Below are 57671 nucleotides of genomic sequence, written 5' to 3' on the forward strand. Positions count from 1 at the left end.
TCAGCCGTCCTTCAGCGGGCACTGCCCAACTCCCACTGGGAAGACCTGGGTCTGCGCATGCTCAAGCCGACCTGGCAGAGGTTGAGATCAGCTCGGTGAACCGCCGGATGCGAGGCCCGCATGTCCGGTGGTGTGAGAGGAGGGCCGGGCGACCCGGCCCTCCTACTCGATTCCCGTCCGGAGCGTTGATCTCACGTCCCGTCCGGAGCGTTGTTCTCCTGTGAGGCGGATTCGCGTGACACGTGGGTGAGCCGACGGGCGGCGCGACACGGTTTCACGTGAAACGTGCTGTTTCACGTGAAACATGAAGCCTGGCGAGCCCGACGAAGATGAAGCGCCTGGCGGCTCGGCGGCCGGGAAGCCCCAGGAGGGCTCAGCGAGCATGAAGAGCCCGAGAAGGGCTCAGCGCGTGGCGCCCATCACCACCCACTTGCCCGACCGGGTGCGGAGCCAGAGTGTTGTCAGGCGGACGGCCAGCATCAGTGTCATTGCCCACCACAGTGCGGTCAGGCCACCGCCGAGCGTCGGTACCAGCAGGGCGGCCGGCGCGAACGCGACCAGCGTGACGATCATGGCCCAGGCGAGGTAGCGCCCATCCCCGGCCCCCATCAGCACGCCGTCCAGGATGTAGACCACGCCCGCGATCGGCTGGGACAGCGCGACCACCAGCAGCGCGGGGAAAAGGGTGTCCTGAACGGCCTGATCGCCGGTGAACAAAGGGACGAACAGCGGCCGCGCGAGCACGATCAGTACTCCGAGCACGACCCCGGAGCCGATACCCCACTGCACCATCCGGCGGCAGACCCGGCGCGCGCCTTCGGCGTCATCGGCTCCGAGATAGCGGCCGATGATGGCCTGCCCCGCAATCGCGATAGCGTCGAGCGCGAAGGCCGTCAGGCTCCAGAGCGAGAGGACGACCTGGTGTGCGGCGATCTCGGTGTCGCCGAGCCGTGCGGCGATGGCTGTGGCGATCATCAGTACCGCGCGGAGCGACAGCGTACGGGCCAGCAGTGGAACGCCTGCCTGGGCGCTGGCCATGATCCCCGCCGCATCAGGACGCAGCGAAGCGCCGTACCGCCGTGCCCCGCGCACCACCACGACCAGGTAGGCGACGGCCATGGACACCTGCGCGATGACGGTTCCCCAGGCCGATCCGGCGATGCCGAGCCCGGCTCCGTAGACGAGTCCCACATTGAGGGCCGCGTTGGCCGTGAAACCGCCGATGGCGACATAGAGCGGGGTCCGGGTGTCCTGCAGGCCGCGCAGGACACCCGTCGCGGCCATCACCACGAGCATGGCCGGGATGCCGAGGCTGGAGATCCGCAGATAGGTGATGGCATAGGGGGCCGCGGTGTCGGAGGTCCCGAAGGCGTCCACGATCGCGGGCGCGGTAGGCAGTGCGACGGCGACGACGCATATGCCCAGCAAGAGGGCCAGCCAGATACCGTCCATGCCCTGCCGGATCGCGGAGGCTCGATCGCCCGCCCCGACCCGTCGTGCCACTGCGGCCGTGGTGGCGTACGCGAGAAAGACGAAAATGCTGACGGCGGTGGTCAGCAGGGCCGCCGCCACGGCCAGCCCTGCCAGCTGTGCTGTGCCGAGATGGCCGACGATGGCACTGTCGACCATCACGAAGAGCGGCTCGGCGACAAGTGCGCCGAAGGTCGGTACGGCGAGAGAGATGATCTCGCGGTCGTGTCGTCGACGGACGGTCGCGGATGGTGCCGGGGCCTGGGTCATGCGGGTTAATCTAATCTTCCACAGGTAATGGACGCAATTGAAGAAGAGTCCTTACTCTTGCTGCGGTTCGGTGTTCGTCCGTGTACGGTCGGCCGTGATCTTGCGCGGACCGGAAAAGTTTTTCTCCCCCACAGCCAGTGGATGGAGAACTCGCAGGTCAGAGTGGACGGGGGAGGGGCTGGTATGAATTTGTCCACAGTGCTGTCCCCTGCTCCGTGCACAGGTTCTTCGGGGTTCTCCACAGCATCTGGCGCGTCGTCCACATGCCCTGTGGATAACCAGATTGGCTGACGGTGTCGAGCGGCCTACCGTGGTCCGGCGCCCGCACCCTGTTCCGTCCCTGGAGCCCTGTAGAACTCGACGCGCCGGAACCGGAGTCGGGCGTCTTGTTTGTCGGTGCCGTGCCGTAAGAAAGAGTGGCACGGCGAGGTCCGCGGAGCGGACGGGAGGAGGCGGCCCGGTGAGCATTCCCGAGCCCTTGGGCTGGCCCGACACCGGTCCAGGCGACCGTCTGCCCGTGTCCCGCCCGCGCCGCGGCGGGGGCCGCGACCGCGCCGACCGGCACGAGGACGGCACCGGCGGCGACGGATGGGAGGGAGGCTCCTCCGGCTTCGAACGGGTACCGCCCCAGGATCTCGACGCGGAGCAGTCCGTACTGGGCGGCATGCTCCTGTCGAAGGACGCCATCGCCGACGTCGTGGAGATCATCAAGGGGCACGACTTCTACCGCCCCGCCCACGAGATCGTCTACCAGGCGATCCTGGACCTCTACGCGAAGGGCGAGCCGGCCGACCCGATCACGGTGGCGGCCGAGCTGGTCAAGCGCGGCGAGATCACCAAGGTGGGCGGAGCGCCGTATCTGCACACGCTCGTCCAGTCCGTGCCGACCGCGGCCAACGCCTCGTACTACGCGGAGATCGTCCACGAGCGGGCCGTCCTGCGGCGGCTCGTCGAGGCCGGCACGAAGATCACACAGATGGGATACGCGGCCGACGGCGACGTCGACGACATCGTGAACTCGGCCCAGGCCGAGATCTACGCAGTCACGGAGCAGCGCACCAGCGAGGACTATCTGCCGCTCGGCGACATCATGGAGGGCGCCCTCGACGAGATCGAGGCGATCGGTTCCCGCAGCGGCGAGATGACGGGCGTGCCGACCGGCTTCACCGACCTCGACGCCCTGACGAACGGCCTGCACCCGGGGCAGATGATCGTCATCGCGGCCCGCCCCGCGATGGGTAAGTCGACCCTGGCGCTGGACTTCGCACGGGCATGTTCGATCAAGAGCAACATGCCCAGCGTGATCTTCTCGCTCGAAATGGGCCGCAACGAGATCGCGATGCGTCTGCTCTCGGCCGAGGCACGGGTGGCACTGCACCACATGCGTTCCGGCACCATGACCGACGACGACTGGACCCGACTGGCCCGGCGGATGCCGGACGTGTCGGCCGCCCCCCTCTACATCGACGACTCCCCGAACCTCTCCATGATGGAGATCCGTGCGAAGTGCCGTCGCCTCAAGCAGCGCAACGACCTCAAGCTCGTGGTCATCGACTATCTGCAGCTGATGCAGTCCGGTTCTTCGAAGCGAGCCGAGAGCCGTCAGCAGGAGGTCTCGGACATGTCCCGCAACCTCAAGCTGCTCGCGAAGGAGCTGCAGGTCCCGGTCATCGCCCTCTCCCAGCTGAACCGCGGTCCCGAGCAGCGCACCGACAAGAAGCCGATGGTGTCGGACCTGCGCGAGTCCGGTTCCATCGAGCAGGACGCCGACATGGTGATCCTCCTGCACCGCGAGGACGCGTACGAGAAGGAGTCCCCCCGCGCGGGCGAGGCCGACCTGATCGTGGCCAAGCACCGCAACGGGCCCACGGCGACGATCACGGTCGCCTTTCAGGGGCACTATTCGCGTTTCGTGGACATGGCGCAGACCTGATTCGGACGACTGCGAGGCCGTCGTATGGGACCAACCCTGTTCGGAGCCAAGGTTGCGGAGGTCGTCGGGACGGCCACGACGGTCGCACCGTGCACGGGACTCGGCCAACCGGCCGGCGCTGAGGCTTCCCCGCCGCACCGACGACACCCGCCTACGTCAGGTCCTCGCCCGGCCGACCTGGCCTGAATCGGCTGCGCGCATGACCAGTCCTCAGTCCGCGGTCTTGGTGCTGATGAGCGGCGCGTCCCGCGTGAACATCCGGAACCCGACGCTGTAGTACAGCCCGCGCGCCTGGGGATGCCCCGGCGCACCCAGGCAGGCGACCGTCATATGGGTGGCCCCGGCCGCTCTCGCCCGATGCATCCCGTGCAGAAGCATCGCCCTTGCCAGCCCCCGACGCCGGTAGTCCCGGTGCGTCCCGACCGGCTCGAACTCAGCGGTCCTGTTCGCTTCGTCGAGCCACATGATCGTCGAGGCGGCCATCGTTCCGTCCGGCGCCTCCACCAGGATGTGCAGGTCGCCGCGGTACCCCGCCGTCTGCCGGACGCCCTGGTAGCTCTCGGTCGTGTACGCCGAGGAACCCCAGGCGTCCAGATGGGCCTGGACCGCGGCCTCCGGCCCGGCCTCGTCGGCGGTGCGGAACCGGAATCCGTCCGGCAGTACCGGCTGTTCCAGGTCGGTGAGGTGCCGCTCGTTGAGCTGGGTCCAGGACCCGGTGTCGCCGAGCGAGGCCGGGTCGGTCTCATAGCCGTGCGCCGCCCATCGCTTCAGGGCGAACTCATCGGCGGCGCTCGGTATCACCGTACGTTCGAGGCCCGCCGCCGTGCCGTCGTACCAGTCGATCACCTCGTCCACCAGCCCGGCGTGGTCGGGATGGACCTGATACGTCAGACAGGCGTCGGTGACGTCCTTCACCGATCCGTCGCTCCGCCTCACCCGGCGCGGAAGGTGGGCCCAGCCCCACGCCACCAGATCCCCGCCGGAGAACCACAGCCGACGCCGCCAGCTCGCGGCGTCGACGGCGTGCCCCTTGCCCCAGTTCCAGGCCAGCTCGCCGAACGACGCGTCGCTGTTCACCAGGTCCGGGCGGGTGGCGGTGACATGCTGCGCCAGACCCTGCATGAGCTGTATGTCCGCGACGGTCACAGGCTCGATGTTCGTCATGGTGCGCCACAGTGCCAGGGCCCCGCAAAGTCGGCGAACCGATTTCCGGGGCCGCCGATCGCGGCAGTCGACAGCACAAGCGGCGCCCCTCGGCCGCCGCACATGCGGCAGGTGCCCGGCGCGACCTTTGCCGAGGCCGCCGGCCGGCGGCGGGTGAGGTCCGCGGCAATCCGGCGCCACCGTCGCGCCCGGCCGACCGGTGCGAAGTCAGTGCTGGAACAACCTCCAGAAGGCGAGCGCCGCCGTCGGCGCGGAGACCGGCGTGTCCTCTGTGACCCAGGTGGCGATCACGCCGATCAAGGCGCCGGCCAGATACGCCGCATGCACAGCGTCCGGCACGTCGTCGAACCCGGCGGGGCGGCGTCCTTCGCGGAACGAGGTGACGAGTTCCATGGTCAGCCGTTCCCGCAGGCGTGCAACGAACAAGGCGCTTCCCTGGGGGCCCAGCATGCGTCGGTACAGGGCCGCGTTGTCGGTGACATGCTGAAACACATCATTCAACGGCTGGGGCACCTCGTTCCGAGGCGCGTCGAGAGGACACAGGGCCGCCGCACGTGCCACATGCGTCACCGCTTCTTCCATGGCGTCCGTCACGAGCGCGTCCACGTCGGGGAAGTGCTGATAGACGGTGGCCCGGTTCACGTCGGCGTGCTTGGCAACCTCCGACATGGTGATCTCGGCGGGGTCCTTGACCGCGGCGAGTTCCAGGATTGTCGTCCGCAGCCGAGCCCGGCTGCGCTGGGCACGAGGGTCGTCCAGATTCATGTCCCCACACTAACCAACATCTGTCGCTTTGTTAATCAACGGATGTCGGTTAGTGTTCCGGGTATGCGAATCGAGATCTGGGCAGACGTGGTCTGCGCATGGGCTTACATCGGCAAGCGGCGTCTGGAGAAGGCGCTGGCCGATCCGGCACTCGCCGACGCCGGGGCCGAGGTGGTCTGGCGTCCGTTCCGCATCGACCCGACCACGCCGGACCAGGCGATTCCCATCGAGGAGACATGGCGCGATCAGCTGGTGGACGACGCGTTGCGGCAGTGCGCCCCGGATCTGTCTCCGGCGGAGAACCGGGTCCGCGTCTCCCGGATCGCGGCGGACGAAGGTCTGGGGCCACAGTGGGGAGCGGCTTGGCACGCCAGCAGCCACGATGCTCACCGCCTCCTTTACCTGGCCCGGGAGCACGGCGGCGCTGCGCTGCAGAACGAGCTGGCCGAGCAGGTGTTGAAGGCCCACTTCATCGATGGCGACGACATCAGTGACCGCCGCCGCCTCGGGATGGTCGCCGTCCGCTCCGGATTCGCCGAGGGCGCGGAGCTGCTGGACACCGACGCGGGCGACCGAGAGGTACGGGAGCTCCTGCTGATCGGCAAAGCACGAGGCATCGCGACATCACCGACGATCGTGGTCGGTGACCGGGCCCTTGCCGGTGCCCAGCCGCCGGAGGCGATCGCGGACTTCCTCGCCGGAGGCGACCACGGGCGCAAGCTGCCGGAGGAGGTCCAGCGCTTGCGCTGGGCCGAGTCCCTGCTGGGCCGGCAGGACCCCCTCGGCGCTCTCACCCTGCTGAAGCCTTTGCTCGACGAGCACGCGGATGATCTGAACGTCCGCCGCATCGCGGCCCGCGGCTACTTCCACTCCGCCCAACTGACCCGGGCCCGTGTCGTGCTGGAGCAGTTGGTCATCGACGCGCCGGACGACTCCTATGCGAGGCTCATGCTCGGTCGCACCCTTCAGCGCCTGGGGAATGACGAGCAAGCCTCTCTGCACCTGAAGATGGCCGCCGCCATGACGCCCGATTTCGCATGACCGAAAGATCGCCGATGGGGCGCGTGGGCACGGGCTCCGAGGAAATGACACGCATCCGAGGCGGCCGGCGGATGACACATTCTGAGATGCCGGAGGAAACGCGGTACCCCGAGTTCGTCCTGGACTCGGTCCGTTCCTTCGGCAACGGCACCCTGGTCAGAACTCACCGCAGGAAGCTCTGACGGTCCACGGGTCGGATCGCCGCCCAGGTCCGGCGGAAAGGCATGACAGCAGGTGGTCGGACGTGTCGAAGATCGTGTCGAAACGCGTTCGCCACCCCCGTGCTCCTGCGAGTAGTTGTTGACCATGACTTCTTCATCCGAACAGTTGCTTCCCGGTACGCAGCGCGCGTTGCTGCACCGCATCGCCACCGCGCAGTCGGAAGGCCGTACCCCTTCGCTCGTGGCCGCGGTGCAGAGGCGGGGGCAGGCCGTCTGGAGCGGTTCCCGCAGTGGTACCGACGGCCACGCAGCCGACGCGGACACCCAGTTCAGGGTCGGTTCGATCACCAAGACCTTCACCGCCGTGCTGGTCCTGAGGCTCCGAGACGAGGGGCTGCTGGACCTGGACGACCCCCTGGAGAAGCACCTGCCCGGCACGGGCGTCGGCACGGTCACCCTTCACCAACTCCTGGGCCACAGCGCGGGGCTGGGCGCCGAGTCACCCGCCCCATGGTGGGAGAGGACTCCTGGCACGCTCCGTCCCGAACTGGCCGATGTACTCGGCGAACGTACGGAGATGCACCCTCCGGGCCACCGCTACCACTACTCGAACCCCGGCTACACGCTGCTCGGTTCGCTGATCGAGCGGGTGCGCGGAGTGAGTTGGGAGGAGGCGCTCCGGTGCGAGATCCTGGAGCCGCTGGGCATGCACCGCACGAGCCCCCGGCCCCAGGCGCCACATGCGGACGGCTGGGCCGTCCATCCCTGGGCGGATGTCCTGCTACCCGAACCGGCCGAAGACCTCGGATTGATGGCCCCGGCCGGCCAGCTCTGGTCCACGGCCGGGGATCTGCTCAGGTTCGCGGCCTTCCTAGCCGAGGGAGACGACCGGGTGCTCTGCGCCGCTTCCGTGGAGCAGATGCGGGAACCCTCCGCACCGGGCCAGCCCGGTGAATGGGGCTCCGCATATGGTCTGGGCCTCCAGATCGAGCGGGAGGACGGTCGTACGCTCTTCGGGCACACGGGCTCGTTGCCCGGCTTCCTCGCCGCCCTGTGGTTCAGCGTCGACGACGACGTGGCGGCTGTCGTGCTGACCAACGTCACATCGGGACCGATGGCCGGTGGCGTCGCCGCCGACCTCGCCAAGATCGTCGCTGAGGCCGAGCCCCGTGTTCCGGATCCCTGGCGCCCGCTGCCGGAGGTAGGTCCGGAGCTTCTCGCGCTGACCGGTCCCTGGTACTGGGGAACGCGACCGCACCTCCTGCGCTTGGGCCCGGACGGCGGGCTGGACCTCCGACCGCTGCACGGCAATGGCCGAGGGGCCCGGTTCACCGCCCTGCCGGACGGCACCTGGATCGGTCGCGACAGCTACTACGCGGGAGAGATCCTGAACGTCGTCCGGAACAGCGATGGCAGTGTGAACCATCTCGACCTGGGCTCGTTCGTCTTCACTCGGGAGCCGTACGACCCTGATGCGGCGATTCCCGGCGGGGTGGACGAGGGCGGTTGGCGGGGCCTCGGAACCTGACGGCAGCGCCCCGTTTCACGTGAATACGCGGCCTGGGCGCCCCGTTTCACGTGAAACGGGGCGGGCCCCGCGGAGAAGCTCTGGAGATGCTCCGGAGCTGTGGAAGAGGCCTCGGGCCATGGAATCAGAGCGCGAGCTTGAAGCCCGTATGGCTGGCGGTGAAGCCGAGTCGCTCGTAGAAGCGGTGGGCATCGGTCCGGGACGCATCGGATGTCAGCTGGATCAACTGGCAGTTCCTGTGCCTTGATTCGTCCACGGCCCACTCGATCAACCGGGTTCCCAGTCCGCTCCCGCGCTCATCGGCGTGGATACGGACGCCCTCGATGATCGAGCGGGTCGTGCCGCGCCGGGAGAGTCCCGGGATGACCGTCAGTTGCAGAGTGCCGATGACGCGGTTTGCGCGAACGGCAACCACCAGATGCTGGTTCGGGTCGTCCGCCAGTCGACGGAATGCGGCGTGGTACGGGGCGAGATCGTCCGGTGACTCGCGCCCGGCTCCCAGCGGATCATCGGCGAGCAGGGCCACGATCGCGGGAATGTCGGCGGGGGTGGCGGGCCGTATCTCCAGTTCTCTCATGGCCGACAGGCTACGCAGTCGGCGGGCCGCGCGGACCGTTCGGTCGATGCGTGCCGCTGCCCGGACGGTGGAGGGAACGAACGGGCCGGGGTGCGGAATTGACCGGACCGTGTGCGCTGTCGGCACACGCCCCGAGCCCCTCGGGTTGGGTGGGTGGCCACGCGGTCGACCTCGTCCCGGAACGAGCCCGGTCGGAGGGCGCAAGGCTTGCGCCTGCTCCGTCCGCTGGCCGCCGGTGCTCTTCGGACCGGGCAGTGTGATGCACGGCTACCTGCTGGGTGGCCACTTCGCCGGCTGCCGTCGGACGGCGCCGCCGTACCTGCACCGCTGGGCGCCTTGGCCATGGTCCTGGCGGGTCATTCCCCGCAAGAGCCGGAGGGAGAGCGGAGGCGGCGAGGACGGACCGGAAGGCCCGACGCCGGACGGGGAGGTCGACGGGAGAGCGAGAGCAGCAGCGGAACAGCCGAGGGAGAACGCAGGAGTCCGGAGATATCAGCCCATTGCCACAGTCAGCGGAGCATAGCGGCGGGTCCAGTCACCGGGCAGGTCCGGGATGCCGCTGGCCATCACTGTGGTCTCGGAGACCGTTCGCAGACCGCACCTTTTGAGTCCGGTGAGCAGATCGGTATGGCGCGCGTCGATGTCGGCGCGCAACGGCAGGTCCGTCGTCTCCGCGAGGGAGTCGATCAGCGCCAGGGCCGTGTGGCCGTCGGGCGCGATCAGCGGGCCGATCACCTGAGTCCCGGCGCTGGGCCAGGCCGCCGCGTAGCCGACGAGGCCGCTGCCGTCCTCCGCGACCCGGAGATGATCGGCGTACGCGGGCAGCCGGGCAAGAACATGGGTCCGGTCGCCGCCGAAGACGTCCGCGTCGAGCCGGACGATGGCGTGCAGATCCTCTGCCGTGGCCGGGCGGATGGTCGCGGCGCACCCGCCGTCGCCCATCGGCCGGAAGGTGCCGGTGACCCGTTCGGTGCGGCCCACCCCCTTGAAGCCGAGCTGTTCGTAGAGAGGCCGTCCTTCGGATGTCGCGTACAGGGTGAGCGGTGTGCCACTCGCCTCGTCGAGCACATGGCGCATGAGGCGTCGTCCGACTCCCTGTCGCGCATGGCGCCCGGCGACGAGCAGCATGCCGACGGCGGCCAGTCGTGGACCGTAGGAGGTCACCACGCACGTGGCCACCAGCCCTCCGCCCCCGCCGGGCTCGTCGATGCCGTAGCCGGTTCCTGCGGTCAGGAGGAGACCCCATCGGTGCTCGTCACGCGACCAGCCGCGGTCCTCGCTGAGATCGGCGCAAGCGACCAGGTCGCCCGGAGTGAGACGTCGGACGGGCAGTTCGGCGAGCGGGCGGGGCAACGGGGTGGGCATGAAGCTCAGGCTGTCCGACCAGATGACGCCGCGTCCACTTCTTTCCCGGCCCCTGCCTCGTACTGGTCGGGCGGTGCGGTCGTTGTCCGAGCTGGGCAGTTTCCCGAAGCGCCGGCCTCCCAGTGGCCGGCCTGGTCGGCTCGCGGACACGGCGACGTGACGGAGAGGAACGCGTGACGGGCGCGGGAGCGGTGGTTTCATGTGAAACACGCCGACGGGAACGGGGCAGGGTGTCCGATGGCGGCGGGAGCAGCCGCGCGTACCGGTCTTGGTATGGAGCGCGTGCCACTTGGTGGCGCGGTCCGGTGAGCCGGTACGTGTTCTCCGTCACCTCCCGCGGAGGTCGGCGTCGGTGCTCGGCGGGGCCGCACGGAGTCATGGTCCGGAGAAGCCACGGATATGAACGGCCGTAGTGGGTTCACGGCCCGCACATGGGGCAAGGGAGCGTAACGGGAAAGCTGATTCGGATGCGTAGACGTTCCACCATGTATCCGGTCCGCGTTCACGGCGGCCTGCGTTCATGGCGCCTGCGCTCATGGCAGGGCGAACCGGCGGGGAACCGTCGGCGTGAACCGGCCGTCGAGCACAGGCAGGGGCCCGGCCACGCCCGCGGAGAGTGACTGCGGGGGGTCCGGGGACGAGGCGACCAGAAGACGTTCAAGGCGAGGCACAGCATGGATGTTCCGGTTACCAGGTGGACCGAAGGCGGGACGGACAGATCTCCCGACGCGATTCTGATCCATCGCACGCTGACCGAGATCTTGCCTGTCGCGGACCAGGCGACCTCGTACTTCTACGCCCTGCTCTTCACTCGGCATCCTGAGCTGCGTTCCTTGTTCCCGGTTGCGATGGATGTGCAGCGCGATCGACTGTTCCGCGCGATCCTCGGCGCGGCCGACCGGTTCGACTCCTCCCGTGCGCTGACCGAGTATCTCGGCGAACTGGGCCGGGGACACCGCAAGTACGGCACACTGGCCGCGCACTACCCCTCGGTGGGCGAGGCGCTCCTCGGAGCCTTGAGCCGCTATGCCGCCGCCGTGTGGGATGCGGAGGCCGAGGCGGCGTGGGTCCGCGCCTACACCGTGATGTCGCAGATCATGATCGACGCGGCTGCCGAGGACGAGTGGCGGACCCCGGCCTGGTGGCACGCGGAGGTCGTCTCGCATGAACTGAGAACCCGTGACATAGCCGTCCTCACCGTCCGCCCGGATCAGGTCTACCGCTTCGTCGCCGGCCAGTACGCCGCGATGGAGACACCCTGGTGGCCCCGGGTCTGGCGGCACTACTCCTTCGCGTCGGCGCCGCGCCGCGACGGCCTGCTCACCTTCCATGTCAAGGCGGTACCCGCCGGGTGGGTCTCCAACGCCCTGGTGCACCGGGCCCGGCCGGGCGACATCGTGCGGCTCGGCCCGGCCACCGGCTCGATGACGATCGACCACTCCGCCCACAGCGGTCTGCTCTGCCTGGGTGGGGGAACGGGCATCGCGCCCATCAAGGCACTCGTGGAGGACGTCGCGGAGCATGGTGACCGGCGTCGCATGGAGGTTTTCTACGGGGCCCGCAGCGATCGAGACCTGTATGACATCGAGACGATGATGCGCCTCCAGAAGACCTTCCCCTGGCTCGTCGTACGGCCCGTGGTCTCGATCGGCCGCCCGGAGCGGGAGGGCGGTCTGCGGGGGCTGCTGCCGGAGGCCGTGCGCGCATGCGGTCCATGGCACGAGTACGACGCCTACCTCGCGGGCCCGCCGGGCATGATCCGCAGCAGCGTGGACGCGCTCAGGGGCATCGGCATGCCGGCCGGACGTATCCGGCACGACTCCGTCGAGGAACTGTCCGTCGTCACCCCCGGCTGACCGCTGCCGACCGTCGGCCCATGGGGGTGGCACCGGCCCACCGGACGGGGCCGCGGCAGGGGGACGACGGTTCGAGGCGCGGGCCCGATGACCGCGGCACCCGCCGAGGCGCCGACAGCCCCGCCCCAGGAGCTCTCGTCGGCCCCAGGCACGCTCGGCACCGGCTGCCCGGCTCACGGGCGGGGCGGCGGGCCGTTGCCCGGCTGCCCCGCCCGCGTATCAGCCCAGGTCCGGCGCGTGCATCGCCCGTACGCCCTCGATGTTGCCGTCCAGGTAGTGCCGCAGCGACAGCGGCACGAGATGGACGGTGGCGATCCCCATCCGGCTGAACGGCACCCGTACGACCTCGTACTCCCCGCAGGGGGCGTCGATCTCGGGGCCGTGGCGCCGGGACAGGTCCATCGACTCCAGCCGGCAGACGAAGAAGTGCTGGACTTTGACGCCCTTCACCCCGCCGCCCTCGATGTGCTCGACGGTGTCGACGAAACAGGGGACCACATCGGTGATCTTGGCGCCCAGTTCTTCGTCCAGTTCACGGTGCAGGGCGTCCACGACGGTCTCGTCCCCGGGCTCGACCCCGCCGCCCGGCGTGAGCCAGTACGGGTCCATCCCGGGCTTGGTCCGCTTGATGAGGACGAGGTCGTTGCCGTCGAGCAGAATGGCGCGTGCGGTGCGCTTGACCACGGGACGTTCGGTCATGGCAAGAGCGTGGCCCACTGAACCGGTTCTGAAACACCCGAACGGTGCCCGGCCGTCCTGGCCTCACCAGTCGGCGGCGGCCCGCAGCAGCCACTCGTGCGCCCGCGCGATGTGCGGCAGCGCGAGCGTGCCGGTCCGCACGACCAGGAAATAGGTGCGCAAGGGGGGAACCGGAGGATCGAGGAGCGCGACGACCTCGCCCCGTGCCAGCGCCCCCTCGCACAGATAGCGCGGCAGTACGGCGAGACCGGCACCCGCTGCCGCGCACTCCAGGACGGCCCGGAGATCCGGGGCGATGACCGTTCCCGCGGCGGCGGGCCGGCTGTCGAACACGGCGGACCAGTAGCGGGAGACGAACGGCAGGCTTTCGTGCACCTCCACGACCGGCAGCTGTTCCAGCGCCACGGGGCCGCTGTGCCCCGGGCCCCCCGGCCCCAGGTGAGCGGCCCAGCGCGGAGCGGCGACCAGCACGTGCTCCTCGTCGCAGAGCGGAGTTGCCGTGAGCAGCCCGCCACGGGGGCGGGACGTCGCGATGACCAGGTCGTGATGCCCGGCGGCGAGTCCCTCAAGGGTCTCCTCGGCACTGGTGAAGAACGAACTGCGCAGGGTCAGCCCCTGGGCGACCAGCGGCGCGAGCGCGGGCAGGGCGCGCAGCGACGCGAACTCGGGCGGCCCGGCCAGATGCAGGGTCCGTACAGCCGACTCCTCGTCCAGCTCGGTCTCGGCGATTTCGACCAGAGCGTCCAGATGGGGCGCCGCCCGGTGCGCGAGTTCGTCGCCGACGGTCGTCGGCGTCACGCCCCGGGCCCCTCGAAGGAAGAGCGGGCGGCCCAGCCGGCGTTCCAGGGTACGGATCTGCGAGGTCACCGCAGGCTGGGAGAGACCGAGCAGCGCGGCGGCCCTGGTGAAGGATCCGGCCCGGTGCACCGTGATGAACGTACGCAGCAGGGACAGGTCCATGTCCTGTCCCCTCTCATCGTCGCGACACTTCGAACCGTACAACTATAAATATGTCGATAGCCCGGTGCCGCTTCGGTGATTGGACACTGACGGACGGTCAACTAGCCTTGTCCAGGCGGTTCTTCACAAGGGGAACCGAGGCGGTCCGAGCCACGAGGGGGGAGGCTCGGGCCGCCCGTACCGATCAGCGCGCGCCCAGTGCCGCGTCCAGCGCCCGCTCCACGTCGGCCACCAGGTCCTCCGCGTTCTCGGCGCCGACGGAGAATCGGATGAAGCCTTCCGGTACGGCGTCGCCGCCCCAGCGCGCCCGCCGCTCGGCGGTGGAGCGCACGCCGCCGAAACTCGTGGCGTCGTCAGCCAGTCTCAGCTCGGCCAGGAACCGCTCGGCCCGTTCCCGGTCGGGCAGCACGAACGACACCACGGAACCGAAGCGCCGCATCTGCCGCACGGCCGTGTGGTGCGAAGGGTCCTTTGGCAGGCCCGGATAGCGCAGCCCGGTCACCCCCGGGCGCCCGGCCAGTGCCTTGGCGAGGGTCAGGGCGTTGGCGCACTGGCGGTCGACGCGCAGCTCCAGCGTGGCCAGGGAACGGTGTGCGAGCCACGCCTCCACCGGGCCCGGGATCGCGCCGACCACCTTGCGCCAGCGCCGCACCCCCGCCGCCAGCTCCGGCTCGCGGCAGGTCACATGGCCGAGCAGGAGGTCGCCGTGGCCGGTCATGCCCTTGGTGTCGCTGGCCACCGAGAAGTCCGCCCCCAGCTCCAGCGGTCGCTGGCCGAGAGGCGTGGCGAGGGTGTTGTCGACGGCCACCAGAGCCCCCGCGGCATGCGCGGCCGCGACGAGCCGGCGCACGTCGCAGACGTCCAGCCCCGGGTTGGACGGGGTCTCGATCCACAGCAGGGCGGCGCCTTCGAGGGCCGCCAGCTGGGCGTCGCCGCGGGTGGGCGCGGTCCGTACCTCGACGCCGTACGCCTCCAGCTGCTCACGCACCAGTGGCAGCAGCTGGTATCCGTCGTCCGGCAGCACCACAGCGTCGCCGGTGCGCGCCCGGGACAGCAGCACGGCCGAGACCGCTGCCATGCCGGAGGCGAAGACGACGGTCTCGACCGGTTCGCCCGGTGCCTCCAGCTCGCCGATGGCGCGCTCCAGGTGGGTCCAGGTCGGATTGGTGTCCCGGCCGTAGGTGTACGGGCCGGTGGGGTCCCCGGACAGGTGGAAGTGCGCGGCGAGGACCGGTCCGGGCAGGGCGGGGCCGTACTGCTCCGGTTCGGGCAGCCCGGCCCGGACCGCCCTCGTTCCTTCACCCATGGTGTCCATGTCGCTCCTCGTCGCTCTCCCGGCCTCCCGGTCCGTCGCCGGTTTCCCGACCACTGCTTCGGTGGGCGCCGGATCAGTCCTCGTCGGGCAGCACCACGTTCAGTGCCCAGGAGACGATCGAGATGATCAGGCCGCCGAGCACCGCGGTCCAGAAGCCGCTGACGTGGAAGCTCAGGTCGAACACACTGGCCAGCCAGGAGGTCAGCAGCAGCATGAGCGCGTTGACCACCAGGGTGAACAGGCCCAGCGTGAGGAAGAACAGCGGCAGGGTCACCAACTTCACGACCGGCTTCACCACGAAGTTCACCAGGCCGAAGAGCAGGGCGACCAGGATCAGCGTGAGCGCCTTGCGTCCGGTGCTGCCGCCCTCCAGTGTGATGCCGTTCAGCAGCCAGATGGCCACGGCCAGCGCACCCGCGTTGGCGATCGTCTTGACTACGAAATTCTTCATGTGTCTGATCGTGGCAGACACGGCCGGTGGCGGACACCGGCAGGAGCGAAAACAAAGGGCGGACGGGAATGAAGGCGTTCAGACTGGACGAACTGGAAGCGGAGCGGGCCGCCAACGACGGCGCTTATCTGCAGTTCCTGAAGGAACGCAACATGTCCGTCGGCCTGTACGCGCTGAACGCAGGCGAGCTCGACCCGCAGCAGCCGCACCGGGAGGACGAGGTCTACTTCGTCGTCAGCGGACGCGCCTCGATCACGGTCGGCACGGAGACCACGCAGGTGGGCAGGGGGAGCGTGGTGTACGTACCGGCCGGAGTCCCGCACAAGTTCCACCACATCACCGAAGACCTGCGGATCATGGTCATCTTCTCCCCGCCGGAGAGCTGAGCCTTTTCCGCGGGGTGGCCGGCACGTTCCTCGGGCAGTCCGGACGCGGCCTCGCGGAACCGGGGACGCTCCTCCCCGGGGACGGGCTCCGGTGTCGGGGATCCCTAGGGGGCCGATCAGGGAACGGCAAGGGGCGCGGGACACCCCTCCGGAACCCTCGCCCCTCTAGCATCGAAGTGTCGGAGCAGAACGCACAGAGACGAGGCGAGGACGATGGCTGTACGGGAGATATTCGCCGGGATGCCCTGGTGGGTGAAGTGGATCGCGGTGCCGATCATCGCGATCGTCGTGTTCGGTGGTCTGATCGCCAGCGTGCTCGGGTTCGTGATCGGTCTGCTCTTCAAGATCCTCCTTTTCGTGATCCTGGTCGGCGGGCTCGTCTTCGTCGTGCGCAAGGTCATGTCCTCCTCGGGCGGTGGCTGGTAGGAAGATCGAAAACCAGCCATGCTGTTAGCCCAGCTGAGCTAAGCCCAGGACGAAACCACCCACCCCGGGGATACGGCCGATATGGTGGCGTTCCACTGCCGCCACCTGGGAATTTACTGACCGTCACCACCGTGACCAGTGGTTTGCACGGTGTTCAGGCCCTCGGACCCCAGCCATGCGGCGGCCTGTGGGGGAGGCCCCCACAGGCGGGCTGACTGCCCGTCACCATGCCTGGGGGTGACCGTTGACCACGGCATCGAGCACTGTTTCCCCGACGCTGATCGGCTCGGTACAGCGAGCGCTGAGGCTGCTGGAGGCGGTGAGCGCGCATCGCGACGGGGCGCCCGCGAAGCAGCTGGCCAGGGAGGCGGGGCTTCCGCTCCCCACGGCGTACCACCTGCTGCGCACCTTGGCACACGAAGGCTATCTGCGTCGCGAGAACGGGGTGTTCCGTTTCGGGGCCGCCGCCGAGCGTCTGGTTACGGAGCGTGCACCGCAGCAGCGTCGCAGCAGGATGGCGGATTCGCTGAGCCGCTGGCGCGACACCATCGGCGCACCAGTGTACTGCGCCGTCTACCGCGAGGGCGAGATCGAACTCGTCGCGGTCGCCGACGACCCCGCCATGCCCGCCGTGCGCGAGTGGTCGTCCTTCCGGGAGACCGGGCACGCCCACGCGCTCGGCCAGTGTCTGCTGAGCCGGCTGGACGAGAAGGCGCGTGAGGACCATCTGGACCGTTATCCGGTACGGCCGCTGACCTGTTATTCGGTGAAGGACCGCGAGACGTTCCTTGAGCGGTTGAGGTCGCTGGAACGAATGGAACCTGTCGTCGAACGGCAGGAGTACGTCCTGGGAACGGTCTGCGCGGCCATTCCGATCACCGCCGGCTTCACCGCCGCCGCGATGGCGATTTCGGTACCCCTGGAACAAGAGCATCGATTGCTCCCCGCAGTCGAACAACTACGTGGCGAAGTGTCTAGCCTCTTGCGTTCATTCGTGTTCTCTATCAGTATCTGAAAAATCACTCCTTGTGATCTGCTATCGCGTGCACCACGATGGCGTCAATAGGGCCATGGGGGATCATTCCTGGCCAGATTCATCTACTGCGGGGTTGAACGATGCGCGAGTCGGTTCAAGCAGAGGTCATGATGAGCTTCCTCGTCTCCGAGGAGCTCTCTTTCCGGATCCCGGTGGAACTCCGGTACGAAGTGTGTGATCCGTATGCGGTTCGGATGACCTTCCATCTGCCCGGTGACGCTCCGGTCACCTGGGCGTTCGGCCGTGAGTTGCTGCTCGACGGTCTCAACAGCCCCAGTGGCGACGGCGATGTGCATATCGGACCCACGGATCCCGAAGGGCTTTCCGATGTGCACATTCGGCTCCAGGTGGGCGCCGACCGCGCCCTCTTCCGGGCCGGTTCGGCGCCGCTCGTGGCTTTTCTCGACCGGACCGACAAACTCGTTCCGCTCGGGCAGGAGCGCACGCTGGGTGACTTCGAGGGAAGTTTGGAGGAGGCCCTGGGCAGGATCCTCGCCGAGGAGCAGAACGCCGGTTGAGGGGCGCGGTGCCCCCCGGCCGGCGTCCGCCGGTCGAACATGACACTCGCCGAACGGGTGAATCACTCTCCGTAGTGGGGTGTTCTCCGTCGGCCGGCCGGTCTCCGCTCCGAGGCTCTCACGGCTTCGCCCTGCGGCGGCGGCCCCTTCCGGTCCGTACGGGTGCTGGAGCTCCGGCTTCCGCGCCGAGCCCTGTGCGGTCCGCGGAGACGACCAGCGCGGCGAGCACCGTCGTCACCGGCACGGAGGCGACCAGTCCGATCGAACCGACCAGCGTTCGTACGATCTCCTCCGCCACCAGCTCACTGTTGGCCACCGTCCCCATGCTGCTCCGGGCGATCGAGAACAGCAGCAGCAGGGGAAGCGCCGCCCCGGCGTAGGCGAGCACCAGCGTGTTGACGACCGAGGCGATGTGATCGCGCCCGATCCTGATTCCTGCCCGGTACAGCTGCCGCACGCCCATTGTCGGGTTGGCCTGGTGCAGTTCCCAGACGGCCGACGTCTGGGTGACCGTCACATCGTCGAGTACCCCGAGCGAACCGATGATGACGCCGGCCAGCAGCAGGCCGCTCATGTCGATGTCCGGATACAGGCCGTGGATGAGGCCGGTGCTGTCGTCGGTGTTTCCGGTCAGGCTCGCCCAGCCGATGAAGAGCGATCCGAGCAGCCCGATCAGCAGGAGCGAGATCAAGGTGCCGAGCACCGCGACCGAGGTGCGGGCGGTGAGCCCGTGGCACGCGTAGAGCGCTATCAGCATGATCGCACTGGCCCCGACCACCGCGACGACCAGCGGATTCGAGCCCTGGAGTATGGCCGGGAGGATGAACAGGGTCAGTACGGCGAACGACACCGCGAGCGCGATCAGGGCCGTCACCCCGCGCATCCGGCCCACCGCGACCACGACCAGCGCGAAGATCCCGGCCAGAAGTGCCATCGGGAACTTCCGATTCACATCGGTCACCGAGTACTGCAGATCCCGGGGTGCGTCCGGGGCGTAGGCCACGACCACGCCCTGCCCCTCGCGCAACTGGCGCGGCGCGTCGGGCTGCACGACTTCAACGAATCTCCGCCCCTTGTCCTGACCGGTCGTCACCTCGATGGTGGCCTTCTCACACCGCCCGGAACGGCCCGCCGTCGGCGGAGTGGCCTCGCCGCCGGTCGGCAGCTGGGCGACGTTCACCTCCTCGCAGTTCACCTTGTCGATTCTCACCACCCTGCCTTGCTGGGTCTGCTGGTCGAAGCCGACACCGGTCCGTTCGTGCGGTGGCGCACTGCCCGGCCAGAGCGCCAGGAGTCCGACGACGACGGCGGCGGCGAACGGGATCAGTACGGCGGCGATGACCTTCCGCAGATGCCTGGAGACGGGCGCGGCGGGGCCGTGGCTGTGCGTATGGCCGTGTGAAGGGCCCTGGTGATGGCTCGGAGGTTCGGAAACGCTGGGGAGGGACGTCACAGGGCGATCATCGCAAGGAAGCAAGGGGGCCCTCTGTTCATTCTGCTGGACAGGGCGCTAGCGTGGAGGAACCTTTGCACACGCGGGAGCTCGGAGCACCGGGCTGAGAGGGCGCTGATCTCCGTACGTCCGTACGGGAAGGGCTGCGCCGACCGCCGAACCTGTTACCGGGTAATGCCGGCGTAGGGAGTAGGTCTCATGACCACATCGGACGCACGCACGCCTGCCTCCAGCCAGAGCGACGAGGCCGGGAAGTCCATCGGCTGGCACAAGGGATACGTCCAGGGCTCGCGCCCCGACATCCGTGTGCCGGTCCGTCAGGTGCACCTCACCAACGGCAAGGACGTGACGCTGTACGACACGTCGGGGCCATACACCGATCCCGCCGTCGAGACCGACGTCCGCCGCGGACTCGCGCCGCTGCGGGAGAACTGGATCACCACGCGCGGCGACACCGAGGAATACCCGGGCCGCCCCGTCCGCCCCGAGGACGACGGGCTCAGGCACACCTCGCCGCGAATGGGGTCTCCCCTGGTCGAGCGGAGCCGAGAGCTTGGGGAAGGGCTGCGCAATCTCGACGCGGTCTTCCCCGGCCGCCCCCGGCTGCCGCGCCGCAGCCGGGACGGGCGGCCGGTGACCCAGCTCGCGTACGCCCGGCGGGGCGAGATCACCCCGGAGATGGAGTACGTGGCGATCCGGGAGAACGTGGACCCGGAGGTGGTTCGCGAGGAGATCGCCGCGGGCCGCGCCGTACTGCCGGCCAACGTCAACCACCCCGAGACCGAGCCGATGATCATCGGGAAGCGGTTTCTGGTGAAGGTCAATGCGAACATCGGCAACTCCGCGGTGACGTCCTCCATCGAGGAGGAGGTGGAGAAGATGACGTGGGCGACGCGCTGGGGCGCCGACACGGTCATGGACCTTTCCACCGGCCGCAACATTCACACCACCCGTGAGTGGGTACTGCGGAACTCCCCGGTGCCGATCGGCACCGTGCCCCTCTACCAGGCCCTTGAGAAGGTCGACGGCAAGGCCGAGGAGCTGACCTGGGAGATCTACAAGGACACCGTTATCGAACAGGCCGAGCAGGGCGTCGACTACATGACGGTGCACGCCGGCGTACGCCTGGCGCATGTTCCGCTGACCGCCCGTCGCAAGACCGGCATCGTCTCGCGCGGTGGCTCGATCATGGCGGCCTGGTGCCTCGCGCACCACGAGGAGTCGTTCCTCTACGAGAACTTCGAGGAACTCAGCGAACTCCTCGCCTCCTACGACGTGACGTACTCGCTCGGCGACGGGCTGCGCCCCGGCTCCATCGCGGACGCCAACGACGAGGCGCAGTTCGCCGAACTGCACACGCTCGGTGAGCTGAACACGATCGCCAAGCGGTACGGCGTCCAGACCATGATCGAGGGGCCGGGCCATGTCCCGATGCACAAGATCAAGGAGAACATCGACCTCCAGCAGGAGGTCTGCGAGGAGGCGCCCTTCTACACGCTCGGCCCGCTGACCACCGATGTCGCCCCGGCGTACGACCACATCACCTCGGGCATCGGCGCGGCGATGATCGCCTGGTGGGGCACGGCGATGCTCTGCTACGTGACGCCCAAGGAGCACCTCGGGCTGCCGAACCGGGACGATGTGAAGACCGGCGTGATCACGTACAAGATCGCGGCCCACGCGGCGGATCTCGCCAAGGGGCATCCGGGGGCGCAGGACTGGGACGACGCGCTCTCCGACGCCCGGTTCGAGTTCCGCTGGGAGGACCAGTTCAATCTGGCGCTCGACCCGGTCACGGCACGGGAGTACCACGACGAGACGCTGCCGGCCGAGCCGGCGAAGACGGCGCACTTCTGCTCGATGTGCGGCCCGAAGTTCTGCTCGATGAAGATCAGTAGGAACATCACAGAGCAGTTCGGCGGTGACGCGGAGGCCACGCCGGAGGAGATCGAGGCCGGGATGCTGGCGAAGTCCAAGGAGTTCGCGGCCTCGGGTAACCGGATCTACCTGCCGCTGGCCGACTGATATGGATGCGGCGCCGTCTGGAAGCTCTCGCTTCGAGACGGCGCTTCGCCGTTCGGCCTGCCTCGGTCGCCCCGGTGTGATCGGTCCCGACCAGGGGGGCGGCCCGGGAGTGATCCGGATGACACCCTCGTGGCCGACCTTCTCACCGGCCGGACGGGGGCGCCGCCGGAGTGAAAAACCGGCTGATCGCGAGCGTCCCTTCTCCGTAGCATCCCCACATGAGCGACAGAGCGATGGAAATGGCGGCAACGGCGGGGGCGGGGGAGGAAGGGGGTCGTCCACCGTGCTGGCGCGGACGCGGGATCGCCTTCGTCCCCGTCGAGGTCGATGACGCCGAACTGCTGCAGGAGTGGCGATCCGATCCGTCGACCACCCATGAGATGGGGGTCTGGCCGCGTTCGCTCGCCTCGTTGCGCGAGCTCATCGAGCGCGATGGGGAGGACCATGACCGCGACGACTTCCTCGTCGTATTGGCCGACGGCAGCCCCGTGGGCCGCGCGGCCCTCACCGACCAGGACTTCGCCGACGGCACCGCCGATGTCGAGGTGCTGATCTCCTCGCCGTACCGCGGTCGCGGACATGGCACGGACGTCCTGGACACGCTGACGGACCTGGCGTTCGGGGAGCTTCCGCTGTACCGCCTGCGGGCCGCCGCCCACACGGACAATGCGGCCGCGCTCGCCGTCCTGCGCACGTCGGGGTTCACCCAGGAGGGGGTGAGCCGCTCGGCATGCCTGCATCGCGGGCGGCGGCACGACCTCGCGGTGTTCTCGCTGCTCCGCCCCGAGTGGGAGGGGCAGGGGCGGCCGAGGTCCTGGGACGTGTGACTCGGCGCGGGCGCGTGCGGCGCCCGTCACCGGGACCGGGGGAGGGGAGGGCCCGGCCTCCTGGTCATGCCTCTTCCCGCTCGGGGCCGGAAAAGTCGGATCCGGAGAAGTCGGGGCCGGTGAAGTCGGGGCTGGTGAAGGTCGGGCGGGGGCCGGCGGCCGGGCCCTCGTCCGGGCCGGAGAAGTCGGGGCGGCTGTAGCCGACCTTCGGGATGCGGTTCGGCGAGCGCTGCGGTGTGCGCGAGGCGGACGCGGCCCCGGGGTCGTCGAGGGCGTCGCGCAGGAACGGCAGGATGCCGCGTTCCAGCAGCGCGTGGCGCCATGCCTCCCGGGCGCGCGCCACGTCCTCCGGGAGCTCGATCTCGTCGCGTATGGCGTTCTCCGACGCGGAGCCGTTGCGCAGTGCGGTGATCAGCAGCCCGACGGCGGCGACCAGGATGGCGGCGGCCATGACCACAGCGAAGAACCAGCCGGCGGTGACCATGGTCGAGGCGAAGGCGGGCGGCGGACTGAGCAGCTTCAGCAGATAGCCGACCAGCAGGAATATGAACGCGGCGGTGCCAGCAAGCACGGGCGCGAGGACCGTGACGACCGCTCCCGCGCCGGCGCCCGAACCGATGTCGCGGTCCGCGGCGGATCCCGGGCCCGGATGGTCTTCGTCGGCCGCGCCGCGCAGTTCCTCGCGGACCCTCACGTAGTGGTCGTACTCGGTGGCGGCCGTCGCGGTGATCATTTCTGTGGCGGCCAGCGCCATGGTGCGCAGCTGCACGGCGTTGAGCCGTTCGCCGACCGCGGCCAGGTCCGGTCGCCGATGGGCATGGCGCAGTGCGTCGTCGAGGATCCGCTCGTACTCGGGGCGGTCCTCGGTCAGCAGATGCGGAGCGCTGTTCATGGGCATCCCCCGATGCTCCGTCGGGCCCGCTCGCCCGCTCGCCCGTTGGTGCCGGGCAGTCGGGCGGAACGGAGGAGAGCCTGCTACGGATACGCCGATGGTAGAGCGCCCTCGGCACGGGGTGACAGGGGCTTTCCGGAAAAGGGCCCGGTGCTCGGCGTGGTCAGGTCGTGGATGCGTTTTCCCGGAAAACCGTCAGTCATGCAGGGGGAGTTGGACGACCAGCAGCTTTCCGGCCATGGTCACTCCGCCGTCCATGGCGATGGCGAGCCCGTCGGCGTACACGTGCGGGCCTTCGACCTCGGGGCCCGAACTGTCCTCTCCGTCCTCCGACCCCACCTCGCCGAGGAGATAGGGGATGGGGCTGTGACCATGGACGATGCGCTGTCCGCCGTAGGCGGCCATGAGCTCCCGCACGGCCTGCGGTCCCGCCTCGTCACGGAAGGCGAAGCGCTTGGTGAACTTGCGGAAGAGGTCCCAGCACTCGTCGGCGTCATTGCGCGTGAGAATGGCGTGCACGGTGTCGTTGACGTCCTCGATGGTGGTGCCGTAGTCGAGGTACGCCGTCGTGTCGGAGTGCATCAGCAGATGCCCGTCCTCCTCGACGATCGCGTCGAGGCGGGACATCCACTGGATGTGGACGTCCTGGAGCCGCTCCATGTCGCTCTTCTGGCCGCCGTTGAGCAGCCAGGCGGCCTGGAACGTGGCGGTGCCGGCGCCCGAGTTCACCGGCGTGTCGCCGAACCGTTTGGCGCCGATGAGCAGCAGTTCGTGATTGCCCATCAGCGCCTTGCAGTACCCGCCCGCGGCGGCGGCCTCGGCGGACAGGCGCATCACGAGGTCGATGACGCCGATGCCGTCCGGGCCGCGGTCGGTGAAGTCACCGAGGAACCAGAGGCGGGTGTTGCCCGCGGCCCACCGGCCGTCGGAGTCGATGAGGCCCTGTTCGGCGAGGGCGGCGAGCAGTTCGTCCAGATAGCCGTGGACGTCGCCGACGACGTAGAGCGGCCCGAGCTCCGGATCGCGGGCCGGCCGGGGTTCGGGCACGGCCCTGACCTGGACGGTGTCCCCGCGGTTGATGACCGGGAGGTCGCGTTCGGTGGGGGTGTACCCCTCGGGCAGCGCGTCCGCGGGCAGGGCGTTGCCCGGATGCGGAGACGCGGGCGGTACCGGGGTCTGCGCGTAGGGCGGCACGCGGAAGTCGCGCAACGTCGCAGTCCGCACCACGGGTTCCTGACCGGCCCCCTGTGTCATCGACCCCTCCACCACCGTCGCGCCGCCGTACACCTGACGGGCCTGCTGGTCGGGGCGGTCCGCGGTGTCGTGCGCCCATCATAGGAATGCGAATCGTGCTGTGTGACGCACCAGGGGTGGTGAATCCTGAAGCATGTCAGGCTCACGGGCCGTTTGGTCCGAATTCGTCTGTTGAATCCCTGGCGGGGAAGCTGCCTGTTCAGTCCCTGGCGGGAGAGCGAGGCGCGCTGACCGTGGTGCGGGGCGGACGGCGTTGCGACGACGTCCGAACGATGAGTTCCGTCGGTATGACCTGTTCCACCGGGCCGCCGTGATCCACGCCCTCGATGGCGTCGATCAGGAGCTGGACGACGGCCGTGCCGATTCTGCGCGGTTTGAGCGAGAGGGTGGTGATGGGCGGTTCGGTCGTCGCGTACACGGTGGACTCGCTGCAGCAGACCAGCAGCAGATCCTCGGGGACGCGCAGCCCGTATCTACGGGCGGCCGCCAGGAGGTCGGTGCCGTTGGGGTCGAAGAGCCCGTAGACGGCGTCGGGGCGGTCGGGGCGGGCCAGCAGTCGGTCCGCGGCGACCGCGCCCGCGCACGGATCGTGGGCGGGGTAGGACTCGTACACCGGGTCCTGGCCCACGCGCTCGCACCAGCTGAGGTACGCGGAGGTGGACAGGCGGGTGTACGTGTCGGTGGTGGTGCCGGTGAGCAGGCCGATGCGGCGTGCCCCGGCGGAGGCGAGGTGGTCGAGCAGGTCGAGCACGGCGGCCCCGTGGTCGTTGTCGACCCAGGCGGTGACCGGGAGGCTGCCGGCGGGCCGGCCGTCCGACACGACGGGCAGCCCCTGCCGCACGAGCTCCGTGACGACCGGGTCCTGGTCGGAGGGGTCGATCACGACGGTGCCGTCGAGGGCGACGTTCGACCAGACGTCGTGGCGTGAGGTGGCGGGCAGGATGACGAGGGCGTAGCCGCGGGCCAGCGCCGCCGACGTGGCCGCTCTGGCCATTTCGGCGAAGTAGGCGAACTCGGTGAAGGTGAAGGGCTCGTCCCCGTACGTCGTCACGGTCAGGCCGATGAGGCCGGACTTGCCGGTGCGGAGGGTACGGGCCGCGGCCGACGGGCGGTAGCCCAGGCGCTCGGCGACCTCGCGGACATGGCGGCGGGTGGCGTCCGGGAGTCTTCCCTTGCCGTTGAGCGCGTCGGAGACGGTCGTGATGGAGACGCCGGCGGCGGCGGCCACGTCCCGGATTCCCGCTCGTCCCTGCCGGCTGCCGCGCCGGGGCGTCTCCGCCCGGCTCACCTGGTGCTTCCCTGCTGCTGTCATGGCGAGCCGATAGTAGGGGGCGCGCGAGAGGTCGGCCCGGACGCATATTCACACGTTGACAGGCACGATTCTGCATGGTCGCAGAGGGCTAATGGCCTTGTAAGGCCAGGTCATTGGACGGATGAGCCTTTGCGTATGCTGCACTGAACCCGATGGGTCCACTCAATGGTCGTTGTCTCCAAGCGGTCTCATCTCACCTCTTCGAGGGATGCGCGCCACGGCGTGAGCCACCGGCGCGCGTCAACCTCGCACGCGCCCCCCAATCCCGGTCGCTCCGGACGATCCCCTCTTGGCCGCTCCGGACGCCCCATTTCCGGTCGTACCGGACGACGGGGGAGCACGGGCCATTCGCAGCGGCGCCCAATCCTCATAAGGTGAGCAGTATTGATGTGTACAGACGGTCGAGGAGGATCTGCGGTGAGCGAGACGAGCCCCAAGCTGCGCGCCGAGCTGGACGGCGTTCCCGCCTATGTGCCGGGCAAACCGGCGGCGGCCGGCGGACCGGTCGCCTTCAAACTGTCTTCCAATGAGAACCCCTACCCCCCGCTGCCCGGGGTGATGGAGTCCGCTCTGGCGGCGGCCGCGACCTTCAACCGCTACCCGGACATGGCCTGCACCGGACTGATGAACGAGCTGGCCGACCGTTTCGGGGTGCCCGTCTCGCATCTTGCGACCGGGACCGGATCGGTCGGCGTGGCGCAGCAGTTGCTGCAGGCGACGTCGGGGCCGGGCGACGAGGTGATCTACGCCTGGCGCTCCTTCGAGGCTTACCCGATCATCACGCAGGTCAGCGGCGCGACTTCGGTGAAGGTGCCGCTGACCGACGGTGAGGCGCATGACCTCGACGCGATGGCGGAGGCGATCACCGAGCGCACCCGGCTGATCTTCGTCTGCAACCCGAACAATCCGACCGGCACCGTGGTGCGCCGGGCCGAGCTGGAACGTTTCCTGGACCGGGTGCCGGGCGACGTCCTGGTGGTCCTCGACGAGGCGTACCGCGAGTTCATCCGTGACGCCGAGGTGCCGGACGGCATTGCGATCTACCGGGACCGGCCCAATGTGGCGGTGCTGCGCACCTTCTCCAAGGCGTACGGCCTGGCCGGGCTGCGGGTCGGCTTCGCCGTGGCGCACGAGCCGGTGGCGGCCGCCCTGCGCAAGACGGCGGTGCCCTTCGGGGTGAGCCAGCTCGCGCAGGACGCGGCGGTCGCCTCGCTGCGCGCGGAGGACGAGCTCCTGGGGCGCGTGGGCTCCCTGGTGGCCGAGCGGGAGCGGGTGCAGCGGGCGCTGGCCGAGCAGGGGTGGACGGTGCCGGAGTCCCAGGCGAACTTCGTGTGGCTGCGGCTCGGGGAGCGTACGGCCGACTTCGCCGCGGTGTGCGAGCGGGCCGGCGTGGTGGTCAGGCCGTTCGCGGGCGAGGGCGTGCGGGTCACGATCGGTGAGGACGAGGCGAACGACCTGTTCCTGAAGGTGGCGGAGTCGTACCGCAGGGAGCTGTAGAACGGCGCGCTGAGCGGCCCGCGCGGGTCGCGGCCGGCGCGAGCCGGGTGTGGCGGGGCCCCGTACCTCGATGGGTGATGAGGTACGGGGCCTTTGCGTGCGCGGTCCCGGCCTCGGCGGGTGGTGGTCCGCAGGTCATCTGCGGCGTTCCCGGCGCCCTGCGGGGGCGATGGTCCGGGGAAGCGGCGCCCGCACCGCGGTCCGGGCCCGGGGCGGACGCGAGGGGTTCGTTCCCGTTCATGGTGGGGCGGCGGCCGGAGGGCCCGGGGTGGGTGGACTCGGCCGTGTGCGTCCGGGTTCGGGAGTCCTGAGGGGCGTGTGCTCATCTGTCTGCTTCAGGTGGATTGATCGGAACGTCCGAGAGAGGGGTACCCCGCCCGAACGTCCCGAAAGGCTGTGCGTCATAATTGCTTGTGAATGTGAACGCGTTCACAAGCGCGCCCTGTTCTTTCCATGACCAATAGGATTTACCGGGCAAACCGCCGCTGTGATCACGGCGATGTAAGGAGAAGACGACGTGGAGCTAGCGCTGGCGCCAGAGACACTGGCGCGTTGGCAGTTCGGAATCACCACCGTCTACCACTTCCTGTTCGTTCCGCTGACGATCTCTCTCGCCGCGCTCACCGCGGGTCTGCAGACCGCCTGGGTGCGAACGAACAACGAGAAGTACCTCAGGGCCACGAAGTTCTGGGGAAAGCTCTTCCTGATCAACATCGCCATGGGCGTCGTCACGGGCATCGTCCAGGAGTTCCAGTTCGGCATGAACTGGTCGGACTACTCACGGTTCGTCGGTGACATCTTCGGTGCCCCGCTCGCGTTCGAGGCGCTGATCGCCTTCTTCTTCGAGTCCACCTTCATCGGCCTCTGGATCTTCGGCTGGGACAAGCTCCCCAAGAAGATCCACCTCGCCTGCATCTGGATGGTGTCCCTCGGCACCGTCCTGTCCGCCTACTTCATCCTGGCGGCCAACTCCTGGATGCAGCACCCGGTGGGCTACCGGTTGAACACGGAGCGCGGCCGTGCCGAGCTGACCGACTTCTGGCAGGTGCTCACCCAGAACACCGCGCTCGCCCAGTTCTTCCACACCATCACCGCCGCCTTCCTGGTCGGGGGCGCGTTCATGGTCGGCATCGCCGCGTTCCACCTGGCGCGCAAGAAGCACATCCCGGTGATGCGGACCTCGCTGCGGCTCGGACTGGTCACGGTCGTGATCGCCGGGCTTCTCACCGCCGTCAGCGGCGACCAGCTCGGCAAGGTCATGTTCAAGCAGCAGCCGATGAAGATGGCCGCGGCCGAGGCCCTCTGGGAGGGGGAGGACGGGGCGCCCTTCTCGGTCTTCGCGGTCGGTGACGTGGCCAAGGGCCGCAACACCGTGGAGGTCTCCATCCCCGGCATGCTGTCCTTCCTCGCGGACAACAGCCTGACCTCGCACGTCCCCGGCATCAACGACATCAACAAGGCGGAGCAGGAGAAGTTCGGCCCCGGCGACTACCGGCCCAACATCCCGGTCGCGTTCTGGAGCTTCCGCTGGATGATCGGCTTCGGGATGGCGTCCTTCGCCCTCGGCCTGCTCGGACTGTGGCTGACGCGCAAGAGGTTCATGCTGCCTCCGGCGCTGCGCACCGGCGAGAACGAGGTGCCGCACCTGGTCCTCTTCAAGAACAAGGCACTCAGCCCCAAGTTCGCCAAGTGCTACTGGATGCTGGCGCTCTGGACCCTGGCCTTCCCGCTGATCGCCAACTCCTGGGGCTGGATCTTCACCGAGATGGGCCGTCAGCCCTGGGTCGTCTACGGGGTGCTCGAGACCCGGCACGCGGTCTCCCCCGGCGTCTCGCAGGGCGAGGTGCTCACATCGATGATCGGCTTCACCCTCCTCTACGCCATCCTCGCGGTGATCGAGGTCAAGCTGCTCGTGAAGTACGTCAAGGCTGGGCCGCCGGAGCTCACGGAGGCCGACCTCAACCCGCCCACCAAGATCGGCGGCGACGATCACGCCGACCGGCCGATGGCCTTCTCGTACTGAGGGCAGAGGAGCTGAGAGATGGAACTCCACGACGTCTGGTTCGTGCTCATCGCCGTCCTCTGGACCGGCTACTTCTTCCTGGAGGGGTTCGACTTCGGGATCGGGATCCTCACCAAGCTGCTGGCCCGTGACCGCAAGGAACGGCGGGTCCTGATCAACACGATCGGACCGGTCTGGGACGGCAACGAGGTGTGGCTGCTCACCGCGGGCGGCGCGACCTTCGCCGCGTTCCCCGAGTGGTACGCCACCCTGTTCTCCGGCTTCTACCTGCCGCTGCTGATCATCCTGGTCTGCCTCATCGTGCGGGGCGTCGCCTTCGAGTACCGGGCGAAGCGCCCCGAGGACCGGTGGCAGACCAACTGGGAGCACGCGATCTTCTGGACCTCGATGATCCCGGCCCTGCTCTGGGGCGTGGCCTTCGGGAACATCGTGCGGGGCGTGAAGATCGACGCCGGCAAGGAGTACGTGGGCAACTTCTGGGACCTGCTCAACCCCTACGCCATCCTCGGCGGGCTGGTCACGCTCACCCTCTTCACCTTCCACGGCGCGGTGTTCGCCGGGCTCAAGACCGTCGGGGACATACGGCACCGGGCGCGCACTCTGGCGCTGAAGCTGGGGGCGGTCACCGCGGTGCTCGCACTCGGCTTCCTGATCTGGACCCAGATCGACCGTGGCAACGGCTGGAGCCTGCTGGCGCTGATCGTCGCGGTGGTGTCGCTGGTCGCCGCGATCGGCGCGATCGCGGCGGGGCGCGAGGGATGGTCGTTCGCCTTCTCCGGCGTGACGATCGCGGCCGCCGTCGCCATGCTCTTCCTGACGCTCTTCCCGAACGTCATGCCGTCCTCGCTGAACGACGCCTGGAACCTCACGGTCACCAACGCCTCGTCCAGCCCGTACACGCTGAAGATCATGACCTGGTGCGCGGGGATCGCCACCCCGCTCGTCCTGCTGTACCAGGGCTGGACCTACTGGGTGTTCCGCAAGCGCATCGGTACGCAGCACATCGCCGAAGTGCACTGAACGCACCGGGACCCGCCCGGCATCCGGCCCTGAATCGCCGGGCGGGTCCCGCCCTGCTTCACCGACCGAGCTCACTGGGGGCTGTTTCACGTGAAACCGATCGACCCGCGTCTGCTCCGCCATGCCCGAGCCACCCGCTTCTTCCTGGCGGCCGTGGTGGCACTCGGAACGGTCGGGGCGACGCTGGTCATCGTCCAGGCCATGCTCATCGCCGACATCGTGGTGGGCGGGTTCGAGGAGGGGCTGACCGCCTCCGGGCTGCGGACCCCGCTGATCCTGCTTGCCGCGGTCGCGCTCGGCCGGGCCCTGGTCTCCTGGCTGACCGAACTTGCCGCGTACCGCGCCAGCGCGGCGGTCAAGTCCGAACTGCGCGGGCGGCTGCTGGAACGGGCCACGGCGCTCGGACCCGGCTGGCTGACCGGCCAGCGCTCCGGCTCCCTGGTGACGCTCGCGACCCGGGGCGTCGACGCGCTCGACGACTACTTCGCGCGCTATCTGCCGCAGCTCGGACTCGCGGTCGTCGTGCCGGTGGCGGTGCTGGCGCGGATCGTCACCGAGGACTGGGTCTCGGCCGCGATCATCGTGGTCACCCTGCCGCTCATTCCGCTCTTCATGATCCTGATCGGCTGGGCCACTCAGGCGCGGATGGACCGTCAGTGGCGGCTGCTGTCCCGACTCTCCGGTCACTTCCTCGACGTGGTCGCCGGACTGCCCACACTGAAGGTCTTCGGCCGGGCCAAGGCACAGGCCGAGTCCATCCGGGCCATCACCTCGCAGTACCGCCGGGCCACGCTGCGGACCCTGCGGATCGCGTTCCTGTCGTCCTTCGCCCTGGAGCTGCTGGCGACCCTGTCGGTGGCCCTGGTCGCCGTCACCATCGGCATGCGGCTGGTGCACGGCGAACTCGACCTCTACACCGGGCTGGTGGTGCTGATCCTGGCCCCCGAGGCGTATCTGCCGATCCGCCAGGTCGGAGCGCAGTACCACGCCGCCGCCGAGGGGCTCTCGGCTGCGGAGGAGATCTTCGCGGTCCTGGAGACCGAGCCCCGCAAGGGCGGTACGTCGGACGTCCCGGAGTCGCTGCGGCTGGAACTGGAGGACGTGACCGTACGGCACGAGGGCCGGTCCACGCCCTCCCTGGACCGGGCCTCCCTGATCGTGGACGAGGGGGAGACCGTCGCCCTGACCGGCCCGAGCGGCGTCGGGAAGTCCACCCTCCTCGATGTGGTGCTGGGCTTCACCGCGCCCGACGAGGGACGCGTACGGGTCGGCGGCGCCGACCTGGGAACGCTGGACCTGGAACGCTGGCGGGAACAGATCGCCTGGGTGCCGCAGCGCCCGTATCTGTTCGCGGGCACGGTCGCCGAGAACGTGCGGCTGGCCCGGCCGGACGCGGACGACACGGCGGTGATGACGGCGCTCCGGGACGCGGGGGCGTACGACTTCGTCGCGGGGCTGCCGGACGGCGAGCAGACGCTTCTGGGCGAGGACGGTTCGGGCCTTTCCGCCGGTCAGCGCCAGCGGCTCGCGCTTGCCCGCGCCTTCCTCGCCGACCGTCCGCTGCTGCTGCTCGACGAGCCGACCGCCGGCCTGGACGGCGAGACCGAGGCGGGGATCGTCGGGGCGGTGCGCAGGCTCGCGGAGGGGCGGACCGTGCTGCTGGTCGTGCACCGCCCCGCGCTGCTCGCGGTGGCCGACCGGGTGGTGGCCCTGGAACCGGCCGCCGATTCCGCGGCCGAGCCCGGGACGCCAGGGGGCCGTGAGGCCGCCCCGGCGCCCCGGCCGACGGTGGCCCACGAGGGCGGATCCGGCGAGGCAGCGGAGCCCGAGCCACCGCGACGAGCCGAGGGCTGCACCGAGCACGTCCTGGCCCGGGTCCGGAAGGCGGCGGGGGCGCGGCGCGGGCAGTTGGCGCTGGCGCTGCTGCTGGGCAGCCTCGCCCTGGGCTCGTCCGTCGGGCTCATGGCCGTCTCCGGCTGGCTGATCTCCCGCGCCTCCGAGCAGCCCCCGGTGCTCTACCTGATGGTCGCCGTGACCGCGACCCGCGCCTTCGGCCTCGGCCGGGCCGTCTTCCGCTACGCCGAGCGCCTGGTGTCGCACGACGCGGTACTCAGGATGCTGGCCGAACTGCGCGTGGCGGTCTACCGGGGCCTGGAGCGCATCGCACCGGCCGGTCTGCGCCGGACCCGGCGCGGGGATCTGCTCTCCCGCCTGGTCGCCGATGTCGACACCCTCCAGGACTACTGGCTGCGCTGGCTGCTGCCCGCCGGGACCGCGGTGGCCGTGGGAGCCCTCACCACGGGATTCGTGGGCATGCTGCTTCCCGCGGCGGGCGTCGTACTGGCGCTCGGGCTGCTGCTGGCCGGAGTAGGGGTGCCATGGATCAGTGGGGCCTGCTCCCGCCAGGCGGAACGCCGACTGGCCCCCGCCCGAGCCGACCTGGCCACCCGGGTCACCGACCTCCTCGGCGGGACCGCCGAGCTGACCGTCGCGGGCGCCCTGCCCACTCGCGCGGAACGGGCCCGGGAGGCCGATGGGGTGCTGACCCGGATCGCGGCCCGCGCGGCGGCCGCCACGGCGCTCGGCGGGGGCCTCACCGCCCTGATCGGCGGGCTGACCGTCGTCGCCACCGCGCTGGTCGCCCTGCCCGCCGTGCGGGACGGACGGCTCGCGGGCGTGGAACTCGCGGTCGTGGTGCTCACGCCGCTGGCCGCGTTCGAGGCCGTGACCAGTCTGCCGCTCGCCGTGCAGTTCCGGCAGCGCGTCGAGCGGAGCGCCGAGCGGGTGTACGAGGTGCTGGACGCCTCGTTGCCCGTGCGTGAACCGGAGAGTCCCGCGCAGGCGCCGGGATCCCCCTTCCCGTTGGAGGTACGGGAGCTGTCGGCCCGGTACCCGGGGGCAGAACGGGACGCCCTGGACGCCGTCGACCTGACGTTGACCGCCGGTCGGCGCATCGCCGTCGTCGGAGTGTCCGGTTCGGGGAAGACGACCCTGGCGCAGGTCCTGCTCCGTTTTCTGGACGCCCGCGCGGGCACGTACCGGATCGGCGGTGTCGACGCCTCCGCGCTGGAGGGGGACACGGTTCGGACGCTCGTCGGGCTGTGTGCCCAGGACGCCCATGTCTTCGACAGTTCCATCCGCGAGAACCTGCGGCTGGCTCGTCCCGGGGCGACGGACGAGGAACTGCGGGCCGCGCTCGAACAGGCACGGCTGCTCGACTGGGCCGAGGCGCTGCCCGACGGGCTGGACACCCTGGTCGGCGAGCACGGCGCGCGCCTCTCGGGCGGCCAGCGGCAGCGGCTCGCGCTCGCCCGGGCCCTTCTCGCCGACTTCCCCGTGCTCGTGCTGGACGAGCCCGCCGAACATCTTGACCTGGCGACCGCCGACGCCCTCACCGCCGACCTGCTGGATGCGACCCGGGGATGTACGACGGTGCTGATCACCCACCGGCTGCGGGGTCTCGAAGCCGTCGACGAGGTGCTGGTGCTGGACGCGGGCCGGATCGTGCAGGCCGGGCCGTACGCCGACCTCGCCGTCGAGGAGGGGCCGTTGCGGCGGATGCTGGAGCGCGAGGCGGAGAGCGGGAGCCGGAGCGCGTACCGGCACGGCGACGAGAGCGCAGGGGCGGTGAGGAACGTCACGGGCGTTCCGGTGTGAGCGCGGGAGCCTTTTCCGGTGTGAGTACGGGCGTTCCCTCCGGAATGGAGGGAACGGGCGTGGACGGCCTCGCACCGGACGGGAAGACCGCCGAGTTTCCTACCTGACCGGGACTAACTAGTCTCGGGATATGCCAGAGCAGGACCCCAGGGATCCACTCGAAGCCGAGACCGGGGCGCCCCGCGGTCTGCGGGACCTGTCCGCCGAACCTGCCGCCCGTGTACCGGAACTGCTGGAAGCCATGCGCTTCGTCGGCACGGGCCTCGAACTGCACTCCACCCTCGACCGGATCTGTGAGACGGCGGCCGAACTCGCCCGCTGCCGCTACGCAGCCATCGGCGTCGTCGACGAGGAAGGAACGGGGCTCTTCGATTTCGTCACCCACGGAGTCCCCGACGAGGTGGCGCACGCGATCGGTCGCCGCCCCGACGGGCACCGGGGGCTGCTCGGCGCGCTGATCCACGATCCGGCTCCGGTGCTGCTCGCCGACCTGACGACGGATCCGAGATGTGTCGGGTTCCCGCCCGGTCACCCTCGGATGCGGACCTTCCTCGGAGTCCCGATCCGTGTGCAGGGCGAGGTCTTCGGGAATCTCTACCTGGCCGAGAAGGAGAACGGGGGCCTGTTCGGCGACGACGACCTGCGCATGGTGCGGATGCTCGCCGCGGAGGCCGGAATCGCCATCGGCAACGCCCGGCTGTACGAGGCCGCCCGACAGCGCGAGCGATGGATCGACGGTTCGGTGGCCGTGACCACCGCCCTGCTCTCCGGTGGCGATGCCGACGAGGCACTGTCCGTCGTCGCCGAACAGGCCCGTCACCTCGCCGCGTCTGCGGCCGGGATCGTGCTGCTGCCGGCCGCGGAAGGTGGACTGGAGATCGTCGCCGTCTCCGCGGACGCCCCTTCCGTACCGCTGGGAGTGATCATCGGCCCGGAGAACCAGGTGGTGGCGAAGCTGCTGGCCGGTGAGGCGGTCTTCGTGGACGATTCGGCCACCGACCCCCGCGCGACCACCGAGCTGGCCGACCGCTTCGGCCCCGGCATGCTGCTGCCGCTGTGCAGCGGCGGCCGGGTACTGGGGGCGCTCGCCACCCCCCGGGCCCGCGGCGGCCGACCGTTCACGCCGACCGAACGGACCCTCGCCTCGCAGTTCGCCTCGCAGGCCGCTCTCGCGCTGATGATGGCGGAGGCCCAGCGGGACCGGGAACGGCTCGCGGTGTACGAGGACCGGGACCGGATCGCCCGTGATCTGCACGACCTGGTCATCCAACGGCTGTTCGCCACCGGGATGACGCTGGAGAGCGCCCAGCGCTCGTCCACCGTGCCCGAGGTGCGGACGGGCGTTGGCCGCGCGGTCGACGAACTGGACGTGACCATTCAGGAGATCCGCACGGCGATCTTCGCGTTGCAGCAGGAGCCAACGGAGGCGCCGTCCGGGCTGCGCACCCGCGTTCTGCGCGAGATCAACATGGCGGCGGTTCCGTTGGGTTTCAAGCCCTCGCACCGCTTTCTCGGCCCGGTCGACTCGCTGGTCGGCGAACTGACGGGGAAGAACCTGATCGCCGCGTTGCGGGAGACGCTGTCCAACGCCTTCCGGCATGCCGGGGCATCGGCGATCGACGTGGTCGTCGACGCGACCGTCACGCTCCCCGACGGAAGGGACGCGGTGCGTCTGACGGTCGCCGACGACGGGGTGGGCATCCCCGAGGGGGGCCGACGCAGCGGGCTGCGGAACCTGGCCCGCCGGGCGGAGTCGCTCGGCGGCGCGAGCTGGTTCGGTCCCGGTACGGGGGAGGACGGGGCCGGGACGACGGTGGTGTGGGAGGCTCCGATCTGAACGGGTCCGCAGCCGGACCATGCGGCGGGGGCGCCATGGACGGTTCCGGGGCGAGGGGGTGGGCCTGTCGGCCCGCCTCGTGTCGTGTCCCGGGCGACCTGCTTGCCGCGGGGCTTATCCCGGGCCGGCTCCGCGCGGCGTTCTCGCCGGCCCTGCGCCGTGCCCGGGACTGTCGTGCGATGTGTTCCGTTCTGCGCCTTGTTCGGACCTGTCGTGTGCCGTGCCTTGTTCGTCCCTTGCCGCTTGCTCGTCCGTTCCCCGGTGCGTCCCGGCTGCGGGTCGCCGTGGACGGCCGGAGCGCCGGGGCCGGCCGGAGCGCCGGGGCCGGCCGGAACCGTGGTCGGGTCGGAGACGTGGACGACAGGGGTGTGGACGGTCAGCGCGCCGTGCCGGGCGACCGCCGCTCGGCGAGGATCCGTTCGATGACGAGCGCGACGCCGTCTTCGCCATTGGAGGCGGTCCGGCCGGAGGCGGCGGCGAGGGCGGCAGGGTGGGCGTTGCCCATCGCGTACGACGTACCCGCCCAGCGGAGCATCTCCACATCGTTGGGCATGTCGCCGAAGGCCACGACCTCGGCGGGCGAGATGCCGCGCTCGGCGCAGCAGAGCGCCAGGGTGCTGGCCTTCGACACCCCCGGTCCGCTGACCTCCAGCAGGGCCGTGGGGCTGGACCGGGTGAAGACGGCCCGGTCCCCGGCCGCCGCGTGGGCGAGGGCGAGGAAGTCGTCCGGGACCAGTTCCGCGTGATGGGCGAGGAGCTTCAGTACGGGGGCACCGGTGCCCGGGGCCTCCTCGCGGAGCAGCTTCTCGGCGGCGGCGACGGTGGCTCCCGGGTCGAGGTGGAGCGGCGGGTAGGCCGGTTCGTAGTGGATGCCGGTGGTCATCTCGACGGCGAAGGAGGTACCGGGCGCGGCGGCACGCAGGGCGTGCACGGCATCGAGGGCGATGTCGCGCGCCAGCGGCCGGACCTTGACCAGCTTGCCGCCCGCGTGCAGATCGGCGACGGCTGCGCCGTTCGCGCAGATCGCCAGTCCATGACCGTGCACGTGGTCGCTGACGACATCCATCCAGCGAGCCGGTCGTCCGGTGACGAAGAAGACCTCGATCCCGGCTTCCTCGGCGGCGGCGAGCGCGGCGACCGTGCGCTCCGAGACGGTCTTGTCGTCGCGCAGCAGAGTGCCGTCGAGGTCCGTGGCGATCAGCCGGGGAACGGCAGGCGAAGGCGAGTCGGTAGCTGAGGTCACCCGTCCATTCTCACGTACGGACGCGCACGGCCGTGCGGAGGGGCGCACACATGAGGCTGAGCGCGCCTGGCCGGGGAACGTGTCTACGGAATATGCCAAAAGCTCCCCGGGGGAATCCCTGCCGGACGGGCCCCGGGACCGCTCGACGACCGAGCGAGCCCCGGCCCGATCCAGCCTCGGTCCGGTACCCGCGCCGACCCGATCCAGCCCTGGCCCGGTACCCGCCACGATCCGGTACCGGTCCCGACGACCGGCCCTGGTCGGGGCTCCTGGTTCCCGCCGGGTTACGGCCCCGGTCTTGCAGGGAGAGTCGGCCGGCTCCGGTTTTCGAGTGCGCGCCCGGCACTCCTGGGGCGGACGTAGGCTCGAAGCCATGAGCCTGCGCCTGAGCACCGTGATCCTGCCCGTCGACCGCTGGCACGAGGCCGGCCGCGCCAAGTGGCAGCGCGCGGAGGACCTCGGCTTTCACACCGCGTACACCTACGACCACCTGTCCTGGCGGTCCTTCCGGGACGGTCCGTGGTTCGGTGCCCTGCCCACCCTCACCGCCGCCGCCACGGCCACCACGCGGCTGCGCCTGGGCACCCTCGTCACCTCGGTCAAGCCTTGTTCACCTATCGAAGCCTGACCTGTGACTTCAGCGCTACCCGCTCATGCCGCCACGGCGCAGACGCCAGCAGCACCCTGGTCGACGAGGGACTGGACTGAAGCCATGACAGAGTCCGGTCAACTCACGCTCATGCCACGGTCCGGCCACTGACCGCGTTCCTCGCGCATCGCGTTGATCTTCCGGGACGCCTTGAGGAACGAGTAGTCCGTGCGGCCGTCGTCGGCCGACGACGTGCGGGATTCCTTGTCCATGGTCAGGTGTCGCGAAAAGCTGTCCGGATCGTCCCCGAACTCGTAGCGGACCAGCTCCGCGTCCTCGGAGATCTTCCGGAAGTAGACGAGTGCGGCCACTACCACTCACCCTCAAAGTCTTCCCGCTTGTTCAGCGGTACGGAATTCTGCCAATTGTACGTTTCGTTGGCTACCCGATGCGCTTCCTGGTAGGTCGCTCCGGGGTTCTCCCGCAGGTAGGTGAGCTCAGCCAGCTCGTGCTCCAGCAGGAGTCTGTCTTCGGGCAGAGAGTTCCCGGCTCTCAAGCGAATCCACGCGTCTGCGATCTCCGCATCGGCGTCGAACTTGCGCACGACGACCTTTCCTGTTTCGTAGTCCTCGATGGGGTGTTCCGTGTCGAAGACATGCTTCTTGATCGCCGTGATCTCCTCCGAGGAGAATCCCGTCGCTCCATTGTCGCGAGCCAGCCCCTGCGTGTGATTTCTGATGGCGTCGATGTCCCGCGAGTCCCGCATGAAGTCCGCGTACGCGTCCTCGGCCCACCGTGTCTGGGCGGGATCGTCCAGGATGTCCCTCGGGCGCCTGCGGGCACCTGTCAGCCACTCGTCGGAGTGCCGGATCCCGGATCGGGCCACCCCTTCCAGTCCTTCCCGTGCGGCGACGCGGAGTCCCGCCCGAGCCCCGCCGAACCCCTTCGTACCGATCAGGTCCGGGACCAGCCGGCCCAGCCCTTCGCTGGGATCCTTGCTGAAGCTGTCGATGAGTGCTCCGGGGACGCGCTCGGGGTGGGCTGCCGTGGAGACGAGGCCCGCCAGCGTCATACTGACGTTCTGCTGGTACTCAGCCGGATGAGTCAGGTTGTAGGTGTCGAGCGGGTTGAGGCCGCGTACGAACGTGAGGAGCCCCGCCGTTCCTTTGACCACCCCGCCCACGAAGTGGTTGAACTCCACGGCGTTGGCCCCTCGCGAGTCGACCCACGAGGCCATGGCCCGGTCGAGCGGCGGCGGCTCGGCAGGCGCGTGCTCCGTCGCGGCCGCGATGGCCCGCTCAGCGGTGGCAGCGGCCGCGTTGCGCTGACGCCGTGCCTCCTTCAGCGTCTCGAAGGCCAGTTTGACGTCCGCCACACCCGGATCGCTGAACGGGGGAGGTTTCGGTCCCGGGTCACGGCCGGCCCGTACGGCCGCGTTGTAGCCGTCGACCTTGGAGTTGTAGGCGCTGACGGCGTCCTCGGACGCCTTCTTGCCCTTCTTGTACAGGTGGATCGCCTGTTGGGCCTGCCTCTGTGCCCACTCCACGGTCTCCGTGTAGCGGAGAAGCGCGTTGCCAGCGGCTTCACAGGCGTCGGCCGCCCGAAGCCAGTCCGCTGGATACATCGCGAACTTCTCCCGGAAGGCGTCGGCGGCCTGCCCCTTCCAGTGGCCTGAGTCCAGCGCGCGCATGCCCTGGCCAACGCGGTCGAAGGCTGCCTGGAAGTGCTTGAAGTGCGTCGCCGACTCCCGAAGAGCTGCAGGCGATCCGTGGATCAGCTCATTGGCCTGTTCCGTCTCATCGAGCTGCTGCTCACGTATCGAGGCCCCGAGATCGGAGGCGACATCATCGCCCCAATCCTCGACTTTGTCCGCCCAGTCGTGCGCGCCGACGTAGTCGAGCCCCTTCCCGGCCCAGTCGGTGGCCTGGTCGATACCCTCGCCCAGGGCCTTTTTACCGGTCTCCCAACCTTCCTCCAGCTTTCCCAGGCCCTTGTTGGCCAGCTTTCCCCAGTCCACCTTCAGCCCTCACCACCCTGCTGAGGCTTCGGCGGCGGCCCGACCATGTCCTCCACTGCGGCGTCCACCTCTTCGCGCATCCCCGTTGCGTCGATGAGCTGGTTGGGCAGGAGGATCTTGGAGCTGTTGAGGTCCCGGACGGTCCCCTTCCACGCCTTCTTGCTGTTCTCCGCGGCCCGGTCCAACGACTCCTGGCTGTAGTCGGCATCTCGGATCTGGGTGTAGGCGTTGTCCGAGAACACACCGCCCCAGTCCTTGGCGATGACCTCCTCCTCGGTGGCATACGGATTGCCCATCCCGGAGTTGACGAGCACCTTGAAGGAGCCCTGGATGTACTGATCCTGCTCATGCAGCATGCCTGCCGACAGCCCGACATTCGCCGCGAACGTGTTGCCCTGCTGCACCAGCGTCCGAACGCCCCACTCCCAGCGCGCGCAGAACGTGCCCAATGTGGTCGCCAGCCCCCCGTGGCCCGTCTCCATCCCGGACAGCGCGGTGTCGGCGAAACCTCGCCCCATACTCGCCATCCCCACCATGCCGAGCTCTTTGAGCTCCTCCAGCGCCTGGGTGATACCCAGTGCGATCTGCCCCAGCGCCTCCTTGGAGGAGCTGAGATCAGGTCGGTCGCCGCTCATGCCGCCTCCCCGTCAAGTGCCGCCTCATCCGGCACAATCCCGCGCACCGGCGGGAACACGGCCCCATCCGGCCCTGCGGCGTCCAGTGCCACGCCACACGGGAAGTCCAACACCGGTACAACCTCGTCCAGCAGCCGCGCACCGACCACCCGCCGGTACGACCACTTCCTGCCTTCGTCGCCCCGGGCGGCGGCGAAACGGGCCAGCGCCTCCTCATCCGAGAACGCACAGATCCAGTCCAGGCCCCCGAACTCGGCAGTCCACAGCCCGTCCCGCTCATCCAGCGGCACCAGCACCACGCGGCTGCGGAAGTCCGCCAGCCGCTCCAGTACCGCCTCCCGCACCTGCTCCACGGGATCGACCTCTGCTGGAAGCGCACGTGCAACCGGCGGCACCGTCGGCGTTGAAGCCGCCCGTTCGGCAGCCTCGGCCTTCAGCTGAGCCCATTCCTCCTCAAACCCCATCCAGAACCTCCGTCGGCTCGCTGGTCAGCTCCAGGCTGCCAGCCTGTCACCTCCTGGCTGTTTGAGCTGGACGTACCTCAGACTCATCAGGACTCGGCCGCACCGGGAGCCGGCAACGAGATGCTGACTGTTTGCTGGACGGACGTAGGCTCGAAGCCATGAGCCTGCGCCTGAGCACCGTGATCCTGCCCGTCGACCGCTGGCACGAGGCCGGCCGCGCCAAGTGGCAGCGCGCGGAGGACCTCGGCTTCCACACCGCGTACACCTACGACCACCTGTCCTGGCGGTCCTTCCGGGACGGTCCGTGGTTCGGTGCCCTGCCCACCCTCACCGCCGCCGCCACGGCCACCACGCGGCTGCGCCTGGGCACCCTCGTCACCTCGCCCAACTTCCGGCATCCGGTGACACTGGCCAAGGAACTGATCTCGCTCGACGACATCTCGGACGGTCGGATCACGCTCGGTATCGGGGCGGGCGGCAGCGGCTTCGACGCCACCGCTCTCGGGCAGGAGGCGTGGACGCCGAAGGAGCGGGCGGACCGATTCGGCGAGTTCCTGCCGCTGCTCGACCAACTGCTCACCGAAGAGGCGGTCACCCGGCGCGGTACGCACTACACCGCGAACGAGGCCCGCAACGTCCCGGGCTGCGTCCAGCGCCCCCGTCTCCCGTTCGCGGTTGCCGCCACCGGACCGCGCGGCCTGAAGCTCGCCGCGCGGTACGGGCAGGCATGGGTGACCACTGGCGATCCGAAGCTGTACGAGGAGGGGACCCCGGAGCAGTCGGTGGAGGCCCTGCGCGGACAGGTCGAGAAGCTCGGCAAGGCGTGCGCGGAGATCGGCAGGGCCCCGGGCGACCTCGACAAGATCCTGCTGACCGGCTTCACCCCGGACCGGGGCCGCCCGCTGGAGTCCGTGGACGCCTTCGTGGACTTCGCGGGGCGCCACCACGAGCTCGGCTTCACCGAGATCGTGGTTCACTGGCCGATCCCCGACTCGGACTTCGCCGCCGACCAGGCCGTCTTCGAGCGCATCGCCACCGAGGCCGCGGCCCAGCTTCGCCGACCTTGACGTCGACGGACGCCCAGGGTGCCGCCCCGAGCGTTCGGACGGTCCCGGAACCCCCGGAGCAGTGGAGCGGCCCTGCGGCGCGTCCGGCCGGGGCTGCTCGCCGCCCTCTGAAGGACGACGGGGGCCGGACGGCAGCGGATGACGGCGCCTTGATCAGGGCCTTGGTCGGCGCCGCGGTTTCATTCGCGGAACCGCAGGAACGAGGGCGGCACGGCGGCGGTGAGCCAGACGCCATTGGCGCTGACGCAGAACGTGTGGCCCGCACGGTGCATCGCGGCGGCGTCCACGGACAGGACGACCGGACGGCCGCGGCGTGCTCCGACCCGGGTCGCCGTCTCTCGGTCGGACGAGAGATGGACGTGCGTGCGGTTCATGGGGCGCAGGCCCTCGCTGCGGATGGCGTCCAGCACGCGGCCCACCGTGCCGTGATAGAGGTACGCGGGCGGCTCGGACGGTGGAAGACCGAGGTCCACCGGGACGGTGTGCCCCTGGCTGGCGCGGATACGGCCGCCTTCGACAGCGAAGCGCTGCTTGTCGTTGACGGCGACGACATGGTCGAGCTCGGCCCGGGTGAGGGTGAAGCCGTGGCGGGCCGTGGCGCGCAGCAGCTCGTCGATCGTCACCCAGCCATGGGCATCGAGCGTGATCCCGATCCGTTCAGGTTGGTGCCGCAGGTGCTTCGAGAGGTATTTGGACACCTTGACGGCGCGTTTCGCGTCCATGTCCTCAGCGTGCCTCGGCCACTCCCGGGGCGCATCCGCATTTCATAGCGATTCACTGAAGTAATTTTATTTGCCTCGGTAATTTTCCTTTCCCAGGTTTGATCCACAAGCAATGCGGCTTATCCACAGGGGAGTTGAGGATTCTGTGGACAAGTGAAGAGTGAATCAAGAGGTTTGATCAAGTTGCCCTGGTTCGCAGCTGGATGAGACGAGTGAGTCCATTGTCCTTGACTGCGCCTCTCGTTCGCTGGCGGCTGCTATGAACGCCGACACGTTCTCCGTACCAACCAGCCGACGGACACGGTTGATTGTCTCCCTCGGCAGGGCTACCTGAGCCGTCCTTGGTGTCGAAGCCGGAGAGTCGGGGAGCGTGTGCGTGCTCAGGCGGTGACGCAGGTGAAGGGTGGCGAACGTCCGCATGGCGCGGGCCAGTTCCGCCTCCACCGTCTGCTGGGCGAGCGGCCGTAGCCTGCGCACCATGGCGGCGGCCTCCGCCGCGTCCGCATCCGTGGGCGGGTGGTGATCCAGATAGCGCGCGAAAACGTACTCGTCCGTGAACTCAAGGAATCGTACGGCTATTTCCTCGACCTGGCCTCGAAGTTCCCGCAGATGCACGGAGATCGCGCTCAGCGGGACGCCGGCCGCGTGCAACTCCACGGCCACGGCGAGCTCCTGCGGGCTGGGGACCAGGAACTCGTCGTCCCGCCCCGGCACACGCTCCAGTACGCCGAGGTCCACCGCTTCGGCGACCGCCTCCTCGTCCGGGCTGTCGCCGAACCGCGCGTTCAGCTCGGCCCGCGTGATCCGGCCGGCCCGCTCGTCCGTCCACGGGCCGTGCACCTCGGCGACGAGTCCGAGCACGCCGCCCAGACCGCGTCCGGCGTCCCAGGCGTCCAGCAGCTCCTTGATGCTGGCCAGGGTGTAACCACGATCCAGCAGGTCCGCGATCTGCCGGAGACGGGCGAGATGGCTGTCCCGGTACACATTGGCCCGGCCGCGCCGCTCCGGTGTCGGCAGCAGACCGCGGTCCTGGTAGGCGCGGATCGTGCGGACCGTGGCGCCGCTGGCATGGGCCAGGTCCTCGATCCGGTATTCGGCGGCGGCCCGGCCGGCCTGCGCCGGCGCCGACTGTCCGGGGCCGGTCACAGCGGCGGCTTCATACGGGCGATCCCGCGCAGGGCGCCGGGACTGAACCGGGACAGGAGCCGGGCCCCGCGGGCCTCCGGGGTCACGGGCACGACGGCCCGGTCGCGTACCACCGCCTTGAGCACGGCATCGGCGACCCGCTCCGGAGGATAGTTGCGCAGCCCGTACAGCCGACTGCTCCGCTTCCGCAGCCGCTCTTCCTCCGTGGCGTCCGCGCCGGCGAAGCGCGCCGTCGCGGTGATGCCGGTGTTCACGATGCCGGGGCAGATCACGCTGACCCCGATCGACCGGTCGGCGAACTCGGCGCGCAGACATTCGCTGAGCATCAGCACGGCCGCCTTGGAGGTGCTGTACGCGGGCAGCGCCCGGGAGGGCTGATAGGCGGCGGCCGAGGCGATGTTGACGATGTGGCCGCCCTGGCCCCGTTCGGCCATCTGCCCGCCGAAGACGCGGCAGCCGTGGATGACGCCCCACAGGTTGACGTCCAGGACGTTCTTCCAGTCCTCGGCCGTGGTCTCCAGGAAGGAGCCGGACAGGCCGATCCCGGCGTTGTTGACCAGCACGTCGACGACGCCGCACTCGGCAGCGACCTTCTCGGCGAGCTTCTCCATCGCCTGCTCGTCGCTGACGTCCACCGCTTCGCCCCAGGCGGCCGGTGCCCCGATCAACCGGGCCATCTCCGCCGTCCTGGCCGCCCCCTCCGCGTCCCGGTCCACGGCCACCACCCGGGCGCCCGCCTCGGCGAAGGCGAAGGCGGTGGCCCGCCCGATGCCGCCCGCCGCACCCGTCACCACGACCAACTGCCCGGCGAAGCGATCCGCGTACGCACCGGTCGGCGCGGAGTCCCGCACCGGCCGGCCGCTCTCCCGGGCCGCTTCGCTGGCGGTGGCGAACTCGCTGATCCAGGAGGCGAGGCGGTCCGGCCTGGTGCGCGGCACCCAGTGCTTCGCGGGAAGCGTGCGCCGCACCGACTGCGGTGCCCACAGCTCTAGCTGGTCGTACAGCCGCTCCGAAAGGAAGACGTCGCCGGTCGGCGTGATCAGCTGGACCGGTACGTGCGCGTAGGCGTCGGTCCGGGGCCGGCGGAGCCGGGCCCGGACGTTGTCCCGGTAGAGCCAGGCGCCGTGCGCCGCGTCGTCGGGCAGGGACGGCGTCGGGTAGTCACCGGCGGGCACCTTCTCGATCCGCTGCAGTATCTGCGGCCATCGCCTGCCGAGCGGTCCTCGCCAGGCGAGCTCGGGCAGGACCGGCGTGTGCAGCATGTAGACGTACCAGGACTTGGCTCCCTGGCCGAGCAGTTGGCCCACCCGGCGCGGGGTGGGGCGGGTCATCCGCTGCTTGATCCAGTGCCCGAAGTGATCCAGCGAGGGCCCCGACATGGAGGTGAACGAGGCGATCCTGCCCTCGGTCCGCTTGACCGTGGCGAACTCCCAGGACTGGACCGATCCCCAGTCGTGCCCGACCAGATGCACCGGCCGGTCCGGGCTGACCGCGTCGACGACGGCCAGGAAGTCGTCGGTCAGCTTCTCCAGGGTGAAGCCGCCGCGCAGCGGCTCGGGCGCGGTGGACCGGCCGTGTCCGCGCACGTCGTACAGCACCACATGCCACTGCTCGGCCAGCTGCCGCGCCACATCGGCCCAGACCTCCTTGCTGTCCGGGTAGCCGTGGACGAGGACGATCGTGGGCCGTCCCTCGTCGCCCAACTCGGCCACGCACAGCTCGATTCCGCCCGTGCGCACCCAGCGCTCGCGCGCCCCCGTCAGACCCTTCGGACTCATGCCGCCACCCTCTCCTCGGCCCAGCGCCGCACGTGCGGCAGATCGTCGTCCAGCCAGAAGGCACTCTGTTCGGGGTCCTTGGAGTCGGTGACCACCAGGATCTCCTCGAACTTGGCGCCCGTACCCCGGAATCCGAGGTGGGGTTCGACCGCCCACAGGCCGGGCCGCGGCGGATGGTCGGAGAAGCGGTACGGGCTCCACAGCGGCGACCAGCCGTCGCGGTGACCGTGCAGCGCGTCGCTCAGCAGTCCCTTGAGCGACTGGGTGCCGAAGCCGAACACCTGCGGGGACCAGCGGCGTTCGGCGACCCGGTCGATCTTGTGGGCGATGACACCGAAGGGGTAGGCGCGATGCCGGTTCGCGTATCCCTGCTTGATCATCAGCCCGTCGACGTCCTCGTAGATCTCGCGCAGTGAGCGCCGCTCCCGGACCTCGCGCAGGATCAGCTCGCGGTGCGCTTCGAGGTCCGCGAGGAGCTTGTCGTGCAGAGGATTGGGCCCGAGGCAGCCGGAGTACCCGATATCGGCCGTGAACCCCTTGTACACCGGGGCCATGTCGAGGATGAACGGCATCCCCGCCTCCAGCCTCCGGTTGGTCGGAAAGAACTGCAGGGGCACTTTGAAACCGGCGAACGCCGTCCGGTCCCCGAACCAGGCGAACGGGAGGTGGAACCAGTCCCGGACCCCGCGCTCGCGCAACCAGTCGCGCTGCATCCTGGCCGCCTCGCGCTCGGTCACCCCCGGCGCGAGCCGGCCGGCGACCGCCTCGGCGCAGGCGTACGCGAGACGCTGCACCTCCGTGAACCCCCGTAGTTCCGAGGCCCGTTCGTCCTTCACTGCCGAAGCCATGCCACCGTCCGTTCCCTGCCGTGTGCGGTACGCGTCCGTAACGTGACACTGATGAATGTGACAATGCCCAGCGGCTGCGTCAAGAGGTGTGCGGAGACCTGTGGAAAACCCGAGTACGTCCCGCCCCGCCCGCCGGATCTCCCTCTAAGTGGTGGTCCCCCTACGGGCCTGTCCACCTGGAGTCTGACTCACGGTCCAACCCATGGGCTGATGTGCCGGTGTGGCCCGCGCCACTACCGTCGAGGCCGTGACTGTCATCGCGACCGAAAGCCTGAGCAAGCGGTTCCCCCGGGTGACCGCGCTCGACCGGCTCTCCCTGGACATCGGGCCCGGCGTAACCGGCCTGGTGGGGTCCAACGGAGCCGGCAAGTCCACATTGATCAAGATCCTGCTGGGCCTGTCTCCCGCCACCGAGGGCCGGGCCACGGTGCTCGGTCTCGATGTCGCCACCGAAGGCGCCGCCATCCGGGAGCGCGTCGGCTACATGCCCGAGCACGACTGCCTGCCGCCGGACGTCTCGGCCACCGAGTTCGTCGTCCACATGGCGCGGATGTCCGGTCTTCCGCCCACCGCCGCGCGCGAGCGCACGGCGGACACCCTGCGCCACGTCGGCCTGTACGAGGAGCGCTACCGCCCCATCGGCGGCTACTCGACCGGAATGAAGCAGCGGGTGAAGCTGGCCCAGGCACTCGTGCACGACCCGCGGCTGGTCCTGCTCGACGAGCCCACCAACGGACTCGACCCGGTCGGCCGCGACGAGATGCTCGGGCTGATCCGCCGCGTCCACACCGACTTCGGCATCTCGGTCCTGGTCACCTCGCACCTCCTGGGCGAGCTGGAGCGCACCTGCGACCACGTCGTCGTCATCGACGGCGGCACCCTGCTGCGTTCCAGTTCCACCAGCGACTTCACCCAGACCACCACGACCCTCGCGGTCGAGGTCACCGACAGCGACACCCACCCGGACGGCACGGACGCGCTGCGCCGGGCCCTCGTCCGAGCCGGCGTCGGCCTCGTGGGCCAGGACGGTCTCGACGGGCGGGGGCTGCCCGGCGCGGGCCACATCCTGCTGGTCGAGGCCACCGGAGAGGAGACGTACGACATCGTGCGCGACAGCGTCGCCGCGCTCGGACTCGGCCTGGTGCGGATGGAACAGCGGCGCCATCACATCGCCGAGGTCTTCCGCGCCGAAGCGGAGCCCCGGAACGGCGCCGGTACCACCGGCTCCCCGGACCGGAACGCGCCTGCCGGAACCTCGCGCGGCGCCGTCGGCACCGCGGACCTCAAGGGCCTCGCAGCGGAAGGGGAACGGCCGTGACGAGCACACAGACCGGAGCCGTGAGCGGGAGCGAAACCTCCCGGATCCACAACATCGGGTACCGCTCCTACGACGGCCCCCGGCTCGGCCGCGGCTACGCCCGCCGCTCGCTGTACTCGCAGTCCCTGCGAGGCTCCTTCGGCCTGGGGCGTTCCGCCAAGTCGAAGGTGCTGCCGATGCTGCTCTTCGGCGTGATGTGCGTGGTCGCGGCGATCATCGTCGCCGTTTCCATCTCCATCCCGGGCAGCACGGCCCTGCAGATCAAGTACACCTCGTACGCGATCTACATGCAGGCCGTCATCGGCCTGTTCATCGCCTCCCAGGCGCCGCAGTCGGTCTCCCGTGACCTGCGTTTCAGAAGTGTTTCGCTGTACTTCTCCCGGCCGATCGAGCACGTCGACTACGTCATCGCCAAACTGGCGGCCATGGCGTCCGCGCTCCTCATCCTCACCGGGGCGCCACTCGTGATCCTCTACGCGGGCGCGCTGCTCGGGAAGTTCGACTTCGTCGAGCAGACCAAGGGATTCGGACAGGGAATGGTGTCCGTGGCGCTGCTCTCCGTGCTCTTCGCCGGGCTGGGGCTGGTGATGGCCGCGCTGACCCCGCGCCGCGGCTTCGGAGTCGCCGCGGTGATCGCCGTGCTGACCATCTCCTATGGCGCGGTCTCCACGGTGCAGGCCATCGCCTGGCAGACGGGTGCCGAGGGGGCCGTCGAATGGCTGGGCCTCTTCTCTCCGATCACGCTGATCAGCGGCGTGCAGGCCGCGTTCCTCGGCGCCAGTTCGCCCTTCCCCGGCGGGGCGATCCCCGGGGCCGGGACCGGCGCGGTCTATCTGATCGTTGTTCTCGCGCTCGTCGCCGGCTCGTACGCCGTACTGATGCGCCGCTACCGGAGGGTCGGGCTGTGACCACCATCGAGATCGACCACACCTCGCGCTGGTTCGGCAATGTGGTCGCCGTCAACGACGTGAGCATGACGGTGGGGCCGGGCGTCACCGGGCTCCTCGGACCGAACGGCGCGGGCAAGTCCACGCTGATCAACATGATGGCCGGCTTCCTCGCCCCGTCCACGGGCACCGTCACGCTCGACGGCCGGGCGATCTGGCGGAACGAGGCGGTGTACAAGGAGATCGGCATCGTGCCGGAGCGGGAGGCGATGTACGACTTCCTGACCGGTCGCGAGTTCGTCGTCGCCAACGCCGAACTCCAGGGCCTGGGCGACGCGGAGGCCCGGCACGCGCTGGCCACGGTCGAGATGGAGTACGCGCAGGACCGGAAGATCTCCACGTACAGCAAGGGCATGCGCCAGCGCGTCAAGATGGCCTCCGCCCTGGTGCACGAGCCGTCGGCGCTGCTGCTCGACGAACCGTTCAACGGGATGGACCCGCGGCAGCGGATGCAGCTCATGGACCTGCTGAGGCGGATGGGGGCTGAGGGACGCACCGTGCTCTTCTCCTCCCACATCCTCGAAGAGGTCGAGCAGCTCGCCTCGCACATCGAGGTGATCGTGGCGGGACGGCACGCGGCGTCCGGCGACTTCCGGAAGATCCGCCGACTGATGACGGACCGCCCGCACCGCTATCTCGTCCGCTCCAGCGACGACCGCGCCCTCGCCGCCGCACTCATCGCCGACCCGTCGACGGCCGGCATCGAGGTGGACCTGGGCGAACGGGCCCTGCGCATCCAGGCGGTCGACTTCGGCCGTTTCACCGAACTGCTGCCGAAGGTGGCGCGCGAGCACGGAATTCGCCTTCTGACCGTCTCCCCGTCCGACGAGTCCCTCGAATCGGTCTTCTCCTATCTCGTAGCGGCCTGAGTAGTGGCCTGAAAGGAGCTGTGAAGCGTCATGTACGACCCCACAGTCGCCCGGCTCACCTACCGGGCCCTGCTCGGCCGCCGCCGGGCCGCCATCCTCTTCGTCCTGCCGGCGCTGCTGGTGGCCATCTCCGTGGCGGTGCGGATGTTCGCCGGCGCCGACGACCAGATCGCGTCGGACGTGCTGGGAGGCTTCGCCATCGCCACGATGGTGCCGCTCATCGGCGTGATCGCCGGGACCGGGGCCATCGGCCCCGAGATCGACGACGGATCGATCGTCTACCTGCTGGCCAAGCCGGTGAAGCGGCCGACGATCATCTTCACCAAGCTCATCGTGTCCATCGCGGTCACGATGGTCTTCTCCGCGCTGCCCACGCTGATCGCGGGCCTGATCCTCAACGGCAACGGCCAGCAGATCGCGGTCGCGTACACCGTCGCGGCGCTGGTCGCCTCGATCGCCTACAGCTCGCTGTTCCTGCTGCTGGGCACCGTCAGCCGGCACGCCGTGGTCTTCGGCCTCGTCTACGCGCTGGTGTGGGAGGCCCTGTTCGGCTCGCTGGTGCCGGGGGCACGCACGCTCAGCGTGCAGCAGTGGTCCCTGGCGGTCGCCGAGAAGACCGGAGGGGCCGGGGCGATCACCTCCGAGGTGGGGCTGCCGCTCGCGACCGTCCTGCTGATCGGGGTCACGGTGGTGGCGACCTGGTACGCCGGGCAGAAGCTGCGCACCTTGAAACTGGCCGGGGAGGAGTGAGCCGGGCGCCTCACCCGCGCCGCTCCCCGCCCACTTCCGTTCCCGAACCCGTTCTTGCTCCCCTTCTCGTCAACCCTCGCCCGTTGGGCGGGGGTTGACGCTTTTCAGACAAACCATGAGCTGAACCGCAGAGGCAGGCAGCGCTGATCCGGGGACCGTTCACGGCCCTTTCACGGCCCTTCGCCGTTGCCCGAAATCGAGTGGCGCCAAACGGCCTTCCCCGGCACAGTGGTTGGTGCGGCACGTGCCGGACGATCCCTGCGGGAACCGAGCCCCGGCATGGTGCGCGGCAACGACGGCGGTACGCCCGCACGTACGCCACAGGCCGGGAGAGGAGCGCGACGATGACCGACAGCCCGAGTCCGTCGAGTTCCCAGCAGGGTGGTCCCGAGACGGCACCGGAGTAGTCGCCGACGACTCCGACGTGCCGATCGGGGCAGGATGCCCGGGGCGGCTTCTTCGCGCCATCGAGCGCGGCCGCCCTCCCGGAGGATTGGCCGAGTGGTAAGGCAGCGGCTTGCTAAGTCGTCGTCGGGGCCGAGAACCCCGCGCGCGTTCGATCCGCGCATCCTCCGCAGAACGTGCCCGCGATGCCGGCGCCCGTACGGCCGGTACGGGGCCCTGCCCCGGTCGACGCGGCTTCCCTGCGCGCACCACCCCCGCAAGGAAGCGACCGGAGTGGCCGACGTGCGGGCGGGCCGCGTACGACTACGAGAGCAGCCGCTCCAGGACCACGGCGATGCCGTCGTCCTGGTTGGACGTGGTGATCTCCTGGGCCACGGCCTTCAGGTCCTCGTGTGCGTTGGCCATGGCCACGCCCTGCCGGGCCCAGGCGAACATCGGGATGTCGTTCGGCATGTCGCCGAAGGCCAGCGTGTCCGCGGCCTTCACCCCCAGGCGGCGCGCGGCGAGCGAGAGCCCGGTGGCCTTGCTCAGCCCCAGTGGGAGGATCTCCACCGTGCCCGGACCGGCCATCACCACGTCCACCAGGTTGCCGACGGCCGCCCGCGCGGCCTTCGTCAGCGCGTCGTCGTCCAGTTCCGGGTGCTGGATGTACACCTTGTTCAGCGGGGCCGCCCACAGCTCGGCCGGGTCCTTGGCCATGATCGTCGGCAGCGGCCCGTCCTGGACCTGGTAGCCGGGGCCGATCACCACCTCGCCGTCGAGTCCGTCGCGGCTCGCCGCCAGCGCCAGCGGACCGACCTCGGCCTCGACCTTGGACAGCGCGAGGCCGGCGAGCTGCCGGTCCAGCGTGAGCGAGGTGAGCAGTCTGTGCTCGCCCGCGTGGTAGACCTGGGCACCCTGGCCGCAGACCGCGAGGCCCTCGTAGCCGAGGTCGTCCAGGATGTGCCGGGTCCACGGCACGCCGCGGCCGGTGACGACGATGTGTGCGGCACCGGCCGCAGCGGTCGCGGTCAGTGCCGCGCGGGTGCGCTCGGAGACCGTTTCGTCGTTGCGCAGGAGCGTGCCGTCGAGGTCGGTCGCGACGAGCTTGTACGGGAAGGTCACTTGGCGATCGGTTCCAGGACTTCGCGCCCGCCCAGGTACGGCCGGAGGATCTCGGGGACCCGCACCGAACCGTCGGCCAGCTGGTGGTTCTCCAGGAGCGCCACGATCGTGCGCGGTACCGCGCAGAGCGTGCCGTTCAGGGTGGCCAGCGGCTGGAGGATCTTCTTGCCGTCGCGGGTGTCGCGCATCCGGACGGACAGGCGCCGGGCCTGGAAGCTGTCGCAGTTCGACGCGGACGTCAGCTCGCGGTACTTGCCCTGGGTCGGGATCCACGCCTCGCAGTCGAACTTGCGGGTGGCCGATGCTCCCAGATCGCCGGTGGCGACGTCGATCACCTGGAACGGCAGCTCAAGGGAGGTGAGCCACTGCTTCTCCCAGTCGAGGAGCCTGCGGTGCTCGGCCTCGGCGTCCGCCGGGTCGATGTACGAGAACATCTCCACCTTGTCGAACTGGTGGACGCGGAAGATGCCCCGGGTGTCCTTGCCGTACGTGCCGGCCTCGCGGCGGTAGCACGGCGAGAAGCCCGCGTACCGCAGCGGCAGCTTCTCGGCGTCGATGATCTCGTCCATGTGGTACGCGGCGAGCGGGACCTCGGAGGTGCCGACCAGGTAGAAGTCGTCCTTCTCCAGGTGGTACACGTTCTCCGAGGCCTGGCCGAGGAAGCCGGTGCCCTCCATGGCGCGGGGGCGGACCAGCGCGGGCGTCAGCATCGGGACGAAGCCGGCCTCGGTGGCCTGCGCGATCGCCGCGTTCACGAGGGCGAGCTCCAGCAGCGCGCCGACGCCCGTCAGGTAGTAGAAGCGCGAACCCGAGACCTTGGCGCCGCGCTCCATGTCGATGGCGCCGAGCAGTTCGCCGAGCTCCAGGTGATCGCGGGGCTCGAAGCCCTCGGCCCCGAAGTCGCGGATCGTGCCGTGGGTCTCCAGGACGACGAAGTCCTCCTCGCCGCCGACCGGCACGTCCTGGTGGACGATGTTGCCGATCTGCAGCATCAGGCTCTTGGCCTCGGCATCGGCCTCGTCCTGTGCGGCGTCGGCGGCCTTGACCTCCGCCTTCAGCTGCTCGGCCCGCTTGAGCAGCTCGGCGCGCTCCTCGGGCGATGCCTTGGGGATGAGCTTGCCGAGCGACTTCTGCTCGGAACGGAGTTCGTCGAAGCGGACGCCGGACGACCTGCGCCGCTCGTCAGCGGAGAGAAGGGCGTCGACGAGGGCGACGTCCTCTCCACGGGCGCGCTGGGAGGCGCGAACACGGTCGGGGTCCTCACGAAGCAGGCGAAGGTCAATCACCCCTCCAGGCTACCGGTGCGCGCTTCCGCGGCTCGAACCGATATCGCCAAGCGTGTCACTTTGCCCGAATTGAGGGAATTGATGAGCAGTGGGGTTATTGTGCATTCGGCTTCGGGCTCGGTCGGTCTCGACGTCGGGCCCCATTGGTCAACGAAACGGGCTTTACTCCCCTAAAGGGGCGGGTGGTGTCGGTGTCCTTGACGGATGTGCCCTATGTGGGGCGGGAGTTGGAGCCTGCTTGTCCACAGGTGCGGGTGCGGCCGTAAGTTATCCACAGGCTGTGGGGAAGATCTGTGGACATCGGAGGGCGGTGTTCCGAAAGTGATGCCGTGACGCACGGAATCTCCTCTCAAACCCGCCATCTGCGCCCGATCGGGTGGGAATTCCCTGCTTTACGGAGTTGATCGCCGGAATTGGGTCCACGCCGAGCGGTCCGGTCGGGGCGTGCACCTGTGGATGCACCCGAGCCGATCGAGGGATGGGCCGATCGCAAGGCGCTGCGATGTCGACTTGTCCCCAGGTCGAGATCTGCCTCTGTGGATAACTTGGGGTGGAGGGGTGGATGCCGAAAATCGGCAGATGGTACCGAAGTGTGGCATGAGCACGGCAATGGCGACGCGCATCGGTGTGGCGACAACACGGTGCTGGTGTGTCGAGAACACGGTGCTTCGGAGCGGCGACAACACGACGCCTTTGCCCGGACACGTCGGCACGGGCCGACGTCAGACCCTGCCGTCCTGGTTCCGGGCCAGCCAGTCGGCGGCCTCGGTGAACTCCGCGTCCGACGAACCGGGCCGCAGCGGCCCAGCGTTCTCCGGCTCCACCCCGGCCCGCGGGTACGACCCGAGGAAGCGCACATTCGGGCACTTCCGCTTCAGGCCCATCAACGCCTCGCCGACCCGACGGTCCGCGATATGCCCTTCGGCGTCCACCGCGAAGCAGTAGTTGCCGATACCGGCGCCCGTCGGCCGCGACTGGATCAGCATCAGGTTCACCCCGCGCGCCGCGAACTCCTGGAGCAGTTCGAGCAGCGCACCCGGCTGGTCCTCGCCCATCCAGATCACCACCGACGTCTTGTCCGCACCCGTCGGCGCCGCAGGACGAGCCGGGCGGCCCACCAGGACGAAGCGGGTCTGCGCGTTCTCCGCGTCGTGGATCTCGGTGACCAGCGGTTCCAGACCGTACGTCGCCGCCGCGAACTCGCCCGCGAAGGCGGCGTCGTACCGTCCCTCCTGCACCAGTCGGGCACCATCCGCGTTGGACGCCGCAGATTCCCACACGGCATCCGGAAGATGGGCGGCCAGCCAGTTCCGCACCTGCGGCTGCGCGGCCGGATGCGCGGTGACCGACTTGACGTCGGATAGCTTGGTCCCGGGCCGTACCAGCAGCGCGAAGCGGATGGAGAGCAGCACCTCGCGGTAGATCATCAGCGGATCGCCAGTGGCGAGTTCGTCCAGCGTCGTGGTGATGCCGCCCTCGACGGAGTTCTCGATCGGTACGAGCGCCGCGGCGGCGACCCCGTTGCGCACCGCGTCCAGGGCCGCCGGCACGGAGACCATCGGTACGAGTTCGCGAGTGGCGGCCTCCGGGAGCGTACGGAGGGCGACCTCGGTGAAGGTGCCTTCGGGGCCGAGATAGGCGTATCGCGTGGCGGACATACGGTCACCCTAGTGCGCTCCGCGGGCTCAGGATTCCAAAAGCCGCTGCCCCACATACTCTCCTTCCGCCGCGCCCCCCGGCACCGCGAACAGGCCACTGGCCTCGTGCCGGAGGAAGGGCGACAGCGCGTCTCCCCGGTCCAGCTTGCGCTGCACCGGAACGAACCCGCGCAGCGGATCCGCCTGCCAGCAGATGAACAGCAGTCCGGCGTCCGGGGTTCCGTCCGGCGCTGTGCCGTCGTGGTACGAGAACGGGCGCCTCAGCATGGCAGCGCCGCTGTTCTTCTCGGGGGAGGAGATCCGGGAGTGGGCGTTGTCCGGAATCAGAAGCCTGCCGTCGGGACCGGCCTTGTCGAGGTCCATCGGCGTGGTCTCGGAGCCACCGCTGAGCGGGGCCCCGTCCTTCTTGCGGCGCCCTATGACTCCCTCCTGCCGCTCCACCGGAAGCTTCTCCCAGTCGTCGAGCAGCATCCTGATCCGCCGTACGACCGCGTACGAACCACCGGCCAGCCACTCGTAGCCCGAGCCCGTCCCGGCCGGGACGAAGACGCGGCGGTCGAAGTCGTCGTCGGTGGGCTTCGGATTGCCGGTGCCGTCGATCTGGCCCATCAGATTGCGGGCGGTCATCGGTCGCGCGGTGGCACCCGGAGTCCGGTTGAAGCCGTTCATCTGCCAGCGGACCCGGGTGGAACGGGCGGCCTCCTTCTGGATGGCGCGCAGCGCGTGGAAGGCGACGAGGGCGTCGTCGGCGCCGATCTGCACCCAGAGGTCGCCGTCGGAGTGCTTGGGGTCGATGCGGTCGTTGGAGAACGGAGGCAGCGGGTCGAGTCCCGGCGGGCGGCGGTCGGCCAGGCCGGTGCGGTCGAAGAAGGTGTGCCCGAAACCGAAGGTGATGGTCAGTGAGGACGGTCCGGCGTCCAGGGAGATCCCGGTGTCGTGGGCCGTGCCGTCCGCCGCACCGCCGTCCGCGGGTTCACCGGCCATGAGACGCCGGGCCACGTCCGACCAGCGGCGCATCAGGGCGACTGCCTCCTTCCGGCCCCCACCGGGTGCCAGGTCGAAGGCGAGCAGATGGCCGCGTGTCTGAAGCGGAGTGGTGATCCCCGGTTGGTGTTTCCCGTGAAACATCACCTGAGTGGAGCCGACCGAGGTCAGAGCGGTCGGCGCCTCGGGCCGGGTCGCGGCATACCCGGTGGCCCCACCGGCCGCCCCCAGCACCAGGCCGGCGGCGCCGGTCGCGCCCACGCCCCCGAGCAGCCGACGCCGGGAGAGGGCACCGTGGTTACCGCTCCCGCCAGCCGTCCGCTCTTCGGCGCCCTTGCCGCTCTTGTCGCTCTTCTTGCCCTTGTTGTTTCCGCTCACGATTTTGCTCAGCCGATCTTCACGTTCTTGTCAACGGTCGTCTGGTCGATGTCCGAAGTGCGCACGGTCACCGCGACCTTCCAGTCGCCCGCGATCGGGATCTGGGCCCCGCTCGCGATCCAGTGGCCTTCGGTGACCCGGGTGGGGGTGGCGGGAAGCGGGCCGATGCCCTTGGACTCCAGGGTGAAGGCGACCTTCAGTTCGGGGACGTCCATGGCCTTGCCCCCCGGGCCGTCGACCCAGATGTGGAGATCATTGGCTCCGGTTCGGCCCGGGGCGATGTTCATGCGCACCGTTCCCTTGCCGTTCTCGCCGCCCGTGTCGAACGGCAGCTTCACGGCAACCGGGCCCCCGGAGGCTGGAGCCGTCGCCGTCGTGGAGCCGCGGGCCTCTTCCTCGGTACGGGCCGGCTCGGTGGCGGTCAGCACGGTCGTCACGGCGAGGAGCACGACGGCGACACCGACCTCGGCCAGCACCGAACGGCGGAGACCGGAACGGTCCGGGTCGGCGTCGCGGTTGCGCTTCTGCTCGGCGGTGGCCATGGCCGCACGCTGGCGGGCCAGCTGCGCGGCCCGTACGGGATCCTCGGCCGCCGACACCGATGCGGCGTCGGGGGTCCGGGGTTCCTCAAGGCCGGCCCCGGAGCCTTCGGCGGCGGTTCCGGAAGGCTCTGCCCCGGCCTTCGCCCCCTCCACCCCGTCACCGGTGACGGCATCAGCGTCCGCACCGGCCCCGGCCTCAGCACCCCGGTCGTCCCGCTGTTCCTCGCCGGTTCCGCCCGTGGCCAGCCGCGCGGTCCAGCGGCGCGAGCCCCAGGCGATCCCGACCATGACGGCGACGAGTCCCACCTTCACCAGCAGCAGCTGTCCGTACTCCGTACCGGTGAGCGCGGACCAGCTGCCGACCTGGCGCCAGGACTGGTAGATCCCGGTGGCGGTGAGCACGAGCACGCTGCCGAACGCGATACGGGAGAAGCGCCCCGCTGCCACGGCGTCGATGTCCGGAGTCCGGTACAGGGCGACGAGCAGTGCCGTCAGCCCGCCCAGCCAGGCGGCGACGGCCAGCAGATGGAGCAGGTCGAGCGGCATGGCGATGCCGGGCTGGAGGCCCGCCGAGGCGTGCTCGGCGAACGACCAGGTAGCGGCGATCCCCGCGGCGATCACCGCTCCGCCGATGGCCAGCCCGAACGTGAGGTCCTTCCGCTCGCCCTCGGCCTCGCGCCGAGTGTGCGTCCGCGCGTACGCCCCGAACAGCACGGCGAGGAAGAGCGCGGACGCGCCGAGCAGCAGCAGCCGGGAGACGAGCGCCGCCCCGGGCTTTGTGTCCAGTACGGCCTTCAGCCCGTCGAGGTCGAAGGCGTCCGCGAGCTTCCCGGAGCCGGTGTAGGGGCTGCGCAGCATCAGCATGACCAGGGTGGCGACGGTGAGCGTCATCCAGCCGCGTACGACCAGGCGCTGCAGGGGCCGCGCACCCGCGCCGCGCGGCCAGCAGGCCAGCACGAAGGCGGCGCCGCCGGCCAACAGGACGAAGCCGGCGTACGCGGCGTAGCGCGCGATGTCGTAGAGGACGCCGACGAGTCCGCCGCCGACCTCGTTGGAGGGAAGGGAGACGGCGGTCTTCGAGGGCGCTCCGATGGAAAAGGTGAAGGCACCCGAGATGGGGTGGCTGTCCGCCGATACGGCCTGCCAGGCGACGGTGTATGTGCCGTTGGACAGCCCGGTGCGCAGCGGGACCTCGTATTCCCG

Annotated in this window: 47 protein-coding genes, 1 tRNA gene, 1 pseudogene and 1 riboswitch (1 of these 50 running past the window's edge); of the genes and pseudogenes, 22 read left to right on the top strand and 27 right to left on the bottom strand. The window is 69.6% G+C overall.

What is annotated here, in order from left to right; genetic code table 11:
• Nucleotides 1–402: 402 nt before the first annotated feature.
• Nucleotides 403–1740 carry an MATE family efflux transporter gene (locus tag ACIHCL_RS18055; RefSeq protein WP_399862797.1) on the bottom strand — a complete coding sequence of 446 codons (1338 nt, stop codon included), beginning with the start codon at nt 1738–1740 and terminating at the stop codon, nt 403–405.
• 460 nt (nt 1741–2200) lie between these two features.
• Here ACIHCL_RS18055 and dnaB point away from each other — a divergent pair, with 460 nt between their 5' ends.
• Nucleotides 2201–3673, top strand: coding sequence for a replicative DNA helicase (dnaB, locus tag ACIHCL_RS18060; RefSeq protein WP_399862799.1), 1473 nt, complete (start codon nt 2201–2203; stop codon nt 3671–3673).
• A 210-nt stretch (nt 3674–3883) separates the two neighbouring features.
• On the opposite strand, the gene ACIHCL_RS18065 is transcribed toward dnaB, so the two are convergent.
• On the bottom strand, nt 3884–4837 hold the full coding sequence (locus ACIHCL_RS18065; protein ID WP_399862801.1) for a GNAT family N-acetyltransferase: 954 nt from the start codon (nt 4835–4837) through the stop codon (nt 3884–3886).
• Between the two features lie 207 nt (nt 4838–5044).
• Nucleotides 5045–5602, bottom strand: coding sequence for a TetR/AcrR family transcriptional regulator (locus tag ACIHCL_RS18070; protein ID WP_399862803.1), 558 nt, complete (start codon nt 5600–5602; stop codon nt 5045–5047).
• A gap of 63 nt (nt 5603–5665) precedes the next feature.
• Here ACIHCL_RS18070 and ACIHCL_RS18075 point away from each other — a divergent pair, with 63 nt between their 5' ends.
• Nucleotides 5666–6643: a DsbA family protein gene (locus ACIHCL_RS18075; protein WP_399862805.1), complete on the top strand. Its 978-nt coding sequence runs from the start codon at nt 5666–5668 to the stop codon at nt 6641–6643.
• Nucleotides 6644–6949: 306 nt separating this feature from the next.
• Nucleotides 6950–8332, top strand: a complete 1383-nt coding sequence (locus ACIHCL_RS18080) for a serine hydrolase domain-containing protein (protein WP_399862807.1) — start codon at nt 6950–6952, stop codon at nt 8330–8332.
• A gap of 124 nt (nt 8333–8456) precedes the next feature.
• Here ACIHCL_RS18080 and ACIHCL_RS18085 read toward each other — a convergent pair whose 3' ends face one another.
• The gene (locus ACIHCL_RS18085; RefSeq protein ID WP_399862809.1) at nt 8457–8909 is read right to left on the bottom strand and encodes a GNAT family N-acetyltransferase; all 453 of its coding nucleotides are present in this window, start codon (nt 8907–8909) and stop codon (nt 8457–8459) included.
• A 492-nt stretch (nt 8910–9401) separates the two neighbouring features.
• Nucleotides 9402–10274, bottom strand: coding sequence for a GNAT family N-acetyltransferase (locus ACIHCL_RS18090; protein ID WP_399862811.1), 873 nt, complete (start codon nt 10272–10274; stop codon nt 9402–9404).
• Nucleotides 10275–10948: 674 nt separating this feature from the next.
• Between ACIHCL_RS18090 and ACIHCL_RS18095 the strand changes: the two genes are divergently transcribed.
• Entirely contained in the window at nt 10949–12130 is a 1182-nt protein-coding gene (locus ACIHCL_RS18095; RefSeq protein ID WP_399862813.1) for an FAD-binding oxidoreductase, read from the top strand.
• A 219-nt stretch (nt 12131–12349) separates the two neighbouring features.
• Here the strand turns inward: ACIHCL_RS18095 and ACIHCL_RS18100 are convergent, their stop codons facing one another.
• From ACIHCL_RS18100 to ACIHCL_RS18115, 4 genes are all read right to left on the bottom strand, one after another.
• Entirely contained in the window at nt 12350–12829 is a 480-nt protein-coding gene (locus ACIHCL_RS18100; protein WP_399862815.1) for an NUDIX domain-containing protein, read from the bottom strand.
• Between the two features lie 63 nt (nt 12830–12892).
• Nucleotides 12893–13789, bottom strand: a complete 897-nt coding sequence (locus ACIHCL_RS18105) for a LysR family transcriptional regulator (RefSeq protein WP_399862817.1) — start codon at nt 13787–13789, stop codon at nt 12893–12895.
• A 184-nt stretch (nt 13790–13973) separates the two neighbouring features.
• Entirely contained in the window at nt 13974–15104 is a 1131-nt protein-coding gene (locus ACIHCL_RS18110) for a cystathionine gamma-lyase (RefSeq protein WP_399862819.1), read from the bottom strand.
• A 73-nt stretch (nt 15105–15177) separates the two neighbouring features.
• Nucleotides 15178–15555 carry a phage holin family protein gene (locus tag ACIHCL_RS18115; RefSeq protein ID WP_399862821.1) on the bottom strand — a complete coding sequence of 126 codons (378 nt, stop codon included), beginning with the start codon at nt 15553–15555 and terminating at the stop codon, nt 15178–15180.
• 68 nt (nt 15556–15623) lie between these two features.
• Here ACIHCL_RS18115 and ACIHCL_RS18120 point away from each other — a divergent pair, with 68 nt between their 5' ends.
• From ACIHCL_RS18120 to ACIHCL_RS18135, 4 genes are all read left to right on the top strand, one after another.
• Nucleotides 15624–15941, top strand: a complete 318-nt coding sequence (locus tag ACIHCL_RS18120; protein WP_399862823.1) for a cupin domain-containing protein — start codon at nt 15624–15626, stop codon at nt 15939–15941.
• Nucleotides 15942–16154: 213 nt separating this feature from the next.
• Nucleotides 16155–16367: a DUF5326 family protein gene (locus ACIHCL_RS18125; protein ID WP_399862825.1), complete on the top strand. Its 213-nt coding sequence runs from the start codon at nt 16155–16157 to the stop codon at nt 16365–16367.
• 244 nt (nt 16368–16611) lie between these two features.
• Entirely contained in the window at nt 16612–17382 is a 771-nt protein-coding gene (locus ACIHCL_RS18130) for an IclR family transcriptional regulator (RefSeq protein ID WP_399862828.1), read from the top strand.
• 101 nt (nt 17383–17483) lie between these two features.
• Nucleotides 17484–17921, top strand: a complete 438-nt coding sequence (locus ACIHCL_RS18135; RefSeq protein ID WP_399862830.1) for an SsgA family sporulation/cell division regulator — start codon at nt 17484–17486, stop codon at nt 17919–17921.
• A 118-nt stretch (nt 17922–18039) separates the two neighbouring features.
• Here ACIHCL_RS18135 and ACIHCL_RS18140 read toward each other — a convergent pair whose 3' ends face one another.
• A complete protein-coding gene (locus tag ACIHCL_RS18140; RefSeq protein WP_399862832.1) occupies nt 18040–19374 on the bottom strand; it encodes a YibE/F family protein in 1335 nt (444 codons plus the stop codon).
• A gap of 72 nt (nt 19375–19446) precedes the next feature.
• A riboswitch (TPP riboswitch) is annotated at nt 19447–19580 on the top strand.
• On the opposite strand from ACIHCL_RS18140, the gene thiC reads away from it, so the two are divergent.
• Together thiC and ACIHCL_RS18150 are read left to right on the top strand one after the other, a co-directional pair.
• Nucleotides 19573–21399 carry a phosphomethylpyrimidine synthase ThiC gene (thiC, locus tag ACIHCL_RS18145; protein ID WP_399862834.1) on the top strand — a complete coding sequence of 609 codons (1827 nt, stop codon included), beginning with the start codon at nt 19573–19575 and terminating at the stop codon, nt 21397–21399. It overlaps the preceding riboswitch by 8 nt.
• Nucleotides 21400–21617: 218 nt before the next feature.
• Nucleotides 21618–22226, top strand: coding sequence for a GNAT family N-acetyltransferase (locus ACIHCL_RS18150; RefSeq protein ID WP_399862837.1), 609 nt, complete (start codon nt 21618–21620; stop codon nt 22224–22226).
• Between the two features lie 64 nt (nt 22227–22290).
• Here ACIHCL_RS18150 and ACIHCL_RS18155 read toward each other — a convergent pair whose 3' ends face one another.
• The 3 genes from ACIHCL_RS18155 to ACIHCL_RS18165 form a co-directional block, all read right to left on the bottom strand.
• The gene (locus ACIHCL_RS18155) at nt 22291–23124 is read right to left on the bottom strand and encodes a hypothetical protein (RefSeq protein ID WP_399862839.1); all 834 of its coding nucleotides are present in this window, start codon (nt 23122–23124) and stop codon (nt 22291–22293) included.
• Nucleotides 23125–23313: 189 nt separating this feature from the next.
• Entirely contained in the window at nt 23314–24372 is a 1059-nt protein-coding gene (locus tag ACIHCL_RS18160) for a metallophosphoesterase (protein ID WP_399862841.1), read from the bottom strand.
• 199 nt (nt 24373–24571) lie between these two features.
• On the bottom strand, nt 24572–25684 hold the full coding sequence (locus ACIHCL_RS18165) for a LacI family DNA-binding transcriptional regulator (RefSeq protein ID WP_399862843.1): 1113 nt from the start codon (nt 25682–25684) through the stop codon (nt 24572–24574).
• Nucleotides 25685–26101: 417 nt separating this feature from the next.
• Here ACIHCL_RS18165 and hisC point away from each other — a divergent pair, with 417 nt between their 5' ends.
• The 5 genes from hisC to ACIHCL_RS18190 all read left to right on the top strand — a co-directional run bounded on the left by hisC (nt 26102) and on the right by ACIHCL_RS18190 (nt 35718).
• The gene (gene hisC / locus ACIHCL_RS18170; protein WP_399862844.1) at nt 26102–27181 is read left to right on the top strand and encodes a histidinol-phosphate transaminase; all 1080 of its coding nucleotides are present in this window, start codon (nt 26102–26104) and stop codon (nt 27179–27181) included.
• 517 nt (nt 27182–27698) lie between these two features.
• Nucleotides 27699–29204, top strand: coding sequence for a cytochrome ubiquinol oxidase subunit I (locus tag ACIHCL_RS18175; protein ID WP_399862846.1), 1506 nt, complete (start codon nt 27699–27701; stop codon nt 29202–29204).
• Between the two features lie 18 nt (nt 29205–29222).
• Nucleotides 29223–30224 (top strand): cytochrome d ubiquinol oxidase subunit II, encoded by a 1002-nt coding sequence (gene cydB, locus ACIHCL_RS18180; protein WP_399862848.1) that lies wholly within the window; start codon nt 29223–29225, stop codon nt 30222–30224.
• Nucleotides 30225–30314: 90 nt separating this feature from the next.
• Nucleotides 30315–33881, top strand: a complete 3567-nt coding sequence (gene cydD, locus ACIHCL_RS18185) for a thiol reductant ABC exporter subunit CydD (protein ID WP_399862850.1) — start codon at nt 30315–30317, stop codon at nt 33879–33881.
• Nucleotides 33882–34011: 130 nt separating this feature from the next.
• On the top strand, nt 34012–35718 hold the full coding sequence (locus ACIHCL_RS18190) for a GAF domain-containing sensor histidine kinase (protein ID WP_399862852.1): 1707 nt from the start codon (nt 34012–34014) through the stop codon (nt 35716–35718).
• A gap of 376 nt (nt 35719–36094) precedes the next feature.
• Here the strand turns inward: ACIHCL_RS18190 and ACIHCL_RS18195 are convergent, their stop codons facing one another.
• On the bottom strand, nt 36095–36961 hold the full coding sequence (locus ACIHCL_RS18195; protein ID WP_399862854.1) for a Cof-type HAD-IIB family hydrolase: 867 nt from the start codon (nt 36959–36961) through the stop codon (nt 36095–36097).
• A 373-nt stretch (nt 36962–37334) separates the two neighbouring features.
• Here ACIHCL_RS18195 and ACIHCL_RS18200 point away from each other — a divergent pair.
• Nucleotides 37335–37559: pseudogene (locus tag ACIHCL_RS18200) on the top strand (LLM class flavin-dependent oxidoreductase); the annotation flags it as partial.
• Nucleotides 37560–37687: 128 nt separating this feature from the next.
• On the opposite strand, the gene ACIHCL_RS18205 reads toward ACIHCL_RS18200, so the two are convergent.
• The 4 genes from ACIHCL_RS18205 to ACIHCL_RS18220 are packed head-to-tail and all read right to left on the bottom strand — an operon-like array spanning nt 37688 to nt 40666.
• Nucleotides 37688–37921 carry a hypothetical protein gene (locus ACIHCL_RS18205; RefSeq protein WP_399862855.1) on the bottom strand — a complete coding sequence of 78 codons (234 nt, stop codon included), beginning with the start codon at nt 37919–37921 and terminating at the stop codon, nt 37688–37690.
• Complete coding sequence (locus ACIHCL_RS18210; protein ID WP_399862857.1) at nt 37921–39567, bottom strand: WXG100 family type VII secretion target; 1647 nt, start codon at nt 39565–39567, stop codon at nt 37921–37923. The genes ACIHCL_RS18205 and ACIHCL_RS18210 overlap by 1 nt, the downstream gene beginning before the upstream one ends.
• Before the next feature lie 2 nt (nt 39568–39569).
• Entirely contained in the window at nt 39570–40202 is a 633-nt protein-coding gene (locus ACIHCL_RS18215; RefSeq protein ID WP_399862859.1) for a hypothetical protein, read from the bottom strand.
• Nucleotides 40199–40666 (bottom strand): SseB family protein, encoded by a 468-nt coding sequence (locus tag ACIHCL_RS18220; RefSeq protein WP_399862860.1) that lies wholly within the window; start codon nt 40664–40666, stop codon nt 40199–40201. The genes ACIHCL_RS18215 and ACIHCL_RS18220 overlap by 4 nt, the downstream gene beginning before the upstream one ends.
• A 158-nt stretch (nt 40667–40824) precedes the next feature.
• On the opposite strand from ACIHCL_RS18220, the gene ACIHCL_RS18225 reads away from it, so the two are divergent.
• Nucleotides 40825–41733 (top strand): LLM class flavin-dependent oxidoreductase, encoded by a 909-nt coding sequence (locus ACIHCL_RS18225; protein WP_399862862.1) that lies wholly within the window; start codon nt 40825–40827, stop codon nt 41731–41733.
• Nucleotides 41734–41912: 179 nt separating this feature from the next.
• Here the strand turns inward: ACIHCL_RS18225 and ACIHCL_RS18230 are convergent, their stop codons facing one another.
• The 4 genes from ACIHCL_RS18230 to ACIHCL_RS18245 all read right to left on the bottom strand — a co-directional run bounded on the left by ACIHCL_RS18230 (nt 41913) and on the right by ACIHCL_RS18245 (nt 46227).
• Nucleotides 41913–42455 carry an RNA 2'-phosphotransferase gene (locus ACIHCL_RS18230; RefSeq protein WP_399862864.1) on the bottom strand — a complete coding sequence of 181 codons (543 nt, stop codon included), beginning with the start codon at nt 42453–42455 and terminating at the stop codon, nt 41913–41915.
• A 165-nt stretch (nt 42456–42620) separates the two neighbouring features.
• Entirely contained in the window at nt 42621–43601 is a 981-nt protein-coding gene (locus ACIHCL_RS18235) for a MerR family transcriptional regulator (RefSeq protein ID WP_399862865.1), read from the bottom strand.
• Nucleotides 43598–45379 (bottom strand): SDR family oxidoreductase, encoded by a 1782-nt coding sequence (locus ACIHCL_RS18240; RefSeq protein ID WP_399862867.1) that lies wholly within the window; start codon nt 45377–45379, stop codon nt 43598–43600. The genes ACIHCL_RS18235 and ACIHCL_RS18240 overlap by 4 nt, the downstream gene beginning before the upstream one ends.
• Nucleotides 45376–46227, bottom strand: a complete 852-nt coding sequence (locus ACIHCL_RS18245; protein WP_399862869.1) for a M24 family metallopeptidase — start codon at nt 46225–46227, stop codon at nt 45376–45378. Before ACIHCL_RS18245 ends, ACIHCL_RS18240 begins: the two co-directional genes overlap by 4 nt.
• Before the next feature lie 247 nt (nt 46228–46474).
• Between ACIHCL_RS18245 and ACIHCL_RS18250 the strand changes: the two genes are divergently transcribed.
• The 5 genes from ACIHCL_RS18250 (at nt 46475) to ACIHCL_RS18270 (ending at nt 50686) form a co-directional block, all read left to right on the top strand.
• On the top strand, nt 46475–47545 hold the full coding sequence (locus ACIHCL_RS18250; RefSeq protein ID WP_399862871.1) for an ABC transporter ATP-binding protein: 1071 nt from the start codon (nt 46475–46477) through the stop codon (nt 47543–47545).
• On the top strand, nt 47542–48453 hold the full coding sequence (locus tag ACIHCL_RS18255; RefSeq protein ID WP_399862873.1) for an ABC transporter permease: 912 nt from the start codon (nt 47542–47544) through the stop codon (nt 48451–48453). Before ACIHCL_RS18250 ends, ACIHCL_RS18255 begins: the two co-directional genes overlap by 4 nt.
• Nucleotides 48450–49361, top strand: a complete 912-nt coding sequence (locus ACIHCL_RS18260) for an ABC transporter ATP-binding protein (protein ID WP_399862875.1) — start codon at nt 48450–48452, stop codon at nt 49359–49361. Before ACIHCL_RS18255 ends, ACIHCL_RS18260 begins: the two co-directional genes overlap by 4 nt.
• A gap of 30 nt (nt 49362–49391) precedes the next feature.
• Entirely contained in the window at nt 49392–50111 is a 720-nt protein-coding gene (locus ACIHCL_RS18265; protein WP_399862876.1) for an ABC transporter permease, read from the top strand.
• Between the two features lie 487 nt (nt 50112–50598).
• Nucleotides 50599–50686, top strand: a tRNA-Ser gene (locus ACIHCL_RS18270).
• Between the two features lie 133 nt (nt 50687–50819).
• Here ACIHCL_RS18270 and ACIHCL_RS18275 read toward each other — a convergent pair.
• From ACIHCL_RS18275 to ACIHCL_RS18295, 5 genes are all read right to left on the bottom strand, one after another.
• Complete coding sequence (locus tag ACIHCL_RS18275; protein WP_399862878.1) at nt 50820–51620, bottom strand: HAD family hydrolase; 801 nt, start codon at nt 51618–51620, stop codon at nt 50820–50822.
• Entirely contained in the window at nt 51617–52906 is a 1290-nt protein-coding gene (serS, locus tag ACIHCL_RS18280; protein ID WP_399862880.1) for a serine--tRNA ligase, read from the bottom strand. Before serS ends, ACIHCL_RS18275 begins: the two co-directional genes overlap by 4 nt.
• Before the next feature lie 722 nt (nt 52907–53628).
• Nucleotides 53629–54564 carry a prephenate dehydratase gene (gene pheA / locus ACIHCL_RS18285; RefSeq protein WP_399862882.1) on the bottom strand — a complete coding sequence of 312 codons (936 nt, stop codon included), beginning with the start codon at nt 54562–54564 and terminating at the stop codon, nt 53629–53631.
• A 27-nt stretch (nt 54565–54591) separates the two neighbouring features.
• Complete coding sequence (efeB, locus tag ACIHCL_RS18290; protein WP_399862884.1) at nt 54592–55926, bottom strand: iron uptake transporter deferrochelatase/peroxidase subunit; 1335 nt, start codon at nt 55924–55926, stop codon at nt 54592–54594.
• 8 nt (nt 55927–55934) lie between these two features.
• A protein-coding gene (locus ACIHCL_RS18295; RefSeq protein ID WP_399862886.1) for a copper resistance CopC/CopD family protein crosses the window boundary here: on the bottom strand, nt 55935–57671 show its 3' portion. The gene runs 324 nt beyond the window's last position; only the last 1737 of its 2061 coding nucleotides appear in the window; its start codon lies beyond the right edge, outside the window; it ends in the stop codon at nt 55935–55937.

It is taken from the genome of Streptomyces sp. NPDC052042, from assembly GCF_044548345.1.
Taxonomy (GTDB): domain Bacteria; phylum Actinomycetota; class Actinomycetes; order Streptomycetales; family Streptomycetaceae; genus Streptomyces.

Bases quoted from the DNA above. Each gene is read 5' to 3' on its own strand.
- ACIHCL_RS18115 (WP_399862821.1), bottom strand. From the start codon at position 15,555: ATGAAGAATTTCGTAGTCAAGACGATCGCCAACGCGGGTGCGCTGGCC.
- ACIHCL_RS18225 (WP_399862862.1), top strand. From the start codon at position 40,825: ATGAGCCTGCGCCTGAGCACCGTGATCCTGCCCGTCGACCGCTGGCAC.
- ACIHCL_RS18070 (WP_399862803.1), bottom strand. From the start codon at position 5,602: ATGAATCTGGACGACCCTCGTGCCCAGCGCAGCCGGGCTCGGCTGCGG.
- ACIHCL_RS18245 (WP_399862869.1), bottom strand. From the start codon at position 46,227: ATGGCTTCGGCAGTGAAGGACGAACGGGCCTCGGAACTACGGGGGTTC.
- pheA (WP_399862882.1), bottom strand. From the start codon at position 54,564: ATGTCCGCCACGCGATACGCCTATCTCGGCCCCGAAGGCACCTTCACC.
- ACIHCL_RS18215 (WP_399862859.1), bottom strand. From the start codon at position 40,202: ATGAGCGGCGACCGACCTGATCTCAGCTCCTCCAAGGAGGCGCTGGGG.
- ACIHCL_RS18135 (WP_399862830.1), top strand. From the start codon at position 17,484: ATGCGCGAGTCGGTTCAAGCAGAGGTCATGATGAGCTTCCTCGTCTCC.
- ACIHCL_RS18095 (WP_399862813.1), top strand. From the start codon at position 10,949: ATGGATGTTCCGGTTACCAGGTGGACCGAAGGCGGGACGGACAGATCT.
- cydB (WP_399862848.1), top strand. From the start codon at position 29,223: ATGGAACTCCACGACGTCTGGTTCGTGCTCATCGCCGTCCTCTGGACC.
- ACIHCL_RS18055 (WP_399862797.1), bottom strand. From the start codon at position 1,740: ATGACCCAGGCCCCGGCACCATCCGCGACCGTCCGTCGACGACACGAC.
- ACIHCL_RS18230 (WP_399862864.1), bottom strand. From the start codon at position 42,455: ATGGACGCGAAACGCGCCGTCAAGGTGTCCAAATACCTCTCGAAGCAC.
- ACIHCL_RS18125 (WP_399862825.1), top strand. From the start codon at position 16,155: ATGGCTGTACGGGAGATATTCGCCGGGATGCCCTGGTGGGTGAAGTGG.
- ACIHCL_RS18190 (WP_399862852.1), top strand. From the start codon at position 34,012: ATGCCAGAGCAGGACCCCAGGGATCCACTCGAAGCCGAGACCGGGGCG.
- ACIHCL_RS18075 (WP_399862805.1), top strand. From the start codon at position 5,666: ATGCGAATCGAGATCTGGGCAGACGTGGTCTGCGCATGGGCTTACATC.
- ACIHCL_RS18120 (WP_399862823.1), top strand. From the start codon at position 15,624: ATGAAGGCGTTCAGACTGGACGAACTGGAAGCGGAGCGGGCCGCCAAC.
- thiC (WP_399862834.1), top strand. From the start codon at position 19,573: ATGACCACATCGGACGCACGCACGCCTGCCTCCAGCCAGAGCGACGAG.
- ACIHCL_RS18065 (WP_399862801.1), bottom strand. From the start codon at position 4,837: ATGACGAACATCGAGCCTGTGACCGTCGCGGACATACAGCTCATGCAG.
- ACIHCL_RS18160 (WP_399862841.1), bottom strand. From the start codon at position 24,372: ATGACACAGGGGGCCGGTCAGGAACCCGTGGTGCGGACTGCGACGTTG.
- ACIHCL_RS18085 (WP_399862809.1), bottom strand. From the start codon at position 8,909: ATGAGAGAACTGGAGATACGGCCCGCCACCCCCGCCGACATTCCCGCG.
- ACIHCL_RS18165 (WP_399862843.1), bottom strand. From the start codon at position 25,684: ATGACAGCAGCAGGGAAGCACCAGGTGAGCCGGGCGGAGACGCCCCGG.
- ACIHCL_RS18220 (WP_399862860.1), bottom strand. From the start codon at position 40,666: ATGGGGTTTGAGGAGGAATGGGCTCAGCTGAAGGCCGAGGCTGCCGAA.
- ACIHCL_RS18150 (WP_399862837.1), top strand. From the start codon at position 21,618: ATGAGCGACAGAGCGATGGAAATGGCGGCAACGGCGGGGGCGGGGGAG.
- ACIHCL_RS18105 (WP_399862817.1), bottom strand. From the start codon at position 13,789: ATGGACCTGTCCCTGCTGCGTACGTTCATCACGGTGCACCGGGCCGGA.
- ACIHCL_RS18080 (WP_399862807.1), top strand. From the start codon at position 6,950: ATGACTTCTTCATCCGAACAGTTGCTTCCCGGTACGCAGCGCGCGTTG.
- ACIHCL_RS18090 (WP_399862811.1), bottom strand. From the start codon at position 10,274: ATGCCCACCCCGTTGCCCCGCCCGCTCGCCGAACTGCCCGTCCGACGT.
- ACIHCL_RS18155 (WP_399862839.1), bottom strand. From the start codon at position 23,124: ATGCCCATGAACAGCGCTCCGCATCTGCTGACCGAGGACCGCCCCGAG.
- ACIHCL_RS18110 (WP_399862819.1), bottom strand. From the start codon at position 15,104: ATGGACACCATGGGTGAAGGAACGAGGGCGGTCCGGGCCGGGCTGCCC.
- ACIHCL_RS18265 (WP_399862876.1), top strand. From the start codon at position 49,392: ATGTACGACCCCACAGTCGCCCGGCTCACCTACCGGGCCCTGCTCGGC.
- ACIHCL_RS18240 (WP_399862867.1), bottom strand. From the start codon at position 45,379: ATGAGTCCGAAGGGTCTGACGGGGGCGCGCGAGCGCTGGGTGCGCACG.
- ACIHCL_RS18100 (WP_399862815.1), bottom strand. From the start codon at position 12,829: ATGACCGAACGTCCCGTGGTCAAGCGCACCGCACGCGCCATTCTGCTC.